Here is a 53,886-nt window from a genome sequence, read left to right as displayed (position 1 = left end):
CGCCCGGGGCTGGGCGTGCTGGCCATCGGCCAGGACAGGGTGCGGGAAAAGCGCTTCCTCGCCGAGGCCGGCGTGCCCGTCGCCCCCTGGGCCGAGGTGCGCAGCGAGGCGGAACTGCGCGACGCCGTGGCGCGCATCGGCCTGCCCGCCGTGCTCAAGACCACGCGCATGGGCTATGACGGGCGCGGCCAGGCGGTGCTCCGCACGCCTGATGACATCGCCCCCGCCTATGCCCGGCTGGAGCCCAAGCCGCTGATCCTGGAAGCCTTCGTGCCCTTCGCGGGCGAGGTCTCGGCCATCGCGGCACGGGGCGCGGATGGGTCGGTCGCGGTCTATGACGCGGTGGAGAACCATCACCGCCACCATATCCTGGACCTCTCCTTCGCCCCGGCCCGCGTGCCGGACGCCACGGCGGCGGCGGCGCGGGAGAATGTGCGCCGCGTGGCCGAGTCGCTGGACCTCGTGGGAATCGTGGCGCTCGAGATGTTCCTGCTGGCCGACGGGACCCTGCTGGGAAATGAAATCGCGCCGCGGCCGCACAATTCCGGTCACTGGACCATGGATGCCTGCCTGTGCGGGCAGTTCGAGCAGCATGTTCGCGCGGTGGTTGGATTGCCCCTGGGCCCTGCAACCCGCCATGCCGATTCGGTGATGCGGAACCTGGTTGGCCCCGAGGGGCTGGCCGCCTGGCCGGAGATGGTCGCCGCACCGCAGGTGGTGGCCCATTGGTACGGCAAGGAGGAGGCGCGGGCCGGGCGCAAGCTGGGCCACGCGAACCTTCTGCTTTCCTTGGGGAAAATTTCCTCCGTGGAAAAGGACTGGCGCCCGGTTGGCTGGTAGATGAACCACCTGTTGCCTGGGCGCCATGATGACTGTGGTGTTTCTGCCACATGTGCGCGAAATGCCCGACAGGGTGCTACAACTAACCGATGCCAGGTGTTATTGTCATACTACGCAGCGGGATGGTGGTGCTCGTCATGGGTCTCTCACGCCGCGACCGGATAACAAGCGTGTTTCAAGGAGAAGCAAAGATGAGCTTCAAGAAGGCCCTTCTCGCGGCGACCGTGCTGTCGCTGCCCGTGGCCGCCGCCCAGGCCCAGACCATGCCGGTCACCGGCCTCTATGTGGGTGCCGGCGTTGGTGCGAACTTCCTCGAGGGTCGTTCCTCGGCGGTGGACCCCGGCGTCCGCGTGTCCAACTCGGACAACATCGGCGTCGTTGCGGTCGGCAGCGTCGGCTGGGGCTTCGGCAACGGCATCCGTGCCGAGATCGAGGGCAGCTTCCGCTGGAACGAGCCGCACCGCTACGCGATCAACGCGGTGCGCGCCGGCAGCGTGTCGGGCAACCGCTACCAGTATGGCGTGATGGGCAATGCCTTCTACGACATTCCGCTGGGCATGGACTTCGGTGGCTTCAACATCACCCCGTATGTGGGTGTTGGTGCCGGTTACCAGTGGACCGACAACAGCAGCATCCGCGCCAACTTCCCGGGCGGCTCGCTGCGTTCGAACGACCGTGACGGCCGCTTCGCCTACCAGGCGATCGTGGGTGCCGCTGTCGGCCTCGACGCCCTCCTGCCCGGCCTGGCGCTGACCACCGAATACCGCTTCATGGGCACGCTGGCGCCGTCGCTGACCTACGCCACCGTGAACAACGCGGGCGTGACGACGAGCCGCAGCACCTTCCGCTCCGAGAACTACAACCACTCGGTGCTCGTTGGTCTGCGCTACGCCTTCAACACGCCGGCGCCCGCGCCGGTCGTGGCCCCGGCCCCGGCCCCGGCCCCGGCCCCGGCCCGCACCTTCCTGGTGTTCTTCGACTGGGATCGCGCCGACCTGACGGACCGCGCCCGCCAGATCATCGCGGAGGCGGCCACCAACGCCCGCACCGTGTCCTCGACCCGCATCGAGGTCTCGGGCCACGCGGACCGCACCGGTGCCGCCGCCTACAACCAGCGTCTGTCGGTGCGTCGCGCCGAGGCGGTGGCTGCCGAGCTGGTGCGCCGTGGCATCAACCGGAACGAGATCACGATCCAGGGCTTCGGCTTCGATCGTCCGCTCGTCCCGACCGCCCAGGGCGTGCGCGAGCCGCAGAACCGCCGCGTGGAAATCGTCCTGCGCTAATCGCAGGGCCTTCCAAGGCTGGACTTGGGAAGGGGCGCCGAAAGGCGCCCCTTTTCTTTTGGGCGCATCCCGCGCCGCCGCATGGCCATGAAAAAAGGCGGCCCCAGGGGGCCGCCTCGATGTCGTGGGCTGAGATGTCCCGCCGGGACGCAGCGAGGCTCAGCGCGTCGCGCTGGCCCGCTGCTGCCGGGCCGGCGGGGCCGGGCAAGTCGCCGTTTCGAGCGGCTGCGGGATGCTGGCCCGCTGCGTGATGGCCGCCAGATCGGCGAGCGAGGAGGCGCCCATCGCCTGCTGGAACAGCGGCAGCTGGTTCTGGCAGAAATGCGAGCCCTGGGTGATGCCGACCTGCATCTGGTTGTTGGCCAGGTTCGTGATGTACTGGTCCATCTCGCGCTGCGCCTGGCGGCCCGAGGCGCGCTGGTAATAGCCCGTCACGCCGCGATGCGCCTCGCCCAGCTGGCTGCGGAAACGCGTCACGAAGGCGTTGTAGCTGTCATGCTGCTGGCAGGAGAGCGCCACGACCATCAGCTGGCTTTGCAGCGCGCGAATGTCGAAGGCGGTCCTTTCCGCCGGCCGCAGGCAGGTTGCGAGTGCCAGGCTCGGCACCGCCATGGCGGCCGCGATGCCACCCAACAGCATGAATTTGCGCGCCATGGCGCTATCCCCCGAAAGAAAGATCCCCTGCCTTGAAGCCGCCCTTTGGGCACGCGACTCGGCATCCCACCGAAGCTTTACAGGGAACTCATCCCCGCGCGAAGCCTCTTCATGCATGTTGTTGTTTTGCCTTGGGTTTGGGTAGCTCCGAAAGGCGCCGATCAAGGAATTCAAGGACATCCTCCATCTCGGGCGTCTGTGGACGCATCCAATAGGCCAGGGTGGCGGCATAGATGGCGGCCACGGTGGCGCGGCGTGTGTACCAGGAGAAGTCGGCCGAGCTGTCTCCGGCCGCGTACCAGATGGCCGACGCCGTGTTGGCCGTGCAGCGCAGCGCCACGGGGATGTTCCAGGGCAGGGCCAGCAGGGCGGTGGCGGCGCGCAGCGCCTCGCGGTCCGGCTCGGCCGCGCGCAGGCGCAGCTCGATGGCGCGGCGGATGCGCTGGGGGGTCCGCAGGCCGGTCATGTCCTCGGCGGTGGCCTCCTCTTCCATGCGGCGGTCGGCGAGCGCGCACCAGGCCTCCACCGCGCCCGCCACGCCGCGGGGGAAGGCGTTGTCGAGCATCTCGGCGGGCTCGCCCTGATCCTCCAGGGCTCGGCGCAGCGTCTCGCGCGTCCAGCCCATGTGGTTGGCCTGGGCGACGGCGGCGAGAATCAGGGCGTCGTCGGTCATGGCGCATCTCCACGGGTGGCTTCGGCCGCGCGGGCGAGTTCCTCGGTGAAGCCGAGCATCGAAAGGTCCTCCATGCGCATCAGGTAGAAGATGCCATACAGATGGTCATTCTCATGCTGAAGAACACGGGCGGCGAAGCCCTCCGCCTCGCCCGTGACGCGATTTCCTTCGGCGTCCTGTCCGGACCAGGCGAGGCGGGTGAAACGGGGCACCTGGCCGCGCAGGCCGGGGATGGAGAGGCAGCCCTCCCAGCCCAGTTCCATGGCGTCGTCCAGCGGTGTCAGCTCGGGGTTGAAGAGCACGTTCAGCGCCGGCCCGTCGCGCCAGAGGAAGAGGCGCAGCGGCACATGCACCTGGGGGGCGGCGAGGCCCACACCGCCGGCATCGGCCAGCGTCTCGGCCATGTCGCGCACCAGGCGGCGCATGTCGGGGGCGGTGGGGTCGGGCACCGGCGCGGCCTCGCCCAGCAGCACCGGGTGGCCCATGCGGGCGATCTTGAGAATGGCCATGCAAACCTCCGTCGGCATCGTTTGGCCACAGGAAAGGGGTTTGCGTGAGGGGGGTGCTTGTGTTATCTGCTCCGCACGGCACGGGGCGTTCTTGCCCGCGGGCCTTTTCCACGTTGATCGGCCAGAGCGCCAACAGGAGATTCGCCCGCGTGCAAGTCGTCGTCCGGGACAACAATGTTGATCAGGCGCTCAAGGCGCTCAAGAAGAAGCTGCAGCGCGAGGGTGTGTTCCGCGAGATGAAGCTTCGCCGCCACTACGAAAAGCCGAGCGAGCGCCGCGCCCGTGAGGCCGCCGAGGCCGTTCGTCGCGCCCGCAAGGTGGAGCGCAAGCGGCTGGAGCGCGAGGGCTTCTAAAGCCCCCTCTTCCTGACATCGCACGCGGACAGGGCGCCACCTTCGGGTGGGCGCCCTTTTCGCGTTCGTGCGAAAATGGAAAGGGACGTCCCCAAGAAAGGAGCGCCCCCAAGACGTTCAGGATAGGCTCTGAAGGATCCGGCCGCACAGCGGCCGGCGCCGCTCAACTGACCTTACCGGCCGCGCACCAGCGGTGCGGCGAAAGCCAAGGCGGCGGAGCCGCCGCCCGGCGTTTGAGGGCAAGAAAAAAGCTTCAACACTGACGCGAAGCGTCAGCGTTGAAGCGCCTGCACGATCTCCTGCGTCACCTTCTTCGCATCGCCGAACAGCATCATGGTGTTCGGGCGGAAGAACAGCTCGTTGTCCACGCCCGCATAGCCGCTCGCCATGCCGCGCTTGACGAAGAACACCGTCTTGGCGCGCTCCACGTCCAAGATGGGCATGCCGTAGATGGCGCTGGACTTGTCGGTCTTGGCGGCCGGGTTGGTCACGTCATTGGCCCCGATCACATAGGCCACGTCGGCCTCGGCGAATTCGGGGTTGATCTCCTCCAGCTCGTGCACCTCGTCATAGGGCACGTTCGCCTCGGCCAGCAGCACGTTCATGTGGCCGGGCATGCGGCCGGCGACCGGGTGGATGGCGTAGGAGACCTCCACGCCCTCCTTCTTCAGCAGGTCGGCCATCTCGCGCACCACCTGCTGGGCCTGGGCCACCGCCATGCCATAGCCGGGCACTACGATGATCTTGCCGGCATTCTTCATGATGAAGGCCGCGTCCTCGGGGCTGCCGGCCTTCACAGGCGCACGATCCGCGTTGCCGCCCGCCGCCGCCACGCCGCTCTCGCTGCCGAAGCCGCCCAGCAGCACGTTGATGATGGAGCGGTTCATCCCCTTGCACATGATGTAGGAGAGGATGGCGCCCGAGGCACCCACCAGCGCGCCCGTCACGATCAGCAGCAGGTTGCCGATGGTGAAGCCGATGCCCGCCGCCGCCCAGCCCGAGTAGCTGTTCAGCATGGACACCACCACCGGCATGTCCGCGCCGCCGATGGGGATGATGAGCAGGAAGCCCAGGCCGAAGGCCAGGATCGCGATCATCCAGAACAGGGTGGGCGAGCCGGTGGCGACGAACAGGATCACCAGCAGCAGCAGCAGCACGCCCAGCCCCGCGTTCAGCTTGTGCTGGTTCGCGAAGAGGATGGGCGCGCCCGACATGCGGCCATCCAGCTTGAGGAAGGCGATGACGGAGCCCGAGAAGGTGATGGCGCCGATGGCCAGGCCCAGCGACATCTCGAGCAGCGAGGCGCCCTTGATGTCGCCCGGCACGCCGATGCCGAAGCTCTGCGGCGAGTACATCGCGGCCGCCGCCACGAAGACCGCGGCCAGGCCGACCAGCGAGTGGAAGGCCGCGACCAGCTGCGGCAGCGAGGTCATCTGGATGCGGCTCGCGATGATTGTGCCGATCGAGCCGCCGATGGCGATACCCGCGATGATCAGCACGAAGCCGCCGAAATCCATGCCAGAGTTCAGGATGGTCGCCACGATGGCGATGCCCATCCCGATCATGCCGTACTGGTTGCCCTGGCGCGACGTCTCGGGGTGGGACAGCCCGCGCAGCGCCAGGATGAACAGGACCGAGGCGGCGAGGTAGGCGAGGGTGGCGATGGTGGCCATGTCTGCCTCAGCCCTTCTTCTTCTGGAACATGGAGAGCATGCGGCGCGTCACGAGGAAGCCGCCGAAGATGTTCACGGAGGCCAGGGTGACGGCCAGCACGCCGAACAGGCGGGCCGCGTCGCTCTCGGCCGCCGCGGCGGCGAGGATGCCGCCCACGACGATGACCGAGGAGATGGCGTTGGTCACGCCCATCAGCGGCGAGTGCAGCGCGGGCGTCACCGACCACACCACGTAGTATCCGACGAAGCAGGCCATCAGGAAGATGGTCAGCATCAGCAGGAAGGGTTCCACCACCTGGGCCACGGGGGCCGTGGCCTCGGCGGCGCGGCGGGCGAAGTCCGCCAGCTCGGCGGCGCGGGCCGAAAGCTCGGCGGCGCGGTTGGCCAGTTCCGTCTGGGTGCTCATGGGGGTCTCCGTCAGGCCGCGGGGGCGAACATCTTGTGGACCACGGCGCCAGCGCGCGTCAGCGTGACACCCTGGACGATGTCGTCCTCGGGCGGCAGCTTCGGCGCCTTCGCGTCCTTGTCCCAGAAGGTGGTCAGGAAGGTGAGCAGGTTGCGCGCGTAGAGGGCGCTGGCGGCGGCGGGGATGCGGCCGGGCCAGTTGGTGAAGCCCAGGATCTTCACGCCATTGTCGGTGACATAGGCCTGGCCGGGCTTGGTCAGCGCGCAATTGCCGCCGGCATCGGCCGCGATGTCCACGATGACGCTGCCGGGCTTCATGGAAGCGACCATGGCCTCCGTCACCAGCGTGGGCGCCTTGCGGCCCTGCACCAGCGCGGTGCAGACCACCACGTCCTGCTTGGCGATGTGCGCGGCCACCACCTCGGCCTGCTTGGCGTAGAATTCCGCGGAAAGCTGCTTGGCGTAGCCGCCGGCGGTCTGGGCGGACTTGCTCTCCTCGTCCTCGTGACCCACGAAGCTGGCGCCGAGGGACTTGATCTCCTCCTTGGCGGCCGGGCGCACATCGGTGGCCGAGACGCGCCCGCCCAGGCGGCGGCCGGTGGCGATGGCCTGCAGGCCCGCAACACCCGCGCCCATCACGAAGACGTTCGCGGCGGGCACGGTGCCGGCCGCCGTCATCAGCATGGGAAAGCCACGGTCGAAGGCGCCCGCGCCCTCGATCACGGCGCGGTAGCCCGCCAGGTTCGCCTGGGAGGAGAGCACGTCCATGCTCTGCGCGCGGGTGATGCGCGGCAGGAGTTCCATGGAGCAAGCCTCTACACCCGCGGTCGCATAGGCCTGGGCGGCGGCGGCATCAGCCTGGAGCGTGCCGATCAGCAGCGCACCCTGGGGCAGGGCCACCTCCGGCGCGCGGACGGTGAAGACGATGGCCGCCCCCGCCACGGTGGCGGCGGCGTCGGTGGCCAGGGTGGCACCCGCCGCCGCGTATTCGGCATCGGGGAAGCCCGAGGCGGTGCCCGCACCCTGCTCCACCGTGACGTCGAGACCGAGGGCGATGAGTTTCTTCACCGTCTCGGGCGTCGCCGCCACTCGGCTTTCGCCGGGTTTCGTCTCCTTCAGGACCGCAAGGCGCATCAGGCCATATCCCCCGTTGAATGGTCGGCTATTTGTCCGGACGCTGCATATGCACGCTGCGGCCCCCGGCGCAAGCCGTTGCGTTCATGTCATGTGACGGAGAACTTGCCGCCAGACCCGCAGGAAATTGCCGGACCAGAGCAGCCCGATCTCGCGCGGGCCATAGCCGCGCCGGGCCAGTTCGGCGGTGATGGCGGCGGTTTCCCCCGCATGCATCCAGCCCTGTACACCGCCCCCTCCGTCAAAATCGGACGAAATGCCGACATGATCCAGGCCGATGCGCCGCACCGCATGGTCCACATGGTCCACCAGGTCCGCCACCGTCGCCTGGGCCGCGCCATTGGGGGGTGCGGGTTTCAGGAAGGAGGCGACGGCCGTGATCTGGGCGACTCCGCCACAGGCGCGGAGGGCGTCCAGCTGCTCGTCATCCAGGTTGCGCGGGTGGGCGTTCAGCGCGGCGCAGGCGGTGTGGGTGACGGCGACGGGCGCGCGGGAGACCTCGCAGGCCTGCATCATGCCGGCCTTGGACACATGGGCGCAGTCCAGCATCAGCCCCACGCGGTTCATCTCCGCGATGGCGGCGCGGCCGAGGGCCGTCAGCCCGCCATGCTCCTCCTCCGCATCGCCCAGGTTCTTGCGGGGGCGGGCGCTGTCGGACAGCGCGTTGTGCCCGTCATGGGTCAGCGTCAGGTAGATGGCGCCCAGCCGCCGCCACAGCGCGATGCGGCCGAGGTCATGGCCCATGGCATAGCCGTTCTCGACGGCCGAGAGCACGGCGGGCACGCCGGCCGCGAAGGCGGCCTCCACCTCGTCCGGGGTGGCGCAGAAACGGGCGGTGGTGCCGTCCGCGCGGTCACGGATGTGGCGCAGCATGGCCTCGGCGCGGGCGGCGGCGGCGGCATGGCCCACATGGTCGCGCGGCCCCTGGGCGACATAGGCGATGAAGACGGCGGCCGACATGCCGCCTTCGCGCATCTTGGGCAGGTCCACGCAACGGTCGGTCTGGGTGAGCCAGTCCGGCGGCTCCGGCCAGCGGATATCAATGTGCGTGTCGAGGATCAGCGGGTTGTTCATCGGCCGAAGCCTGACAGGAAACGGGCCAGGAGGTCACCCAGGATGTCGCAATTGTAGCCGCCCTCCTGGCAGATGGCGGTGGGCAGGTGGAGCGCGCCGATGGCCTCCCCGGCGCGGGCGAAGCCCTCGACCGTGACCTTCAGTGCGGCCAGGGGCTCATGCTCGCTCGCGTCGAAGCCCAGCGAAAGGACCAGCGCCTCGGGCTTGAAGGCGCGGATCGCCTCCAGCCCCTGCCCGATGGCGGCCAGCCATTCGCCATCTCCGGTGCCGAAGGGCAGGGGCAGGTTCCGGTTGCAGCCCGTGCCCGGCCCCGCCCCACGCTCGGCCGCATGGCCCACGAACCAGGGATAATAGCGGTTCGGGTCGCCATGGACCGAGACGGTCAGCACATCGCCCCGCTTCCAGAAGATGCCCTGGGTGCCGTTGCCATGGTGGCTGTCAATGTCGAGCACGGCCACGCGCGCGGCGCCGGCGAGGCGCAGCGCCTCCACCGCGATGGCTGCGTTGTTGATGTAGCAATGCCCGCCGGCCCGCGCGGCATAGGCGTGGTGGCCGGGCGGGCGGCAGAGCGCGTAGGCGTCCCCGCCGCCAGCCGCGACCTGTGCCGCGGCCAGGGCGCAGGCGGCAGCGCCCCGCGCGGCGTCCCAGGTGCCGGGGCCGATGGGGCAGGCGGCGTCGGCGGTGAACCAGCCCACGCGGCCCACCAGGCCCCCCGGCACCCGCCCGCCCTGGCTGATCATCTCGGGCGTGGGGTGGACATTGCCGACCACCTCGGGGCCGGGCTCGGGCAGGGTGGCCCATTCGGCGGCGGCGTCGCGCAGGAAGTCGAGATAGGCGGGTTCATGGGCCCAGAGCAGGGCGTGGTGCGGGATCCCGGGCGCCACCTCCGGCACGAGGCCCAGCCGCGCCAGGCCCTCGCGCAGGGAGGCCGCGCGGGCCGGGATTTCGTAATTCGCCCGCAGCGCCCCGCGCATGAGGAAGAATTTCGGGTGGTGGGCGGCCTCGCCCGGATCGTGGAAGGCTTTCATGGGGGCACGGTAACACCGGCTGGCCCCTCGACAACCAAGCCCGGCGCTGTTGTGCTGGCTGCATGCCTTCCCTGGACCCAGGCGCCCGGCGCGCCATCCTCGACGCTTGCGATTCCCTCCGCGACGACAGCCTGGACTGGCTGTTCCGCCTGGTGCGCTGCCCCTCCACCCTCGGCAACGAGGCAGGGGCGCTGAACGAGATGGAGCGGCTCTACCGGCATCTCGGCCTCGACCCCTTCCGCATCCCGACCGACCCGGAGGCGATGGCGGGCCATCCGGGCCTCTCGCCGCCGCTGATCCCCTATGCGGGCCGCGACAATGTGGCGGCGATCCATCGCCCGCGCGCCGCGTCCGGCCGGTCCCTGCTGCTGCAAGGCCATGTGGACGTGGTGCCCGAGGGCGCGGCGGACATGTGGGAAACGCCGCCCTATGCGCCGTCCATCCGCAATGGCCGCATCCATGGCCGGGGCGCGGGCGACATGAAGGCGGGCATCGTCAGCTACGCCATGGCCTTCGCCGCGCTGAAGCGCGCCGGGCTGCAACCCGCCGCCGAGGTGCAGATGGCCGCCGTGATCGAGGAGGAATGCACCGGCAATGGCGCGCTGGCCGCCATGCTGGCCCTGCCCAAGCCCGATGCCGTGATCATCCCCGAGCCAGGGCCGGGGGTGGATGCGCTTTATACGGCCGAGGTCGGCGTGGTCTGGGCCTGGGTGACCGTCAGCGGTCGCCCCGCCCATGTGCGCGACATGCAGGCGGGCGTGAACGCCATCGAGGCCGCCGGCATCATCGCCGCCGCCTTCAAGGACTACGAGGCCGAGCGCAACCGCGCCGAGCACATCGCCGCCGAGTTCCATGGCGTGAACCACCCGGTGAACGTGAACCTCGGCACCATCGAGGGCGGCGAGTGGAATTCCTCGGTGGCGACCCGTTGCCGCATCGGCCTGCGCGTCGGCGTCATGCTGGGCTACACGGCCGCCGAGACGAAGCGCGACATCGAGCGCCTGGTGGCCCAGGCCAGCCAGCACGAACGCCTGCGCGGCGCCCAGGTGAAGCTGGAGTTCAAGGGCTTCATGGCCGACCCCTGCACCTTCCCGCGCGACACCGAGATCAGCACGCTCGCCCGTCGCAGCCATGCGGACGCCACGGGCGGCACCCTGCGCGACTACCCGGCCACCGGCCTGACCGATGGCCGCCATTACGTGCTCTACCAGGGCACGCCCTGCGCCGTGTTCGGGCCGGACGCGCAGGACATCCACGGCATTGACGAGAATGTGGGCGTGGAGAGCGTGCACGGCATCACGCGCAGCATCGCGTTGGCCATGGCCGAATGGTGTGGGGTGGAGCGCGCATGATGGTGCCGCCGATTCACGCCTCCGGTGCGCGCTGCGCTGCGCCCTCCGGCGATCGGGGCATGACGGCGCCGCCGATTCACGCCTTCGGGCTTCGCGTCGCTGCGCCCTCCGGCGATCGGGGGCAGGCATGAAGAACATTCCTTTCTCCGCCGCCCGCCTCTGGGCGGACCTGCACGAGGTGGCCCGGATCGGCGGCACCCCGCGCGGCGGCTGCAACCGCCAGGCCCTGACCGACCTGGACGGCGAGGCCCGCGCCTGGCTGGTGGAACGCGCCACCGCCTATGGCTGCACCCTGCACCTCGACCCCTTCGGCAACATGGCGCTGCTGCGGCCGGGGCGGGATGCGTCGCGCAAGCCGGTGGCGTTCGGCAGCCACCTCGACACCCAGCCCACGGGCGGGAAGTTCGACGGGGTGCTGGGCGTGCTGGCCGGGCTGGAGGTGTTGCGCGCCCTGCACGAGGCGGGTGCGGAGACCGAGGCGCCGCTCATGCTGGTGAACTTCACCAATGAGGAGGGCGCGCGCTTCTCGCCGCCGATGATGGGCAGTGGCGCCGCCATGGGCATCTTCCCGCCCGAACAGGTGCTGGGCACGACCGACGCGGCGGGCGTCACCTTCGGCGATGAACTGGCCCGCATCGGCTGGCGCGGTTTCGAAACGCTGCCCGAGATGGCGGCCTTCCTCGAACTCCACATCGAGCAGGGCCCGGTGCTGGAGCGCGAGGGCAAGTCGGTCGGCATCGTCACCCATGCGCTGGCCCAGCGCTGGTACGACGTGGTGGTGGAGGGCGCCGAGGCGCATGGCGGCAGCGCCATGGCCGGCCGGCGAGACGCCCTGGTGGCGGCCAGCCACCTCATCGCGGCGGTGGAGGAGATCGCCATCGCCGCCCGCGCGCCCGATGGGGAGCTGGGCCGCGGCACGGTCGGGCGCATCATGGTGCATCCCGACAGCCGCAACGTCGCTCCGGGCCGGGTCTGGTTCAGCGTGGACACGCGCCATGGCGACCCCGCGCAGCTCGACGCCATGGGCGATGCGCTGCGGGCACGGGCCGCCGAGATCGCGCGCGCGCGGGACGTGGCCATCACGGTCAGCGATTTCTGGCATTCCCCGCCCATCCGCTTCGACGCCACGCTGCTGGGCCATCTGCGCGCGGCGGCGGCGCGGCGGGGCATCGCGGCGAAGGAGATGCCCACCGGCATCGGCCATGATGCCGTCTATGTCGCGCGCCGCGTGCCCACCGCCATGATCTTCGTGCCCTGCCATGGCGGGCTGTCCCACAACGAGGCCGAGAGCATCACCCCCGAATGGGCCGAGGCGGGCCTGCTGGTGCTGGCCGATGCCATATTGGAGGCGGCGCAATGAGAATCGCCATCGGCGGCTTCCTGCACGAAAGCCATTCCTTCGCCCCGCGCGCGACGGGCTGGGAGGATTTCCTCAAGCCTGGCGGCCTGCCGCCCCTGCTGCACCGCGACGAGTTGGTGGAAGGGCTGCGGACCACCTCGGCCTGCGCCGCCGGCGCCATCGCGGCCTGTGACGCGGCGGGTGCGACCATCGCCCCGCTCGCCTGGGCCTTCGCCAACCCCGCCGGGCCGGTGACGCGCGCGGCCTTCGAGCGGCTGTCGGCACTGATTCTCGCCGCGCTTTCGGACGCGCTGGATGAGGCGCCGCTGGACGGCGTGTTCCTCGACCTGCACGGCGCCATGGTCAGCGACGACTTCCCCGACGCCGAGGGCGAATTGCTGCGCCGCGCCCGCGCCGTGGTGGGTCCGGACATCCCCATCGCCGTCACGCTGGACCCGCACGCGAACATGACGCGCCTGATGGCGGAATGCGCCGATGTGCTGGTGCCCTACCGCACCTATCCGCATGTGGACATGCGCGCCGTGGGCCGCCGCGCGACCGAATTGCTGCTGGCGCGCATCCGTCGCGGCGCACCCTGGGCGATGGCCTTCCGGGAGCTGGATTTCCTCATCCCCATCACCAGCCAATGCACCATGGTCGAGCCCATGTCGGGCGTGATGGAGGCGCGTGCGCGGCTGGAGGCCGGCGTCGTCGAACTCGGCTACTGCTTCGGCTTCCCCTATGCGGATTTCGCGGGCTGCGGCCAGGCCATCGCCTGCTGGGCCGAGACGCAGGAGGCCGCAGAGGAAGCCGCCGATGCCCTGGCGCGGGAGATCACGTCGCGGGAGGCCGACTTCACCGGCGGCGTGATGGAGGCCGATGCGGCGGTGGCCGAGGCGTTGCGCCTCTCGGACGGGGCGGGCAAGCCCGTCATCATCGCCGACACCCAGGACAATCCGGGTGGCGGCGGGCATGGCGACACCACGGGACTCTTGGCGGAACTGCTGCGCCAGGGGGCACCCGCCGCGCTGGCCCCCATGAACGACGCGGAAGCCGCCGCCGCCTGCCACGCGGCAGGGGAGGGGGCCACGGTGACGCTGGACCTCGGCGGCAAGAGCGACGGCGTGCCGCTGCGGGTGACGGGCGTGGTGGAAAGGCTTTCGGACGGGCGCTTCACCCTGGAAGGGCCGATGGGCGCGGGCAACCCCGCCAATCTGGGCCTGACCGCCCTGCTGCGGGTGGGGTCGGTCCGGGTGGTGATCGTCTCGCGCAAGATGCAGGCGCATGACCAGGCGGTGTTCCGCCATCTGGGCGTGGAGCCGGCCGCGGAGCGGATCGTCGCCGTGAAGTCCTCGGTGCATTTCCGGGCGCATTTCCAGCCCATCGCGGCGGCGGTGCTGGTGGCGGCGGCACCTGGCCCGGTGGTGGCGGACCCTGCCACGCTGCCCTTCACGGCGCTGCGGCCGGGGCTGCGCCTCAGGCCTGGGGACAACCGGCGCTTCGGGGGCTAGCTGGGCGGCTGATTCACGGCTTCGGTGAAATACCGAAGCCGATCAGACGCTAACGCTCCAGCTTCGCCATCCAGCCCTCGGCGGTTGCTTCCAGCTTGCGGGCACCTTCCTGCGCCGCCAGCGCGTCGCCATGGGCGGTGGTGAGCTGGCAGGCATATTTCCGCAGGCTGTTCTCCAGCCCCGCGACGGCACCGCCCAGCTCGCCCAGGTTGGACTGGAACGCCGCCACGGCGGCGCGCTGTTCCTCCAGCGCGGCGTCCAGCGCGGCGAGGGCATGGCGAAGCCTGTCCTCGGGCGCGGGTTCGGCGGGGGCGCGCTGCGGGAAGAGCAGGATTTCGGCGCTGGGCATGGGGGCTCCGTCGGCAATCTCTGAAGAAATTGCTATCCCATCACGAATTTTAAGACAACATAAATATCTTGAGATTTGGTTAACAAAACCGAGACGTCTTGGCTCACACCAGGAAGGGCAGCAGCAGGCAGGCCGCCGCCCCCACCGACAGCACCCAGCGCAGCCGCATGTAGAAGCCCGGCACCAGGCCCCGTGAGGCCGCCCATTGCTCGACCGCCGCCGTGGCCAGGATGCCCACGGCCAGCAGCAGCAGCGACGGCGCCTCGAACAGCATCATGGCCGCCCAGCCGATCAGCGAGGGCACCACCCCCAGCACCAGCCGCGTCGGCGTGGCCCAGGCCTCGCCCACCGGCGCCCGCAGCGCCAGCCCCCAATGCACGGCGCCCAGGAAGGACAGGATGACGGCGCCATAGGCGATCAGCGCCCCGCGCGCGAAGCCCCCCCAGTGGTCGGGGGCCAGCAGCACGGCCAGCGCCGCGGCGGCGAAGGGCAGCAGGCCCGAGAGGCCCAGGGTCCAGAGAAGGCGTTGATGCGCGGCGTCCATGCGGCGCACATCAGCCGCAAGAGGTGCCGCGGTGCAAGAGGTGTGCGCGCGACCGGCCGTTGCGCTATAGCCCCGCCATGGGCATGTTTCTGGAAATCGGTTTCATCGTGCTGCTGACGCTGATCAATGGCGTCTTCGCGATGAGCGAGCTTGCTGTCGTCTCTTCACGAAGGGGGCGGCTGCAGGCGATGGAGCGCGCGGGCACCCCCGGCGCCGCCGCCGCCCTGGCCCTGCACGAGAACCCCGGCCGCTTCCTGCCCACGGTGCAGGTGGGCATCACGCTGGTGGGCATCCTGGCCGGCGTCTTCGGTGGCGCCGCCCTGGCCCGCCCAGTGGGCGAGGCGCTGGAGGAACTGCCCTTCGTCTTCGGCTATGGCCAGGCCTTGGCCTTCGGCCTCGTCGTGCTGGCCATCACCTATGCCAACCTGATCCTGGGCGAGCTGGTGCCCAAGCAGCTGGCCCTTCGCAATCCGGAGCGGGTGGCCTCGGTCGTGGCGCCGGCGCTGACCGTGCTGGCGCGGGTGACGGGGCCTTTTATCTGGCTGCTCTCCAGCTCCTCCGCCGCCATCCTGCGCCTCTTCGGCACCCATGCGCCCAACGAGAATGGCGTGACCGAGGAGGAGGTGAAGGCCGTGGTGGCCGAGGGCGTGCAGGCCGGCGCGCTCGACCCCAACGAGCGCCAGATGATCGAGCGCGTGCTGCGCTTGGCCGACCGGCCCGTGCGCGCGCTGATGACGCCGCGCAACGAGGTCGCCTGGATCGACCGCCACGCCGCCCCGGAGGCGGTGGCCGAGGCGCTGCGGGCCGACAACGTCACCCGCTTCATCGTGGCCGACCGCCGCGTGGACAATGTCGTGGGCGTGGTGGCGGTGAAGGATCTGCTGGACCAGATGCTGGCGGGCGGCGCCATCTCCATCCCCGCCGCGCTGCGCCAGCCCACCGTGCTGCCGGACAACCTCTCCGCGCTGGACGCGCTGGAACGGCTGCGGTCGGACCCCCTGGGCATGGCGCTGGTGCTCGACGAATATGGCAGCTTCGAGGGGGTCGTGACGGCCTCCGACCTGCTGGAGGCCATCGTGGGCGAATTGGGTCCCGCCCTGGACGCGGCCCCCGGCGCCATCGCCCGCTTCGACGGTTCCATCCTGCTGGACGGGATGATGGCGCTGGATGAGCTGCGCGGGCGGCTGAAGGATTTCGAGCCGCCGCCCCAATCGGGCCATTACCACACGGTGGCCGGACTGATGATGGCGCTGCTGCAGCGCATCCCGCGCGAGGCGGACCGCATCGCCTACAGCGGCTGGCGCTTCGAGGTCGTGGACATGGACGGGCGCCGCGTGGACAAGGTGCTGGCGCTGAAGGAGGGGGCGACGGGCGCGCCGCTGGTGGCACCCCCCATCGCCGTGCTGCCGCTGGAGGGCAGCCCCGCCGAGCGCCCCTCTACTTTGCGGCCCCAGCCTTCGCGATCGGTGGAATGAACTGCGCCTCGGTGTCCCAGGGGAACAGGATCCAGGTGTCCTGGCTCACCTCGGTCACGAAGCTGTCCACCAGGGGCTTGCCGGCGGGCTTGGCGTAGATGGTGGCGAAATGCGCGCCGGGCAGCATGGCGCGCACCAGGCGGGCGGTGGTGCCGGTGTCCACCAGATCATCCACCAGCAGCCAGCCGGTGCCGTCGCCGGCGGCGGCGGGCGCCTTGGCCACGCGCGGGTCGCCGCGCTTCTCCTCGTCATAGGTGATGACGCTGACCGTCTCGATGATGCGGCATTCGAGCTCGCGCGCGATGATGGCCGCCGGGATCAGCCCGCCGCGGGTGATGGCCACCACGCCGGTCCAGGGCCCCTTCTCGATCAGCCGCCAAGCGAGAGCCTTGGCATCGCGGTGCAGCTGGTCCCAGCCGACGGTGAAATAACGTGGCGCCACCTTCAATGCATCCTTCCGCCAATGGGCACGGGGAAATCCGGGCGCAGCAGAACAACCGCGCCATTTTCGTCGGGCACGCCCAGCACCAGCACCTCGCTGAGGAAGGGGCCGATCTGCCGGGGCGGGAAGTTCACCACCGCCAGCACCTGCCGACCGATGAGCTTGTCCGGCGTGTAGTGGGCGGTGATCTGCGCGGAGGATTTCCGCACGCCGATCTCGCCGCCGAAATCCACCCAGAGCTTGATGGCGGGCTTGCGCGCCTCCGGGAAGGGCTGGGCGTCCACGATGGTGCCCACCCGGATGTCCACCTTCAGGAAGTCGTCGAAGCCGATCGGATCGCTCATTCCCGCGCGCTAGCCGATTTCCGCGCGGCAGGCGAGGGGTCTTCCCAGGTTTGCCGCAGCGCCACCCCTGGTCCAGAATGGACGTGACATTCCAACTGCCGAGGACACTTCCTGATGCGCGACTTCCACCTGCCCGGCCGCAGCCCGGTGATCGCCGGCCGTGGCATGGCCGCCACCTCCATGCCGGCCGCCTCGCTCGCCGCCATCGAGGTGCTGAAGGCGGGTGGCAATGCGCTGGACGCCGCCATCGCCGCCGTCGCCCTGCTGGGCGTGATCGAGCCGCAGAGCACGGGCATCGGCGGCGACAATTTCTGCCTGTATGCCCCGGCGGGTGGCGATCAGGTGATCGCGATGAACGGCTCGGGCCGCGCGTCCGCGGGCTCCACGCCCGAGGCGCTGCGCGCCAAGGGGCTGACCGCCATGGTCAACACCTCGGTCCATTCCGTGACCATCCCGGGCGCCGTCTCCGCCTGGCAGGCGCTGAACGCGGCCTATGGGCGCAAGGAGCTGGGCTACCTGCTGCAACCCGCCATCCGCGCCGCCGAGGAAGGCTTCCACGTCCATGCCCGCGTGGCGCATGACTGGGAGGAGGCGGCGGGCAAGCTCGCGGGGCACGAGGCCTCGGCGCGGCACTACCTGCCCGGCGGCCGCGCGCCCGTGATGGGCCAGAAGATGCAGTTCCCGGCACTCGCCGCCACGCTGCGCGCCATCGCCAAGGGCGGCGCCCGCGCCTTCTACGAGGGCGAGATCGCGGCCGACATGGTGGCCACCCTGCGCGCCCTGGGCGGCACCCAGACCGAGCAGGACTTCGCCGATGCCCTGCTGGCGGCGGAGTTCGTCACCCCCATCAAGCGGTCCTGGAACGGGCTCGACATCCATCAATGTCCGCCCAACGGCACCGGCATCATCACGCTGATGATCCTGGGCATGCTGGAGAACATGAAGAAGGCCGAGGGCGGGCCGCTCGGCCTCACGCGCCTGCACCGGCACATCGAGGCCGCGCGCCTGGCCTATCGTGACCGCGACGCCTTCGTGGCGGACCCGGCCCAGGTGGAAGTGCCGGTCGAGCATCTGCTCTCCGACGAATACCTGCATGGCCTGGCCCGTGGCATCCAGGACGGCCGCGCCATGGCCGAGCTGCCGCCCGCCGGCACGCTGTTCCCGGTGCATGCGGACACCGTCTATCTCTGCGTGGTGGATGAGGAGGGGAATGCCTGCTCCTTCATCAATTCGCTGTTCGAGAGCTTCGGCTCCGGCATCCTGGCCGAGAAGTCGGGCGTCATGCTGCACAACCGCGGCTTCGGCTTCCGCCTGCAGGACGGCCACCCCAACTGCATCGCGCCCCGCAAGCGGCCCATGCACACCATCATCCCCGGGATGGCGACGCAGAATGGCAAGGCCGTGATGCCCTTCGGCGTGATGGGCGGGCATTTCCAGCCGATGGGGCAGAGCCTGCTGCTGTCCAACATCTTCGAGTGGGGGCTGGACCCGCAGGAGGCGATTGACCTCGCCCGCCTCTTCCCGCGCGAGGGCGCGATCCAGGTGGAGCGCGGCATCCCGGCCGATGTGGTGGCGGGGCTGGACGCCATGGGCCATCGCTGCGTGGCCTGGGACAAGCCGCATGGCGGCGGCCAGGCCATCCTGATGGACCACGCGCGCGGCTGCCTGATCGGCGGCAGCGATCCGCGCAAGGATGGCTGCGTCATCGGCTATTGAGGAAATCCCGGACATGACCGAACCCTGCGAACTGCCCGCCACCACCGCCCGGCGGATGATCGGGCGCAAGAAGCTCTCGCCGGTGGAGCTGCTGGAAAGCTGCCTCGCGCGGATCGAGGCGGTGAACCCGGCCGTGAACGCCATGACGGCCATGGATGTGGATGCCGCCCGCGCCGGCGCCCGCGCGGCCGAGGATGCGGTGATGAAGGGTGAGCGGCTGGGCGCGCTGCACGGCCTGCCGCTCGGCATCAAGGATCTGGAGGAGACGAAGGGGCTTCGCACCACCTGGGGCAGCCTGCTCTTCAAGGACCACATCCCGACGCGCGACGAGGGCATGGTGCGCCACCTGCGCGAAGCGGGCGGCATCGTGCTGGGCAAGACCAATGTGCCGGAATTCGGCCTGGGGGCGAACAGCCGCAACGCGGTCTATGGCGCGACGGGCAATGCCTTCGACCCGACCCACAATGCGGCCGGTTCCTCCGGCGGTTCCGCCGTTGCCCTGGCCTGCGACATGGTGCCGTTGGCCTCAGGCTCGGACACGGGCGGTTCGCTGCGCAACCCCGCGGCTTTCAACGGCATCGTGGGCTACCGCCCCTCGCCGGGGCTGGTGCCCAATGAGCGGCGCGGGCATGGCTGGAACCCGCTCTCCGTGCTGGGCCCCATGGCGCGGGATGTGCCGGACCTCTGCCTGATGCTGTCCGCCATGGCGGGCGACGATGCGGGCGACCCGCTGGCCTACACGCTGCATGCGCGGACGGTGCGGGGCGAGCCCGCCCTGTTCCACCCGCCGCGGGAGCTTGACCTCTCCACCCTGCGCGTGGCGGCAAGCGAGGATTTCGGCCTGGCCTTGGTCGAGGGCGTGGTGCGCCGCAAGTTCCGCCGTATCGTGGAGGGCTGCGGGCCGCTGTTCGGGCGCATCGAGACGGCCACCCCCGACGTGACGGGCGGCGACGAGGCCTTCGAGGTGTTGCGCGCCTCGGGCGCGCTGGCCTCGCACCTGGACCGCGTGCGGAACCACGCCGACAAGTGCGGCCCGAACATGATCGCCAATGTGGAGGAGGGGCTGCGCTACAGCCTGGAGGACCAGGCCCGCGCCGCCAGCCGCCAGACCGTGATCTACCGGAACTTCCAGGCCTTCTTCGAGAAGCACGACGTGCTGATCACGCCCGCCATCACCATCAGCCCCCGCCCCTGGCGCGAGCTGTTCCCGAGCGAGATCGACGGCGAGAAGACCCGCACCTACTTCCACTGGCTGGCCCTGGCCTACTACGTGACGCTGACGGGCCACCCGGCCATCAGCCTGCCCGTGGGCCTGGACGAGAAGGGCTTTCCCTTCGGCCTGCAGATCGTGGGGCCGCGGGGCGGCGACGCCTTCGTGCTGGGGGTCGCGGCCGCGCTGGAGGCGGCGCTGGCGGGCGATGCGGAGTTCGGTCGCCCAAAGCCCGACATCGCCAAGCTGCGCGCGGCACCGCCCATCAGCGGGATGGAGGGCTTCCTCGGCTTCGGCTGAGGCGACCTACCAACGATAATACCGCGGCGGCGGGCGGTGGTAATAGCCCCGCGGCGGGCCGTAATAGCCGCGATAGACCGGCCGCGCCGGGGCGTAATACCGCGGCGGCGGCGCGTAGTAGCGCGGCTGCGACGCGGCACCGATGGCGAGGCCGGCCGCCGCACCCACCCCCGCGCCCACCAGCGCGGTGGCGGCGGGGTCCGGACGCCCATAGGCATCGGTACAGGCCGCGACGCCGAGCAGCCCCAGCAGGCTCATGGCGGTGATGATCTTTCGCATCGGGCGCACTCCTCTGTCTCAAGTATCGTGGCAGGCGGGCGCGGCCGGTTGAAGGTGGGAATGTGGCGCCGCCGTGCCAAAGGTGGCGAGGAGCGGGCGGCGCCTCCGTTGAAGGCCGCGTCCCGCATCTCCGCGCCATGACAAGATGAGGAACGCGGCAAGGTGCCCAAGGGTTGATGCCCGCCCTACCCCTTGCCGGCCGAGAAGGCGTTGAAGGTCTGGAGCGTGTAGGTGTCCTTCACGCCCGCCACGCTCTGCACCCGCTCCACCACGAAGAGGCCGATATCCTGCTCCGGCTCCAGGTAGAACTTCCCCAGCAGGTCATACTGGCCGGAAATGGAATGCATCTCGGACAATTCGGCGATGCTGTCGGCCATCTCCCGGGCCACCCGGTAGGCCTGGCCCATCTCACACTTGATCATCACAAAGATTGCCCGCACGACCATGCTCCCCATGTAGCAAGCGCGGGATATGCCGCGTGCAGGGGCGGCCGTCCACGACGGATGCACCCGCGCGGGGCAATCGGGGCCGATCGCGCCTCAATCGCTGGTAACGAAACGTAACCACCGCCAAGGTTCGCCCTTGCCGAGCTTAGGCTGGCGGTCCATTCATGAGCGGTTAGACACTGAGGCTCCATGCGCGCCTGGCTGCAACTCGGCATCGTCGCCGTCCTCGGCGGCGCCGGCTATCTCTGGCACACCCAGGCGGATGCCTGGGGCGTTCCCGCGCCGCTTTCCCTGCTGGGCCTCGAACGCCCCACGGTGGCCGAAGGCCCGCGTGGGGCGCCGGCCGCGCAGCAGGTCGCGGTCGTGGCGGCGCCGGTCCGGCAGGCCGCTGTGGTGGAGCGGATGGAAAGCGTGGGCACCGTCCGCGCGCGCGAGGCCGTGACCATCACCACCAAGGTGGCCGGCATGGTCACCGCCATCCGCTTCGAGGAAGGTGCCCATGTCCGCGCCGGCGAGGTGCTGATGGAGCTGGACAGCGAGGCCCTCTATGCCGAGCTGTATCAGGCCCGCGCCAGCCTCGACAACGCGCAGAGCCAGCTTGCCCGCGCCCGCGCCCTGCCGGCCGGGCAGGCCGTGGCCCGCGCCCGGGTGGATGAGCTGGAGACCCTGTCCCGCGCCGCCGATGGCCGGCTGCGCCAGATCCAGGCCCGGATTGACGAGCTGCGCCTGACCGCCCCCTTCGATGGGCGGGTGGGCCTTCGCCAGGTCAGCGCCGGCGCGTTGATCCAGCCGGGCACGCCCGTCACAAGCCTGGACGACATCAGCCGCGTGCGCGTGGAGTTCTCCATCCCCGAGGTGCATGTGGCGCGCGTCCGGCCCGGCAGCCTGGTCAGCGCCCGCAGCGCCGCCCATGGCAGCCGCGTCTTCGAGGGGCGGGTGACGGTGATGGACACGCGCATCGACACCGCCACGCGGACCATGCGCGTGATCTCCGAGTTCGACAATTCGGACGAGGCGCTGCGGCCCGGGCTGTTCCTGAACGTCCAGCTCACGCTCGAAACCCGCCCCACCGCCCTGCTGGTGCCGGAGGAGGCGCTGGATTCACTGGGCGAGCGCAGCTTCGTCTATGCCATCCGCGATGGCCGCGCGCGCCGCGTCGAGGTGCAGCTCGGCCTGCGGCTGGCGGGCGAGGTGGAAATCCGCGAGGGGGTTCGCCCCGATGACCAGGTGGTGGTGCGCGGCCTGCAGCGCCTGCGCCCCGACATGCCCGTGCGCGTCACCGAGACCATGACCCGCCCCACGAGCTGACCTCCCTTCAGGCAAGGCCCGCCCCATGATCCTCTCCGACATCTCGATCAAGCGGCCGGTCTTCGCCACGGTCGTGAGCCTGATGCTGGTGGTGCTGGGCCTCGCCTCGCTCACCCGGCTGCCGGTGCGGGAATTGCCGCGCATCGACCCGCCCATCATCCAGGTCATCACCACCTATACCGGCGCCTCGGCCGGGGTGGTGGACACCCAGATCACGGAGCTGGTCGAGGGCGCGGTGGCGGGCATCGAGGGCATCCGCACCATCACCTCCTTCTCGCGCGACGAGCGCAGCGTCGTCACCATCGAGTTCAACCTCAGCCGCAACGTGGACAGCGCGGCGAACGACGTGCGCGACCGCGTGGCCCGCGCCGCCGCCCGCCTGCCCACCCAGGCCCAGGTGCCCATCGTGCAGAAGCAGGATGGCGATGCGCGGCCCATCATGTGGGTCGCCCTCTCCTCCGAACGCATGTCGGGCATGGAGCTGACCAATGTGGCGCGGCAGCGCTTCGTGGACCGGCTGGCCATCGTGGACGGGGTGGCGCAGGTCCTGATCGCGGGCGAGCGGCGCTTCTCCATGCGGATCTGGCTGGACCGCCAGGCGCTGGCCGCGCGCGGGCTGACCGTGCAGGACATCGAGGACGCCATCCGCCGCGAGAATGTCGAGCTGCCGGGCGGGCGCCTCGAATCCACCCAGCGTGAGCTGACGGTCCGCACCGACACGCGCATGAACACGCCCGAGCAGTTCCGCGCCCTGGTCGTGGCGCGCAACACGGTGGGCGGCGCGCAGGTGCTGCTGGGCGATGTGGCGCGCGTCGAGGTGGCGCCTGAGGAATCCCGCGGCGGCTACCGGCTGAACGGGCGCGACGCCATCGGCCTCGGCATCCTGCGGCAGAGCACGGCCAACACCCTCTCGGTCGCGGACGGCATCCGCGCGGAGGTGGAGCGCATCCGCGAGAGCCTGCCCGAGGGCGTGAATGTCGAATATGGCTATGACGAGAGCCGCTTCATCGCGCAGTCCATCTACGAGGTCCAGCACGCGCTGATGATCGCCCTCGCCCTGGTGGTGGGCGTCATCTTCTTCTTCCTGCGCAGCTTCCGCGCCACGCTCATCCCCGCGCTGGCCATCCCGGTCTCCATCATCGCCTCCTTCACGGCGGTGGCGGCCATGGGCTTCTCGGTGAACATCCTGACGCTGCTGGGGCTGGTTCTGGCCATCGGCCTCGTCGTGGATGACGCGATCGTGGTGCTGGAGAACATCCACCGCCGCATCGAGGAGGGGGAGGAACCGCTGCTGGCCGCCCTTCGTGGGTCGCGCGAGATCGCCTTCGCCATCATCGCCACCACCCTCGTGCTGATCGCGGTCTTCGTGCCGCTGTCCTTCATGTCGGGCAATGTGGGGCGGCTGTTCACGGAATTCGGCCTGGCGCTGGCGGCGTCGGTGGTGTTCTCGGGGCTGGTGGCGCTCACGCTGACGCCCATGATGTGCAGCAAGCTGCTGAAGCCGCACGGGTCCAGCGGGCTGTTCATCCGCATGACGGAACCGCTCTTCCTCGGCATGAACAACGGCTTCCGCGTGCTGCTGCGGGGCGCGCTGAACATGCCCATCGTCGTCATGGCGGTGGCGCTGGCGCTGTCGGCCCTGGCGGTGCTGCTGTTCCAGGCGCTGCCCAAGGAATTCACCCCCACCGAGGACCGCGGCGTCATCATCGTGCCGCTGACCGGACCCGAGGGCGCGACCGGCAACTACATGCTGGAACACCTCCAGCGCGCGGAGCGGATGGGGGCGCGCTATGTCGCCTCGGGCGAGGCGGCCTCGGTCTTCTCCACGCTGGGCGGGTTCCAGCCGCCGCCGCAGGGCAATGTCGCCAACATGTTCATCCGCCTCGCCCCCTGGGATGAGCGGACGCGCAATTCCCAGACCATCGCGCGCGAACTCTTCCCGCAGATCGCCTCCATGCCGGGCGTGCGCGGCTTCACGCTGGTGCCGCCCTCGCTCGGCCAGTCGGGCTTCCAGCCGCCGGTGCAGTTCGTCATCGGCGGGCCGGACTACGAGACGCTGATCCAGTGGCGCGACACCTTCCTGGCCCGCGCCCGGCAGAATGAGCGGCTGCTGAACCTCGACAGCAATTTCCGCGAAACCAAGCCTGAGCTGCGCGTGGACATTGACCGCCGCCGCGCGGCCGATCTCGGCGTGTCCATCCAGGCGGTGGGGCGCACCATCGAGACCATGCTCGGCTCGCGCGAGGTCAGCACCTATATCGAGGGCGGGCAGGAATATAAGGTGCTGCTGCAGGCGACCGAGGGCGACCGCAACACGCCCTATGACCTGCAGAACATCTTCATCCGCTCCTCCGGCGGGCTGATCCCGCTGTCCAATGTGGTGACGCTGAGTGAGCGCGCGCGGCCGCAGGCGCTCTCGCGCGCCGACCGGGTGCGGGCCATCACCATCACGGCCTCGCTCGCCCCCGGCTACACGCTGGGCGAGGCGCTGGACTTCATGGATGCCACCGCGCGCGAGGTGCTTCCTTCCGAGGTGCGGGTTTCCTATCGCGGCCAGTCGCTGGAGTTCCGCGACAGCACGGGCGCGCTCTACGTCACCTTCCTGATGGCGCTGCTGGTGGTCTACCTGGTGCTGGCGGCGCAGTTCGAGAGCTTCATCCACCCCCTCATCATCCTGCTCTCCACGCCGCTGGCCATGACGGGCGGGCTGCTCGCGCTGCATTTCACCGGACAGACGCTGAACATCTTCAGCCAGATCGGCATGATTTTGCTCATCGGGCTGATGGCGAAGAACGGCATCCTGGTGGTGGAATTCGCGAACCAGCTGCGCGACCGGGGGCTCTCCATCTTCGACGCGGCGCTGGAAGCGAGCGTGGTGCGGCTGCGGCCCATCCTCATGACCTCCATCGCCACGGTCTTCGGCGCCGTGCCGCTGGCCATGGCGACGGGGGCGGGGGCGGAAAGCCGCATGGCGCTGGGCATCGTCATCGTGGGCGGCGTCACCTTCTCCACGATCGTGACGCTCTTCGCGGTGCCGGCGCTCTACGTGATGCTGGCGCGCTTCACCAAGCCGCTCGGCCATATCGAGCGCGCGCTGTCGGACATGGAGCGCCGCACCCCCGTGGTGGGCGACGAGGCGGCGAAATATGCGAAGAAGCCGGGCGCTTCACCGGCGCCCGCGGAGTGAGGAGGCTCATAATGAATAATATTCCAATTAAGAAAATTTACGTTGGAGAACTTGATGCCAAAGATGAACTATACATGGATGAACGCGGCGGCAGAACAATTTTGCTGAACAGCTTTGTGCAACCACCGGGGGTTGATATAGAAAAATTTCAGGTCGGGGAAAAATTTCTTATCATCGGAACAAAGGGGAGCGGAAAGACAGCCTTTCTTGGATATATGAAATCAAAATTGGACGAAAATTATGAGAAGAGCGCTTTAATACTTTTTAAAAGCGAAATTGATGAAGCGGCCCGCATTGGATTTACCAAGTCAAATCATATTTTTTCGATTACAGATCAAAAGAATTTGGCAGTAGAATATGATTTTCGAGATTCTTGGAGGCATTTGATATTTAAGCAGTTGATCATAAGACTCTCGGAAGTCGACGCGCCCGGATACGGCAAGCATATCGAATTTCTCAAACGTCTATTTGGTGTGGCTGATCCACTACCGCGAATGTCGTTCCGAGATTTTGGACTCAAGAAAATTGAATTATCGCTTCGGGCTGCGTGGGCTCAAGTGCAGGCGTCTGCTGAATTTTTTGAGTTAGTAAAATCCGTTGATAATACACAACCGATGAGTGTTGACAGAATACTTGGAATCGCGGAACGAATTCTAGAGCAAATCAGATTTTTGCCAAATTTTAGATACTATGTCTTTCTTGATGAGTTAGAATTATTTAATGAACATGAAGATCAGCTATCGAGGGATTTGGCTCTCATCCGTGATTTAATTGTTGTTGCCGATCAATTTAATCGTTGGTCCTGGCGGACGCAGTTACCTTTTTTGGCTTATGTCTCTGCGCGTACTGAAGTAATTGAAGAAGTTAAAAAAGGTCGTGATGAAATTAACAAATTAGTGCGTGCTTGTGGTCAAACTATATCTTGGGGTGAAATTGTTGATGAAGAACATCACCCGCTGCTAACGGCAATTGAAAGAAAAATCCAGCTAAGCGAGGTTTACGAACGAGGGGAACAGTCGGGAGACGTCTTGCGTAGGTATTTTCCTGAAAGTCTTTTTGGAGAAAGTGCAGCTAAATACCTCTTAGATATATCTATGTTTCGACCTCGTAATATGGTGGCCCTACTCAAGGCTGCGTCTGGTAGGGCGGGAAGCGATGATACAATGTTTGGCGGACATATCTTCAGTCGAAGTCAAACAATATTTTCAGCTGATATTTGGAATGAAGTTAAAGATGACTTGGCTGTTGCATATACGCCCAAGCAAATTGAGATTATCCGAGCAGCCCTCTCGGGGTGGACGGAATTCTTCAATGCCAATTCTTTTCGTCAAAGAATAGAAAATCTAGGATTTGAAAGGAGCACGCCAAAGCTCAACCGATTAATTGATCCTTCGGATTATCAGGAGTTGCTTGAGCGCCTTTTTCGGTCGGGTGCTATTGGTCAAGATTATGTTGTTATTGCTGGTAGTAGGAGGCGCCGACAGCGATGGTCTTTCCGGGATCACCACGAAGTGGTTCCGGATGGGCGATACATGATCCACAAGTCGCTTCGCAAGATTCTGGGCTATTGAGTGCCGCTCCTGCGGAGTGACGCGCCCGCCATGCTGATCTAGTTTCCCGCCACCAGACGCACGGGAGACTGAGAATATGGCGGGAATGCAGGAACGCAGCGGCGGCCAGTTGCTGGCCGATGCCTTGGTGGCGCAGGGGGCGACCCATGTCTTCGCCGTGCCCGGCGAAAGCTACCTGGACCTGCTGGACGGGCTCTACGCCCAGCGCAACCGCGTAGAACTCATCACCTGCCGCTTCGAGGCCGGCGCCGTCCACATGGCCGAGGCGCATGGCAAGCTGACGGGCAAGCCCGGGGTCGCCATCGTCACCCGCGGGCCCGGCGCCTGCCACGCCGCCATCGGCGTGCATGTGGCCATGCAGGACAGCACGCCGCTGGTGCTGCTGGTGGGGCAGATCCCCGTCGAGGAAACCGACCGCGAGACCTTCCAGGAGGTGGACTACCGGCGGATGTTCCAGCCGCTGGCCAAGTGGGTCACGCAAATTGATGACGCGCGGCGCATCCCCGAGATCATGGCGCATGCCTTCGACATGGCGACCAGCGGCCGGCCAGGCCCCGTGGTGGTCGCCATCAGCGAGGAGATGCAGAAGCACATGGTGGCGGTGCCCGACCTCGGCCCGCAGCGCGTGCTGCCCGCCCACCCGGCGCCGGCCGCCATCCCCGAGATGATGGCCATGCTGGAGAAGGCCGAGCGCCCGTTGGTCATCATGGGCGGCAGCCGCTGGAGCCCCGAAGGCCGCGCCGCCCTGCGTGCCTTCGCTGAAGCCAATGACCTGCCCGTCGCCGTCGCCTTCCGCCGCCAGGGCCTCTTCGACGGCACCAGCCCGCATTTCGCGGGCGATCTGGGCGTGGGCGCGGATGCGGGCCTCGTCGCCGCGGCGAAGAAGTCCGACCTGATCCTCGCCATCGGCACCCGCATCGGTGAGCCGGTCAGCCAGGGCTACACGCTGCTGGACATGGCGGGTGCGACGCCCATCGTGCATGTGCATCCGGACCAGGGCGAGATCGGGCGCGTCTATCGCGTCGCACTCGGCGTCACCTCGGATGTGAACGCCTTCGCGCTGGGGCTGGCCGGCCAGAAGGTGGCCAAGCCGCGCTGGGCCGCCTGGCGCCAGGAAGTGCGCGCGGCGCGCGAGGCGCAGGCCGTGGCGCAGGACTATGCCGGCCCGCTGAACCTGGCCGTGGCCTTGCAGGCGCTGGAGAAGGCGCTGCCGGCCGACACGGTGTTCACCACCGATGCCGGCAACTTCGCCACCTGGCCCACGCGCTTCATGCATGTGAAGGAAGGCCAGGATTTCCTCGGCCCGACGAATGGCGCCATGGGCTATGGCGTGCCGGCGGCCATCGGCGCGGCCGTCGTGCATCGCGGCCGCCAGGTGGTGTGCTTCGTGGGCGATGGCGGCTTCCTGATGACGGGGCAGGAGATCGCGACCGCCTTCCACCATGGCGTGGCGCCCATCATCCTGGTCTTCAACAACCGGATGTACGGCACCATCCGCATGTACCAGGAGCGCGTGTATCCGGAGCGCGTGTCCGGTACGGAACTGACCAACCCGGACTTCGCCCGCTTCATCGAGGCCTTCGGCGGCCATGGCGAGGTGGTGGAACGCACCGAGGAACTGGTGCCGGCCTATGAGCGCGCGGTGGCGAGCGGCAAGCCCGCCATCATCGAAATCCGCACCAATCCGGAGCAGGTGACGAACCGCGCCACCATCGCGGAGCTGCGGGCGCAGGCGAAGAAGTAGCGTCCGGTCGTCCCCGGTGGAACACCGGGGGCGTGAATCGGCCGCGTGGCGAAGCGTCCGGTAGTCCCCGGTGGAACACCGGGGGCGTGAATCGGCCGCGTGGCGAAGCGTCCGGTCGTCCCCGGTGGAGCACCGGGGGCGTGAATCGGCCGCGTCAGAAGGCTGGGGGGCGCAGGCCCCCCAACTCCTTCACGCGGCGACTTCGACGAGCACCAGTTCCGCCTCGTCCTCGGCCACCACCACGATCTCCCGCTCCTCCGCCACCGCGGCGGCGTCGCGTTCATGGATGGCGTGGCCGTTCACCGTCGCACTCCCCTTGGCCGAGACCAGGTAGGCCGCGCGGCCCGGCGCCAGCGTGTGGCGCAGCTCCTGCCCCTTGGAGAGCGTCGCCGCCATCACCGCGGCGTTCGCGTTGATGGGCAGCGCACCCGCCTCGGCATCGCCGGGGCGGCCGCCGGCCAGCACCTCGAAGCGCGCCTCGCGGCCCACTTTCGGGAAGGCCTTGGCCCCCCAGTTGGGCTTGGCGCCCTGCACGTCCGGCATGATCCAGATCTGGAAGATCTTCGTGGTGCTCGGCTCCAGGTTGTACTCGCTGTGCACCACGCCCGTGCCGGCCGACATGATCTGCACGTCGCCCGCCTCGGTGCGGCCTTCATTGCCCATGTTGTCGCGGTGGGTGATGGCCCCCTCGCGCACATAGGTGATGATTTCCATGTCGCGGTGCGGGTGCGGGTCGAAGCCCGTGCCGGCGGCGATCTCGTCATCGTTCCACACGCGCAGCTTGCCCCAGCCCATGCGCGAGGGCTCGCGGTAATGGCCGAAGGAGAAGTGGTGACGCGCCTTCAGCCAGCCGAAATCGGCGCCGCCGAGGGATTTGAAGGGTCGGATGTCAATCATGGTCGTGGCTCCCTGGAGCCATCTGGGCCCCGTTGCCGCAACAATTAGGGGGCCGGGCGGCCTGTCGCCATGCCGTGCCCGCCATTGTCCCCATTCACGGGGCTGATGACGGTGTCAGACCGGCACCGCCGCCGCGGCCATGGCCGGGAAGACCGTGACGGGCCGGCCCGCCTGCCATTGCAGCAGCACGGGCCTGGCGCGGCTGTTCTGGCCGCGTTCGTCCAGCCGCCAGCCCCAGCCATTGGCCAGCGCGCCCTCGGGCAGGTCGAGGGCCCCCAGCGCGGCACGATCAGGCCCCTGGGCCAGCACGGTGCGGGCGCCCGAGAAGGCCGCGAAGGAAAGGCCCGAGCGCGGCGGGCTGCCCCAGCGCCGCTGATAGGCCTGGGCGAAGGCGGCGGCCCCCTGGGCCCAGCCTGGCGCGCTCTCGATGGGCGGCATGTCCAGCGCGTAGACGCCCTCCAGCGCGGGCTCGACCGCGCGGGCCAGGTCGAGCAGCCCCCAGGCCGGCCCCGCACCCATCACCACGCGCGGCCGCCAGCCGGCCTCGGCCAGGGCGCGCAGCATGGCCGCCGCATCGCCTTCCGAGGCGGCATGGATCAGCACATTGACCGAGGCGGCGCGCAGCCGCTGCACCAGCGCGGCCCATTCGCCGGTGCGGGGGGCATGGGAGACGCGCTCCGCGATCAACAGCCCCGCCTCGCGCAGCGCCGTCTCCAGCGCGGCGCCCAGCGCCTCGGGGCTTGGGCTCGTCTCGTGCAGGATGCCCACGCGCAGCGCCTCGACGGGCAGGCTGAGCGGCCCAGGCAGGCCATGGATCAGCGCCTCGGCCGCCATGCGCCCATAGGCGGCGGCGGCCGGCGCGGCACGGACGAAGCGCCGCCCGCCGCCCGCCGCCAGGGTGTCGGCGGGGGCGGCGAGTTCCACGAACGGGGTGTCCAGCGCCTCGGCGGCCTGCAGGGCGGCAAGGCCCATGGTGGCCGCCACGCTGCCGAACAGGACCGAGGCGCGCTCGCGCTGGATCAGCCGGCGGGACTCGGCCATGGCGGAGGCGGGGTCGTTGGCCTCGGCGCGCAGCAGGCGCACCTGGCGCGCGGCATCGGTGGCGTTCTGCGCCTCGATGGCCAGTTCGAGGCCCCGGCAGGCCTCGTCGCCCAGCAGGGCGGCATGGCCGGAGGTGGGAAAGACGGCGCCCACCCGCCATTCTGCCCCGTTCTGCGCGCCAGCATTCTGGGCGACGCCGGTCTGGGCGGCCCCGGTCTGGGCACGCAGGGGCAGGGGGGCGGACAGCAAAGCCAGTCCGGCGAGGGCGAGGCGGCGGCGCATCGGGGGCGGAGTGTCCTCCGGCGCGCCCTGCGACGCAATCATGCGTTGGGTGAAGTTTGCGCGGAGGGTGCGCAATTGACGCGCCGCGGTCATTGCCGCCGTCGTCTGGCCGGGCGCTTGACGCGCCGGCCGTCATTTGGGCGGGCGCTTGACGCGCCGCCGTGATCTGGCCGGGCGCTTGACGCGCCCGGGGCCGCCGGGGAGGGTGCGCCTCCCAGCCACGGAGGCCAAGCCCATGCCCGAGACCATGACCTACATCGCCCACGGTGCCGGCGGCGGGCCCGAGGTGATGGCGCCCGCGACCGGCCCGCTGCCCGTGCCCGCGGCCGATGAGGTACTCATCCGCGTGATGGCGACGGGCGTGAACCGGCCGGATGTGGCGCAGCGCGCCGGCAGCTACCCGCCGCCGCCCGGTGCCTCGCCCATCCTGGGCCTGGAATGCGCGGGCGAGGTGGTGGCCTGCGGCCCCGATGTGCGCGGCTTCAAGCCCGGGGACCGCGTCTGCGCGCTGACCAATGGCGGCGCCTATGCCCAGTATTGCACGGCGCCCGAGGCGCAGACCCTGCCCTGGCCGAAGGGCTTTGACGCGATCCGCGCGGCCGCCCTGCCGGAGACCTATTTCACCGTCTGGGCGAACCTCTTCGGCACAAGCCATGCCAGCGCGGGGCGGCTCGCGGCGGGCGAGACGGTGCTGGTGCATGGCGGCAGCTCGGGCATCGGCGTCACCGCCATCCAGCTCGCCAAGGCCTTCGGCGCCACCGTCATCACCACCGTGGGCAGCGCCGAGAAGGCCAAGGCCGTGCTGGGCTTCGGCGCGGACCATGCCATCAACTACCGCGAGCAGGATTTCGTGGACGAGGTGAAGCGCATCACCGGCGGCAAGCTGCTGGACGTGGTGCTGTGCATGGTGGGCGCGCCCTATTTCGGGAAGAATTTGCGCTGCCTGCGGATGGACGGGCGCCTGGTGCTGATCGCCTTCCTCGGCGGCGAGACGGCCGAGCCCACGGATCTGCGCCCCATCATGATGCGCCGCCTGACCGTGACGGGCAGCACCATGCGCCCCCGCACCACCACCCAGAAGGGCGAGATCGCGGCCGCGCTGCGCGAGAAGGTCTGGCCGCTGCTGGAGCGGGGAAGCTTCGCACCGCACATCCACGCGACCTTCCCCCTGGCCCAGGCCGCCGAGGCGCACCGGCTGATGGAAAGCAGCGCGCATATCGGCAAGATCATGCTGCATGTGGCTGATTGAGGTCGGATCGTGCCCAGCCGGCGACGGCTGGGCGCGTGAATCCGCCCGGTTGATTGAGGTCGGATCGTGCCCAGCCGGCGACGGCTGGGCGCGTGAATCCGCCCGGCCAAGGTTCCGCGCTTGACCCAGGCGCGCGCGTTCCAGCTTCTGCTGGTGGCGGTGGTGCTGTTCGGCGGCGTCTGGCCCATCACCAAGCACGCCCTCTCGGACAGCACGCCGCTGTGGTTCGGCTTCTGGCGCGCGGCGCTGGCGGCCGTGGCGACGGCGGCCGTCATGGCGGCGCTGGGGCGGCTGCGCCTGCCCGCCCGGCGCGACTGGCCGGCGGTGCTGGCGCTGGGCAGCCTGCAGATCGGCGCCTTCTTCGCCTTCACCCATGTGGCGGTGGGGATGATCCCGTCCGGGCGCACCGCCATCCTGTCCAACGTGACGATCTTCTGGCTGGTGCCGCTCTCGGTCTGGCTGCTGGGCGAACGGGTTTCGCCCATGCGCTGGGTCGCGGCCGGCGTCGGGCTGCTGGGCGTGGCGGTGATGATGGGCCCCTGGGCGCTCGATTGGAGCGCGCCCGGCGTGCTGGCGGGGCATCTGTGGTTGCTCTGCGCCTCGCTGGCCTGGAGCGTCACCATCATCATCCTGCGCCGCCGCCCGCCCTCGGTGCCGCTGATCGAGCTGCTGCCCATCGCCTTCCTGATCGGCGCCGCCATCGTCAGCGCGGTGGCCTGGGTGCTGGAACCGCGGGGCGGGGTGGGGGCGTCCTCCTGGTGGGTGGTGTTCCTCATCGGCGCGGTGGCGGCCCCCATCGGCACCTGGGCGGTGTCGGAGAGCACGCGGCATTTGAACGCGGTGGTGTCCTCGCTGGGGCTGTTGCTGGCGCCCGTGGTGGGCGTGGCGCTGGCCACCATCTGGCTGCATGAGCCGCTGGGCTGGGATCTGCTGCTGGGCGGGGGGCTGGTGGTGGTGAGCGTGATATTGGCCACACGGAGGTAGCATGATCCTGAACACGGTCGAGATGGGCGAGGGCCCGCCCCTGGTCCTGCTGCACGGGCTGTTCGGCGCCGCGCGCAACTGGGGCGCCATCCAGAAGCGCCTGGCCACGCGCCACCGCGTCCTGGCCATGGACCTTCGCAACCATGGCGACAGCCCGCGCGCCGAGGGCATGTCCCACGCCGCCACCGCCCGCGACCTGGCCGAGACGCTGCGCCACCGTGGCATTCCGCGCGCGGCCGTGCTGGGGCACTCGCTGGGCGGCAAGATCGCGATGGCGCTGGCGCTGGGGCATGGAGAGATGGTCTCGCGCCTGGTGGTGGCGGACATCGCGCCCGTCCGCTACCCGCCCGCGCTGCGCGGCTATGTGGCCGCCATGCGCGCCCTGCCGCTCACCGAGGGGCTGACGCGGCGCGAGGCCGATGCCGCGCTGGAAGCCGCCGTGCCGGAGGCCGGCATCCGCGCCTTCCTGGTGCAGTCGCTGGATTTCGCGGTGGACCCGCCGCGCTGGAAGCTCGGCCTGCCCGAGATCCACGCCGCCATGCCCGAGATCGAGGATTTTTCCGCCACCGGCCGCTACGAGGGCGCAACGCTGGTCATCGCGGGCGGGCGCAGCGACTACATCCGGCCCGAGCACCATGCGGGCTTCCGCGCCCTGTTCCCCGCCGCGCGCTTCGCCACCATCGAGGGCGCGGGGCACTGGGTGCATGCGGAAAAGCCCAATGACTTCCTGGCGCTGGTGGAACCCTTCCTCGGAGAACGCGGATGAGCGCGCTTCCCATCACCGCCCTCTATGCCGGGCTGCTGGCCTTCGTGCTGCTGTGGCTGTCCATCGCGGTGATCGGCCATCGGCGGCGGTCGCGCGTGTCGCTCGGCACGGGCGAGGACAAGGCGCTGCTCCAGGCCACGCGCGCCCATGCGAATTTCTGCGAATACACGCCCTTCGGCCTGATCCTGCTGGCGCTGCTGGAGGCGGGCGGGACGGCCGGCTGGATGCTTCACGCGCTGGGACTGCTGCTGCTGGCGGGCCGCCTCGCCCATGGCGTCGGGCTGATGCACCAGAAGGGCAGCATCCGACTGCGCCAGGTCGGCATGCTGTGCACCTTCACCGTGCTGATCCTGGGCGGGGCCATGCTGGTGGCGCAGGGCCTGCTGGGCTGAACGGCCAGGCTTACGCTTCGGCGGAGGCATCCCATCTGAAACATGCGGGTGCAAAGACACGCCGCTGGAGGATGTTCAGGATGCGCCTTCCCGTCTGGGCCCTTGCGGCCCTCCTTGCCCTTGCCCCGCCGGCCCTGGCCCAGCTGGAGCGAACGCCCGCGCCCGCCGGCGCCGCCGTCTATTTCATCGAGCCCGCGCCGGGCGCCACGCTCTCCAACCCCGTCACCCTCCGCTTCGGACTGCGCGGCATGGGCGTGGCGCCGGCCGGGGTGGAGCATGGCAACACCGGCCACCACCACCTGCTCATCAACGTGGACCCGGCCACCCTCGACATGGGCGCCGGCATCCCGGCCGATGACCAGCACCGCCATTTCGGCGGCGGCCAGACCGAGGTGACGCTGGTGCTGCCGCCCGGCGAGCACCGGCTGCAATTGCTGCTGGGCGACCACAACCACATCCCGCACAACCCGCCGGTGATGTCGGAGGTGATCACGGTGCGGGTGAGGTAGCCTTCCCGCACGCCATGCGGGGCGGCGCGGCTTGGTGCCGCCGCCGCTTCGGGCTACCTCCGGTGGACCATGAGCCACAACAGCTTCGGACACCTCTTCCGCGTCACCACCTGGGGCGAAAGCCACGGACCCGCCATCGGCGGCGTGGTGGATGGCTGCCCGCCGGGCATTCCCCTCGACGAGGCCTGGATCCAGGCCTTCCTCGACAAGCGCCGCCCCGGCTCCGGCAAGTTCGTGACCCAGCGGCAGGAGCCGGACCAGGTCCGCATCCTGTCCGGCGTCTTCGAGGGGCGCACCACCGGCACGCCCATCGCGCTGATGATCGAGAACCAGGACCAGCGCAGCAAGGATTACGGCGAGATCGCGGAGAGCTTCCGCCCCGGCCATGCCGACATCGCCTATGAGTGGAAATACGGCATCCGCGACTATCGCGGCGGCGGCCGGGCCTCGGCGCGCGAGACGGCGATGCGCGTCGCCGCCGGCGCCATCGCCCGCCGCGTGCTGGGCGAGGGCGTCGTCATCCGCGGCGCCATGGTGCAGATGGGGCCGGACCGGATTGATCCCGCCGCCTGGGACTGGGCCGAGACGCACAACAATGAATTCTGGTGCCCCGACCCCGCCGCCGCCGCGCGCTGGGCCGAGCAGCTGGCCGACATCCGCAAGGCCGGCAGTTCGGTGGGTGCGGTCATCGAGATCCAGGCGGACGGCGTGCCCCCCGGCCTCGGCGCCCCCATCTATGGCAAGCTGGACGCGGACCTCGCCGCGGGCCTCATGTCCATCAACGCGGTGAAGGGCGTCGAGATCGGTGAGGGATTCGCCGCCGCCGCCCTCACCGGCGAGGAAAACGCCGACGAGATGCGGATGCGCCAGGACGGCCAGGTGGAGTTCCTGGCCAACCACGCGGGCGGCATCCTGGGCGGCATCTCCACCGGGCAGACCATCGTGGCGCGCTTCGCGGTGAAGCCCACCAGCTCCATCCTGACGCTGCGCCAGGCGGTGACCCGGGCGGGCGAGAACACAGAGCTTCGCACCAAGGGCCGGCATGACCCCTGCGTGGGCATCCGCGCCGTGCCCGTGGGCGAGGCGATGGTCGCGTGCATTCTTGTGGATCATTTGCTGCGCCATCGGGCACAATGCCCCGACGCGGTCCAGGCCCCCATCCTGCCCGCGCGGAAACCGACTTGAGTGGTCGGAAATTCGGGCGTAGTAAGTTACCAAAGTGGTCAGGCGGGCGGCGGAGATCATTCCGCCGCGATAGCGAAACGAGAGCAAGATGCCCTTTGGCGACCCCGAGGTGGAAGCACCTTCCGCCGCATCCCCGCTGAGCGCCTTCCTTGCCCTGGCCGGGGCGGAGAAATGGCGCTCCCGCGTGCGGGATATCGGGGTCCGGGCTCGGCCTGGTTCGCTTTCCGGCCGGGCGGCGCAGCAGCGCCATGCCCTTGAACTCATCCTTGCCCGGCTGAACAACCCGGCCGTGCTGGCCCGTGCCGGGCGGCATGAGCGACGCGTGCTGGCCTTCGTGCGCGAGGCGACCGAACTCGCCGCCGTGCTGGAGCCCGGGCCGCGCGCCCGCCTGCAACAGCTCATCGGCATGGGGCTGGAGGGGGAGGGGAACCTCATTCCCCTTTTCCACCTGCTCCGCACCGCGGCCCTGCTGCGCCTGCGCGGCTTCGAGGTGCGGCATGACGGGCTGCTGCACGGCACCCCCTATGACCTGATGGTCCAGCGCGAGGGCGCGGTGGCCGAGGTGGTGTGCGAGACGGTTTCGGCCGAGGAAGGCCGCCCCCTGCATCGCGGCCACTGGGCGAGCCTGGTGGACCGTGTGAATCCCGAGCTGCAGACCTGGCTCGCCGCGCATCCCGGCCGCTACATCCTGAAGATGACGCTGCCCGAGGATGTGTCGGAGAAGAACCGCATCGGCGAACTGCATGGCCGCATCTGCGCCATGCTGGCGGCCGAGAAGCGGCAGGATGCCAGCGCGGACGCCGTGCTGAAGCTGGACCCGCTGGTGCTGGCCGGCGCCCAGGCCGCCTCCGACCCCACCCGCGCCCTGCCGGCCCGCCTGCGCGAGCTGTTCGGGCTGGAGGCGCACCTCGCCGTCACGGCGGACCCGGCCAGCGGTTCCGTCATGGTCATGGCGGCGCGCGCCGGCCGCGAGAACGACATCGCGACCGCCGCCAAGCGCCGCCTGGCCCAGGCCGCGACGGCGCGCCTGTCCGGCCGGCATCCCGGCCTGCTGGCGCTGTTCCTGGACGACCTCGACGCCGCCGAATGGCACGGGTTGCGCGACACGCTGGAGCTGGAGGGGGTGGTGCGCCGCTTCCTCACCGAGGCCGAGGCCAAGCCCGTGGTCGCCGTCACCTGCGCCACCCGCCAGGAATTGTTCGGCCTGCCCGATTGCGCCCCGGAGGGCGAGCTGCGCTTCCGCAACCCGAGCCACCCCCAATCGCGCAGCCAGGGGCTGGAGCCCGCGATCAGCTCGGCGGGCGACTGAGAGCGACGCTCAGCGTCCCGTCGCTTTCCAGGATCACGGCCTCGGCCTCGGCCAGATCACGGCCGCCCTCCGCGCGGATCGCGCTCAGGATTTCCTCCGCGGTGATACGTTCGGCGCGCATGGCGCCGGGGCAGGGCGCGCCGTGCCGCAGCAGCAGACGGGGCTCGGAGCGGATCAGCCGCGCGAAGCGGCCCGAACGGACCGAGGCCCAGGTGACCGCGAACTGCATCACCACCAGCAGCGCCAGCGCCGCCAGCCCCTGCGCCAGCGGCACGGATTGCTGCACCAGGATGGCCGAGAAGGTGGAGCCCAGCGCCACCGTCACCACCAGGTCGAACGCATTCAGCTTGGCCAGGGTGCGCTTGCCCGAGACACGCAGGAACAGCACCAGGCAGGCATAGGTCAGGACGCCCACGACCAGCGTCCGCAGGATTCCGTCCCAGCCCTGGAAGAACATCTCGGCCATGGGGCTTCAGCGGCGCGGGGCCGCGGGGGTTGCAGTCCTCAGTAATCGCCGAAGCCGCGGATGTAGAGCACCACGCCCGCGCAGAGGGCGAAGAGCACCACCCCCAGCGCCACTGGCGCCATGCGCGGCTGGCGCGTGCCGGCGGGCATGGGCTTGGTGCCGATCATCATCGCCCGCACCAGGTCATGGCCCGGGAACAGCCGGTACCAGGCGATGGCCATGATGTGCAGCACGATCACCGCGAAGATCACGTTGATGGCGCGGATATGCACCCAGGTCGCCCAATCCTGCGTCTCGGGGCTGACCTGCCGGGCCAGCGGGCCATAGGTGAAGATCTGGTCGTAGACGAAGAGGCCGCTCGCCGCCTGGACGAACAGCAGCGGCACCAGCAGCGCCACCATCCAGGCGCCGGCGGGGTTGTGGGTGAGTTCCCGGTCCGGCCCTGTCTCGCGCCGCAGCTTGCCCAGGTGGCGAAGCGCCGCGGCGGGGGTGCTGAGGAAGGTGCGGAAGCGCGCGGGCTCGGACCCCACCAGCCCCCAGAGGATGCGGAAGCTGACCAGCGTCAGCAGCGCATAGCCCGACCACTGGTGCCAATCCATGCGGTGCGCCCGCGCGGTCAGGTAGGAAAAGGGGATGAGGAAGACGATGGACCAGTGCCAGAGCCGGATCCAGCCATCCCAGACCCTGACTTCGGTCTCGGGCGCGGGGGTCCGGGGGTCTGTGTCGTTCATCTTCGGGCCTCGGCCTGGGATCAGGGGGTGATGTGGGATCAATCCCGCAGGGGCATAGCCGAGGCAAGCGGATTTCGGGCAGTTTGGTCGCGTGTTCCCCGATTCCCCCCTGATGGATCACCCGGCCGGCGCACCGCTGCTGGCGCTCTGCACGGCGCTGCTCTGGGCGGTGATGCTGCGGCGCGGGCGCTGGGCGGCGCTGGCCCTGCCGTTGGGCGCGCTGCTGGGCTTCGCCTGGGTGATGGGCGGGTTCAGCGCCTCGCCCCGCCAATTGCCGGAACGCCTGCCGCTGCTGGCCCTGGGCGCCTTGTTGCTGGCCCTGCCGCTGGCGCTCGGCGCGCGCGGCCTGGTCGCGGGCGGGCTGGTGCTGCTGGGGGGTGTGGCGACGGGCTGGTGGATGGCCGGCGCCCCGCTCACCGAGGCCGATCTGCGGCGCGTCATTCCCGTGCTGGTGCTTCTGGGCCTGCTGGTGCCGCTGCTGCACCGCGCGGCCGCGGGCCCCTGGCGGGCCACGGTGGCGGCGGTGGCGCTGGCGGCGGGGCTCTGGGCGGCGGGCACGCCCGGGCCCTGGCTGCTGCTGGCGCTGGTGCTGCTGGGGGCGGGGCTGCCGCTGTTCTTCCTGGGGCAACCGCTGCCTGAGGCCGCGCTGCTGCCCTTCACGGTGCTGCTGGCGGCGGTGCTGGCGGGCGGGCTGCTGATGCGCGGCGCGCCGGCCGACTGGATGGCCGCGCTGGCGCCGCTGGGCGCGCTGCTGCTGGGTGCCGCGCCCGCTGGCCATCGCGGCGCCTGGCAGGCGCCTGTCCTGCTGCTGGCCGCCGCCCTGCCGGGCGTGGCCCTGGCCTGGCTGCTGCGCTGAGCGCGGCGCGTCAGTGCGTTCCGGCGGCCTCCAGCCGGTCCAGATAGGGGTCGAGTGCCATGGCGAAGCGCACGATGGTGCCCACCAGCGCCACGGCGGTGGGCTGTGCCGGGGCGTCCAGTTCAAAGGTGAGCTGGTGGTCGGGCGTGAGGCGCAGGCGCCAGCCCTCCGGCAGTTCCGGCGGCAGGGTGGCGGCGGCGGCGAAGGAGCGGCTGCGGGCCTGCCCCTTGTCCACGGTGGAGGGGATACGGCCCGCGAGGGCGCGCAGCTGCAGCTTCTCATCCTTCCATTCCGCCTCGCAGCGACGGCCGCGCCAGGCGAAGCGCAGCGCGGGGCGGAGCCCTGGCGCGCGCGGAGAGAGCGTACCGTCCTGCCCGACGGCGAAGGGGCCAAGTGTGATCATGCGACAAGCTTGCCCGCCGCCGGTTAAGGGAGGATAAACCGCGCCCATGTCCCTCCGAAACAGCCTCTCGCTCGTCCTGGCACCCCCGCATCCGGCGGGGCGCCCCTTCATCTATGGCGGCGCCGCCGTCGCCGTGGTGGGGGGGCTGATCCTCGGTTCCTGGCTGTTCTGGCTGGGCGCGCTCTTCACGGGCTTCTGCCTGTACTTCTTCCGCGACCCGACGCGCGTGCCGCCGCCCCGGCCGGACCTCGTGCTCGCGCCCGCCGATGGCAAGGTGGTGATGGTGGGCCTCGCCGCCCCGCCGGCCGAGCTGGACATGGGCACGGCGCCGGTCTGGCGCGTGGCCATCTTCCTCTCGGTGCTGGACGTGCATGTGAACCGCAGCCCGGTGGCGGGCCGGGTGGCGCGCATCGCCTACCGCCACGGCGCCTTCGTGGACGCGAGCCTGGACAAGGCCAGCGAGAACAATGAGCGCAACGCGCTGCGCATAGACCTGCCCGATGGCCGGGTGGTGGGCTGCGTGCAGATCGCGGGGCTGATCGCGCGGCGCATCGTATGCACGGCGCGCGAGGGCGACATCATCGCCGCCGGCGAGCGCTTCGGCATCATCCGCTTCGGCAGCCGCACCGATGTCTACCTGCCCGAGGGCGTGCTGCCGACCGTGCTGGTGGGCCAGACCATGATCGGCGGCGAGACCATCCTCGCCGACCTGCGCGCTTGATCCGCGAGGGGCTGCGCGGCCGGCTGCGGGGCCTGGCGCCACGGCAGCGCCCGCGCTTCAGCGGGCCGTCCTTCAACCGGCTGATCCCGAACCTGCTGACCATGATGGGGCTCTGCGCGGGCCTCGTCGCCATCCGCTTCGCGCTGGAGGGCCGCTTTGGCCATGCGGCGGCCTTCATCGTGGTGGCCGCCGTCATTGACGGGCTGGACGGGCGCATCGCCCGGCTGCTGAAGGGCACCTCGCGCTTCGGCGCCGAGTTCGACAGCCTGAGCGATTTCCTCTGCTTCGGCGTGGCGCCGGCCCTGGTGCTCTATCTCTGGACCATGCAGAGCGTGGGGCCCTGGGGCTTCATCCCCTGCGTGCTGTTCGCGGTGTGCAGCGCGCTGCGCCTGGCGCGTTTCAACGCGGCCTCGATCGCGGAGCCGGGCGTGGTGGAGGCGCCCAAGCCGGCCTACGCCTACAACTTCTTCACGGGCGTGCCCGCGCCGGCCGGGGCGGGGCTGGTGTTGTTCCCGCTGTTCGCCTGGCTCGCCTTCGCCGATTGGGGTTGGCCGGCCACGGCCGCCGCCATCCGCCATCCGATGGTGGCGGCCATCATGCTGTTTGTGGTGGGGGGGCTGATGGTCAGCACGCTGCCATCCTGGTCCTTCAAGAACTTCAAGATTCCCGCGAAGCTCGTGCTGCCCCTGTTCCTGGGCGTGGGCGCCTATGTGGCCTTCCTGGTGACCGAACCCTGGGCCGCGCTGGCGCTGGGAGGGCTGATCTACACGGGTATGTTGTTCCTCTCCGCACGCTCCTACCGCCGGCTGCGGCGGGAGGCGGAGCAGATGCGGGGCGAGACGGCGCCAGCCGCGTGAAGCGGCCCGCATGAAGCTGCCCACATGAAGCTGTTGGGCGCGCGCCTCGCGGCCGGGCCCTTCACGGCCCTGCCCGAGGGCGCCTTCGGCCTCTGCCTCGACCCGCATGCGCCCAACCGCGACGCGGCGGCCCTGACGCTGGACATCGTGGATTTCGGCCTGCCCGACCCGGCGGCGCTGCGCGCCACGCTGGACGCGCTGAAGGCCGCGATGGCGGCGGAGCCGGAGCGCCTGTTCTACCTGGGCTGCAAGGCCGGGCTGGGGCGCACGGGCACGGTGCTGGCCTGCCTCGCCGCCGAATGCGCTGTGGAGGAAGACCCCGTGGAATGGGTGCGCGCGCGGCATGACGCGCGTGCGGTGGAAACCCCCGCGCAGGAGGAATTCGCGCGGGGCTGGGCGGCCCGCCCCCGGGCCTGAACCCTCAGCTGTTGATGATGCTGAGGTCCGGCGCGTCCGGGTGCTTCATGCCAACGATGTGGTAGCCGCAATCCACATGGTGCACCTCGCCGGTGACACCGGTGGAGAGCGGGCTCAGCAGGTAAAGGCCCGCGCCACCCACCTCGTCCAGGCCCACATTGCGCTGCATGGGCGCGTTGTACTGGTTCCACTTCATGATGTAGCGGAAATCGCCGATGCCCGAGGCGGCCAGCGTCTTGATGGGCCCCGCGCTGATGGCGTTCACCCGGACGCCGTCAGCGCCGAGGTCCGCCGCCATGTAGCGCACACTGGCCTCCAGCGCGGCCTTGGCGACGCCCATCACATTGTAGTGCGGCACCCATTTCTCGGCGCCGAGATAGGACAGCGTCAGCAGCGATCCGCCCGGCCCCATCAGCGCCGCCGCCCGCCGCCCGGTGGCCGCGAAGGAATAGCAGGAGATGTCGAGCGCCTGCAGGAAAGCCTCGCGCGGGGTGTCGAGGAAGCGGCCGCGCAGGTACTGCTTGTCCGCGAAGCCCACCGCATGGACGAAGAAGTCGAGCTTGCCCCAGCGCTTCTCTATCTCGCCGAAGGCAGCGTCGATCTGCGCGTCGTCGCCCGCGTCGCAGGGCAGGACGATGTCGCTGCCCACGCTGGCCGCCAGCGGCCGCACGCGCCTTTCCAGCGCCTCGCCCATGTAGGTGAAGGCAAGCTCGGCGCCCTGCGCCGCCACGGCGCGGGCGATGGCCCAGGCGATGGAACGGTCATTGGCCACGCCCATGATGAGGCCGCGCTTGCCCTGCATCAGCGTTCCGGTCGGCAGGGGGGCGTTGGCGTCTTCCGTCATGGTCGTCCGGTCAGGAGGTTGCGGGGCGTGGGGGGTGGTGGCACATGCCCCTTGACCGGGCAAGGCCCCCCCGGACCCCACCCTGGGCCAGGACAGGCGAGCAGGCATGACCGACCCCTATGCGCTTTTCGCGGAATGGCTGGCGGAAGCGACCAAGACCGAGCCCAATGACCCCAATGCCATGTGCCTCGCCACCGCAACCCCTGATGGCAGGCCCTCGGCGCGGATGGTGCTGCTGAAGGGGCAGGATGCGCGGGGCTTCGTGTTCTACACCAACCTCGAATCCCGCAAGGGCGGCGAGCTTGCGGCGAACCCCCATGCCGCGCTGTGCTTCCATTGGAAGACGCTGAGCCGCAGCGTGCGCGTCGAGGGCAGCGTCGAGGCCGTGACCGATACGGAGGCGGATGCCTACTACGCCTCCCGCCACCGGTCCTCGCGCATCGGGGCCTGGGCGTCGCGCCAGTCGCGCCCGCTGGAAGGGCGCTGGGCGCTGGAGAAGGCCGTCGCCGAATACACGCTGAAATTCGGCCTGGGCGAGATTCCGCGGCCGCCGCACTGGTCGGGCTTCCGCATCCTGCCCGCGCGCATCGAGTTCTGGCGCGACATGCCCTTCCGCCTGCACGAGCGCCGGGTCTTCCTGGCCGAGGGCGGGGCCTGGCGGGAAGAGGCCCTCTACCCCTGATGGCCGCCCCCGCCGCGCAACGGCAGGTGGCGGAATTCCTGGCCGGGATCACCGGGCAGGGTGTCGTGGAGACGCATATCTCCCTCGTCTTCCTGGGCGAGGGGGAGGTGCTGAAGCTGAAGAAGGCCGTGGACCTCGGCTTTCTCGATTTCACTGCGCTGGAGACCCGCGCGCGGCTCATCGCACACGAACAGGCATTGAACGCGCCCAACGCGCCGGGCCTCTATCTCGGCGCCGTGCCGGTGACGCGGGGCGCGGGCGGGCTGGCGCTGGGCGGCGAGGGCGAGGTGCTGGATTGGGTGCTGCGGATGCGCCGCCTGCCGGCCCAGGCCTTCCTCGACGCGCATGGGGCGCTGGACTGGGTGCTGCTCGACCGGATGGCCGATGCGGTGGTCGAACTGCACGCCCGCGCGCCACGCCGCGCGGGCGATGGCGCCATGGATGCCACCCTGGCCGGCAACCGCGCGGCCGGCCTGGCGGCGGGCCTGCCGGAGGCGGAGGTCCGGGCCTGGCACAAGGAGGCGTTGGCGGCGCATGAGGCGTTGCGCCCCTGGCTGGCCCAACGTGCCGCCGCGGGTTTCCTGCGCCGCTGCCATGGCGACCTGCACCTGGGGAACATCTGCCTGCTCGACGGCGCGCCCCACGCCTTCGACGCGCTGGAATTCGACGAGGCGCTGGCCACCATAGATGTGGGCTATGACCTGGCCTTCCTGCTGATGGACCTGGACCAGCGCCAGGGCAGGGCGGCCGCGAACCGGGTGATGAACCGCCATCTGGGCCGCACGGGCGATGTGGCGCTGGTGCGCGGCCTGCCGCTGTGGCTTTCGCTGCGTGCCTTCATCCGCGCCCATGTGGCGGGCAAGCGCGGGCAGGATGGGGTGCCGCTGCTGCGTGCCGCGCGGGCCTATCTGTCGGCCCGGCCGGCGCCGCGGCTGGTGGCGGTGGGCGGCTTGCAGGGCACGGGGAAATCCTGGCTGGCGCGGCGCATCGCCCCCTTGCTGGGGGCCGCCCCCGGCGCGGTGGTGCTGCGCAGCGACGAGACGCGCAAGCGCCTGGCCGGCGTGCCGCCCGAAACCCGCCTGCCAGAGGGCGCCTACACGGCCGAAGCCAACGCCGCCGTCTTCGTCGAACTCCAGGCCGGGGCGCACGAGGCGCTGACCGCCGGCCACAGCGTCATCCTGGACGCCATGTTCCAGCGCCAGGCCGAGCGCGAGGCGGTGGCGGCGCTCCACCCCGACTTCACCGGGCTGTGGCTGACGGCGCCCATGGAGGTGCTGCGCGCGCGGGTGGCGGGACGCCGGGGCGATGCCTCGGACGCCACCCCCGCCATCCTGGAGGCCGCCGCGGCGCGCGACCCGGGGCCCCTCGACTGGCACATCCTCGACGCGACCCATGACTCGGCACCCGATGCGATGAAGGCGCTGGACTTGCCACCCCCGCCCTCGCCATAACCGTTTCAACTCACAAGAGGTTGGGGGACTGAAACCATGGCTTATCGTCGCCTGCTGCTGCCGCTGACCGGCACCGCCGCCGGGGAAGCCGCCTTGGCCACCGCGTTGATGGTGGCCCGTATCTGGAACGCCCACGTCCACTGCCTGCATGTGCGGGTGGACGCGCGCGACGTGGCGCCGCTGGCGGGCGAAGGCCTGTCGGGCGCCATGATCGAGGAGATGATGGCCGCGACCGAGCGCGAGAGCGGCGACCGCGCCTCCCGCGTGCGGGCGCTGTTCGAGCGCTTCGCCGCCGGCTCGGGCGATGTCACCATCGCCAATTCGGCCGAAACGGCGCTGAAGTCGGGCGGGCCCACGCTCTCCTTCGAATCCATCGCCGGTCGCGAGGAGGATGTGGTGGCGCAGCAGTCGCGCCTCTACGACATGGCCGTGGTGCCCCACCCCGAGGCGGGCGAGGATGTCAGCAGCAGCGATGCGTTGCACGCCGTGCTGTTCGACAGCGGCCGGCCGGTGCTGATCGCGCCGCGCGTGGCGCCGGCCAGCATCGGCACCCGCGTCTGCTGCGCCTGGAACGGCACGGGCGAGAGCGCGGCCGCCATCGACGCGGCCCTGCCCTGGCTGCACCGCGCCCAGGCCCGGCGCATTCTCTACGCCGATGAATACCAGCGCCGCGGCCCGCCGGTGGAGGGCATCCTGGCCTATCTGCACTGGCACGAGATCACGGCGGAGGCGCAGCAGTTCAAGCCGGTCACCAAGGATGTGGGGGCGGGCCTGCTGGGCGCGGCGCGGGATTTCAACGCGGACCTGCTCTGCATGGGCGCCTACAGCCATTCGCGCCTGCGCCAGCTCATCCTGGGCGGGGTGACGCGGCATGTGCTGGAGAATGCGGAAATTCCGGTCTTGATGTGCCGTTGAGGCGGTTTCTGCCCTCGCCCGGCACGCGGCTGCGGCTGCGGCTGGCCACGCTCTACCGTGTGGTGCTGCCGGGGGTGCTGGAAGGCCTGGCCGCGCGAATGCGCCGCGAGGGCCGGCTGCCACCCTCGCTCCTAGCCCGCGCCCTCGCGCGGCGCCTCTTCCCAGGGCTGATGCGCTGCAAGGGCGAGGCCGCGCCGCAGCGCCCGTCGGCCGAGGTGATCGCGGCGGCGCGTACCGCCATCGCGCGCTTCGTCCCCACCGAGCCGGATCTCGCGCGGCTGCGGGACCTCGACCTCAACGGGCTGCTCGTCGTTCCCGGGCCCATCACCGCGCGGGGCTTGGCCTGGCGCCGGGCCCAGCCTCTGCTGGAGGCGCCGGTCCGCCGCATGATCCTGGTGCCGTGGCTCGGCCATGGCGGGGCGGAGCGCGTCGCGCTGAACGCCTTCCGCGCGGCCGAGGCGCAGGACGGGCCGGGCCGGACCTTGCTGGTCGTGACCGACAGCCGGCGCGTCGAGGCGCCCGGCTGGCTGCCCGAGGGCGCGCGGCTGCTCGTCCTGGAGGGCGGGGAGGGACTCCTGCTGATGGAGGACCGCGTGGCCCTGGTCGCGGCGCTGGTGCAGCGCCTGCGCCCGGCGGCGGTGCTGAACGTGAACAGCCGGGCGGGATGGGAGGCGCTGCTGCGCCACGGCCGCCCGCTCTCCGCCCTCACGCGCCTTTCGGCCTATGTCTTCTGCGAGGATCATGACGCGCTGGGCCGGCGGGTGGATTACGCCTATCTGCACCTGCGGGCGGTGCTGCCGCACCTGGCCGCCGTCTACAGCGACCATGCGGCCTTCCTAGACGCCTTCGCTGCTGCTCATGCGCTGCCGCCCGACGAGCGGGCAAAGCTGCGCCCCGTGCCCCAGCCCGCCCCCGCCCCTACGCCGCCTCTCGCCCCGCCCGACAAGCCCTTCCGCGTGCTCTGGGCAGGGCGCATCACCGCGCAGAAGGGGCCGGACCTGCTGCCCGCCATCGCGAGGGCCCTGCCCGGGATGCGTTTCGAGGTGCATGGCGCCGGGGCCCGGGATGAGGTGCGGGCCGCGCTGCGCGGCGCTCCGCCTAACCTGACACTTCATGGCTCCTTCGGCGATTTCGCCGCGCTGGGCGCCGGGCGACACCACGCCTTCCTCTATACGGCCCGCTGGGACGGGCTGCCGAATGTGCTGCTGGAGGCGGGGGCAGCGGGGCTGCCCATCGTCACCTCGCTGGCCGGCGGGATCGGCGAGCTGGTGTCCGATGCCACCGGCTGGCCGGTCGCCACGGGCGAGGACCCGGCAGCCTATGTTGCGGCGCTGCGGGCGCTCCGGGCCGACCCCGCCGCGGCGACCGCACGGGCCGCGCGCCTGTCGGCCCTTATCGCGGAACGCCACAGCGTCGCGGCCCATGCGGCGGCATTGCGGGCCGGGTCAGGCTTCCTCTGGGATGGCGCCAGTTGAGCGAGATCGGCGTCATCCTGCCCGTGCATCGCGAGGGGCTGCTCGCCGAGGCCTCCTTCGCCTGCGCGCTCGACGCCGCCCGCGCCGCGGCCGGGCACGGCATTGGCGTGACCATCACCGTTGTGGCTGACCGCGCGGATGCGGCGACCCGTGCCCTGCTGCCCGGCTGGGCCGCACGCGGCGCGACACTCCTGGAGAGCGAGGCGGGCGACCTCGGCCTCGCGCGCAATGCCGCCATCGCCGCCACCCCCGCGCGCTTCATCGCCCTGCTTGATGGCGACGACCTCTGGGCCGAGGGCTGGCTGACTGCGGCGCTGGCGGCCGCCCGGGCCGATCCGCGCCGCATCGTCTGGCATCCCGAGGCTAGCCTTTATTTCGGGGCGGGCGATCCGCGCTGGCTGCTGCACCCCGACATGGAGCATCCCGAATTCGACCCCGCGCAGCTCTGGCTGCGGAATTCCTGGAATGCGCTGTGCTTCGCCCCGCGGGAAATCTTCCTCGACATTCCCTATCGGCCTACCGACCTCTCCGGTGGATTCGGCTATGAGGACTGGAATTGGAACATGAACACGCTGCGGCAGGGCGTGCTGCACAAGGTGGTGCCGGGCACGCTGCATCTGCTGCGGCAGAAGGCGGTATCGCTCGTGCGGAGCACGGCCGCCGCGGGCGCGCTTGTGATCCAGCCGGGGACGGGCTAGGCGGCGCCGTGAACCACGCGCCGCCCGACATCTGCGTCATCCTCACCGCGCACCGGGAGGGGCTTTTGCTGCGGGCCACGCTGGAGAGCGCGGTGGAGGCCATGCAGGCGGCGGCGGCGCGCGGGATCTCCGCCTCCCTGCTCGCGATCGCGGATCGTGCCGACGCGCTGACGCGCGCCATGCTGGATGGCTGCGAGATGCTCGAGGCCGACAGTGGCGATGTGGGCCTGAACCGCAACGCGGCGGTGGCGGCCACGCGTGCCCGCTACATCGCGATGCTGGACGCCGACGATATCTGGGGCCCGAGTTGGCTGGCTGCGGCCTTCGCCGTCGCGGCCGCCGGCCCGCCCGGCGCCGTCTGGCACCCTGAGGCCAATCTCTATTTCGGCCACCATGGGCATGAGCACTGGTTCATGCATCCGGACATGGAGGCACCGGGCTTCGACCGGACGGCCATGGAGTTGTTCAATCCGTGGACCGCTCTGTGCTTCGCCCGGCGCGAAGTCTTCGTAGAGACGCCATACCCAGCCTCTGACGTCGCCGGCGGCTTCGGATTTGAGGATTGGCACTGGAACCTTGCTACGGCGGCGCGGGGTGCGATCCATAAGATCGTGCCAGGCACCTTGCATCTCATCCGCCAAAAGCCGACGTCGCTAATGCGACGCACCTCGGCCGAGGGTGCACTAAGAGGGCCGCCTCCAGAATAGCTATTTATTTTAAGATTTTTGAAATATATTAGTGTTATCTCTATTGGAGATTGGCCCGTTGTGGCCAGTTGTCCCAAAACTCGATCAGTCAGGAGCAAGCAAAATGCATGGTTCCATACTATTTGCCGATAAATTGATTCGTGCATCGGTTGTAGGCGGTGTCGTCCGCCTCACACTCGGCACAGTTAGAGATAATGATATAGTGGCCGACGATACGAGGGGTATTTCGGTTGACGAAAACGGTCGTGCATTTAACGAAGTTGGTCAACTTTTGGTTCCGCTTGTAGCGTTCCCTGGCATCATCGGAGAGCTTCATAGTGTGTTGGAGCAGGCTCGGACACGCATCTCGGAGGCTCGAGACAATAGTCGCCGCCCGGGAGGTGGTGTAGGATCGACAGAGCATGGGGCGTGTAGCGTAGCGCCTGGCTGAGCGGAGCGCCCCAGGCGGCCACTGCGGTGATCCTCGATGGGTTGGGTTGCCGAGACCTGCAAGCCCTAACTCTGGGCCGACCACTGACCGACACAAGATCGCCCTTCGGCAGATGCTGTAGCAGAGCTACGATGCTTCCTGCGGGAGATGATCGAATTTGCCGGCCTGCACCTGATGGACTTGGAGGTGGGCGACGTCACCGGCTTTGTGCATAGCGAGTGCAGCCCGGACCGCTTGGTGCAGCGTAACGGCTATCGGGATCGCGACTGGCAGGCCCGGGCCAGCACCGTCGAGCTTCGGATCGACAAGCTGCGCCGCGGTTCCGATTTCCCTGCCTTTCTGACGCCCTGCCGGACCGCCGAGAAGGCGCTCACGGCGGTGATCCACGAGGCCTGTGTCCATGGCATCTCCGTGCGCTTCGTGGGCGACTTGGTCCGCGCCATGGGCGCGGAGGAAGATCAGCCGCGGCCAAGTCTTGCGCCTCTGCGGCGAGGTCGACGAACGCATCGCGACTTCCTCGTCCGGCTCATGAGGGCGACTGGCCTTGCTTCTGGCTGGATGCCGCCCACACGAAAGTTCGCAAGACTGGTTGCGTCGTCCGCGTTGAGGTGATCATCGTCGTGGGCCTCCAGGCCGACGGGTGGCGCGAGGTCCTTGGCATGGCGGTCGGCAGCTCGGAGGCGGAGTCCTTCTGGCTGGACTTCCTTCGCGCTGCAGATGCGCCTGCAGCCGTCCGCGGCCCTCGCGGCGGACCTTCGCCTGATTGTTCCGCAGGGCGGCAGACGCCTTGTCGGCCAACGCCGCGTTCTCGGCCAGCGTCGCCTCGATCTCCTTGAATGCGAACAGTAGCTGCTCCTCCGGCAGCCGCTCCGACTTCTGCCCGAACTGCCGGCGCTTCAGCTTCAGCAGCACGTGCTGGAGGCGCTCATTCTGGCTCGCCAGCGCATCGCGCTCGGCGCTGAGCGTGGCAACCAGCGCCCGTGTCTCAAGCAGCAGCGCGCAGCGCCGCGGCATCCTCCTGCGAGCTCGGAGTGTCGTCTCCCGCGGCGCGCATCGCAACGCGGAGTCTATGCAGGCGCGTTCAGCCTGAAAATCTCCCGCAGCGTCTGGACGCGACGCCAGTCGATGCCCTCGAACGGAGCGGCGAACTTCATCGGCGTCAGGCGCAGCACGCCATCCACCACCGGTGGCCAGCGAAACGCTCCGCCCACCAGTTACTCCTGATTAGCACCAAGCCCCTGCATCCCAGACCAGGATCTTGATCCAGTCGGCGCGGTGCGAGCGGAACACCAGCACCGCCCCCGAGAACGGATCTGCCTCCAGTATCTCGATGGCCAGCACCGCCAGGTTGTGCGCGCCCTTGCGGGAGTAGACAGGCTTTGTCGTCAGCAGGATCCGCGAGCCACCAGGTGGCGCGATCATGCCGCCGAAACCCGGATCGCGCGCAGCACTGTCGTCAGGAACTCACCGTCCGTGCGGGGCGCGACGCACAGTACCTCACCGGCCAGCTTGACCTCGATCGAGGGCTTGGCGCGGGTGAGTGTCGTCACCGGCTCTGGCGACGACGGGGCCAGCGTCTTCGCCACCATCGGCACGAAGGCTGGCTCCGCCGGTACCGTGGCCACCGCCAGCGCCTTGTGCGCCTGCCGGCGCAAGCGTCGAACGCCTGCTGCGGACTGACCTGCCAGCGCCGCGCCACTTCGGTCACCACCGAGCTTGGCTGCGCCGCCTCGGCGATGATCCGCGCCTTGTCATTGTCCGACCATCGCTGCCGCCGCCCTGGGCCCGTCGTACATAGAATATTCAGAAAATTGGACTATCAAAATGCGTATTCTTGCATCCAATACGACAAATTAAATCAACTTAGTTCTTGAAGGGCTAAAGATATGCAGATTGATCTCTCACTCGCCTCCTGCGTTCTGACTGGAACGTGCACAGCGTGTGGGGCTTGTAATACATTTGTGCCTGGGCAAGGAGGGCCCAGTGACTATATCCCTGAAGCTGCTCCGGAAGATGTTCGAAACATACTTTGGGAGGTCGGCGCGGTTACAACATGGTGGACCGGGGGCAGAATTTCCCAACCTACGGTGATCACTTTTGCTATCGGTGGGGCATCCGACCGCGTAGCGATGGAGGAGATGCCATGGACGCGCGATTGGCGCGACACATGGGGTGTAACTGAACACTACGAAAACTTCGGTGAAGGCCTTAAAGCGGCAATTCGCGCTGCAGCAGAAGTAGTTTCAGCTTCCTCTGGGCTGAAATTGATTGAAGTTTCTGACACTGATATTGCCGATATTTCTTGGCATATGACAGAAATTGCAAACATGAAGGGTGTAAATCCTTCCATTATGCCGGGGAATTTCTCAGCAGCTGGAACAATATTTTTTAATACGGTGTATAGTAACTATTATGAAACACTTGGATTTCGGCCGGGTGAGCGTGGTTTCGGGGATATTTTGCACGAATTTGGGCATGTTCTTGGACTCCAGCATGCCGATTTCGGGGTTTACCAAGTCGCGGCCGCAAATGCGCATCGGGGCGCCACCGTGATGACGCACCGCGAAGATCCGACAGGCCGCTTTCCCACCGATTTCAAGCCGTTGGACTTGGCCGGGCTTCGGTATGTCTACGGGACTGAGGAGCAGGAGGCAGCCTTAGGACTGGTGCGTTATCAGTGGCAGCGCGACGGCAGCAACGACGGACTAGTCACGCAGGCATCCGACCGTGGTGGTTTGGTGGTAGGCCTCGAAAAAGGCCCTGATCTCATGGTGGGTGGACTGGCCAATGACACTTTGCGCGGGCGCGGTGGTGACGATATCCTAATTCCAAACGGCGGCAGCGACTTCCTTTCGGGCGGTGAGGGAACCGACTTGATTGGTCTGCCGGGGACCATGCTTGCCGATGTCACGGCGGGAAAGATTCGCGTCGTGAGTTGGGCTTCCGAGAATGGCACTAGTAGCCGCTCGGGCGTCTTGCAGGCAGCAGATGGGTGGCTGCACTTCTTTGAAGACATGGAGGGCCTCGCGCTTAGCGACGGGACGGTGCTCTTCGCGCCTATGGCAAGCCTTTCAACATCCGAAGCTGCGGCTCGTCTTATTCAGATCGGCTTTGGGCGCTACAATAAATGGTGGCACGACAATCATGCGCTTCCTCATCTGGAGAGGGGCACGCCAATTAGCTATCTAGCGGAGGGCTATACAAACGGGAAGTATCCAGGCCTACCGTTGTCGACGGAACCAGGAGCAGCAAGCCCGGTAGCCCAGCTCTGGGCGCGCTTAAATCCAGGTATCGCCGTGCCGACCGCTCTGGAGCTTTGGTATCAGCGCACTGGCAATCTTGGCGCGGTGGTAGAGGCAATCGTGCTGACGCGGCCGGCCGACCTGGCTGACTTTTCCATTGCCCGCCTTCCTACGCACAGTACGGGCACTACCATTGACATGACGGCCAGAGTGCCAACTGGCACGATGGATCATTTGGCACTCCTGTTCGACGCCGTGCTGGGCCGGGCCCCAACCACCCAGGAGGTTGAGTTCCACTATCCGCGCCTCCAATTCGATGGAGTTGCCGCAGCCAAAATTATTGGAGAGTTGGTCCGAAGCGCAGAATTTGATACGGTTGCGCGGTTGGGCGGGCATAATTTTGATCGCACGTTTGGTAGCGACCCTTTGTTGCACAAGTTGGGGCGTATGCCTCTGGACTGGTTTGAAGCACGACAACTTGGTCAAAGGCTTGCCGAAGGTCTTGGTTTGTCAGTTTCGGAACCTGAGCAACTCACCTCGCGCAACGGTGCCCTTGGTTTCACCTTGGGTAGTGTTAGTGCAGTAAATGACACAGTGATGGGATATCGGGGATCTTGGGAAATTAATCGCGTCTGGGGTCTAGCGGGTGATGGTGGCCTTATTATTGAACTGGAGCGAGGTCAGGAGGTTTATCTTCCATCTACTGTTCGCTCTATGAAGCTTCTTGATGGCGTACTTAGCATTAATGCCGGATCGATGTCGGAGGCTTTCTCATGGATGTCTGATCCTTCGGCTGCTTGGGCGGTACGCATTTATGAAAGTGTACTTGGGCGACGCCCGGAAAGTCATGCCATTGCTGAGTTGCTCCGATCTGGCAAGGTGACAATCGATAAGCTCGTGTTTGACGTGGTTCGCTCAGCCGAGTTTGCGGCAAACCAAATGGGTGGACTTTCAACTGAGGATATGGTGGGGCTTGCCTACCGTCGCGCGCTCGGACGAGATCCGACGCCATGGGAGGAGCGGGCTTGGGTACAAGAGCTTAAATCAGGTGTGCACGTAGGGACACTTTTCCACAGCCTGATAGTTTCCCCTGAAGCGGATGCACTTTACGCAGTAAAAGCGTCAGCGTTCTTTGGCGCGGACGAAGCCTCTCTTTTGTTTAGTTCCTCGGGTCTACGCATTGGTACGTCCGATTTTGGTGTGAACCGCGGCTGGAACAGCCAGGATACCACACCGCGCCTCGTTGCAGACGTGGACGGCGACGGCTTCGCCGATTTGGTTGGCTTTGCCGGTGGAGTGTGGGTCGCGCGGGGCGATGGTACTGGGAGATTTGGAGCGCTTCAGAAAGCTTCGGATGCGTTCGGTTGGGCTCACGGATGGGGCTCACAAGATCAGTTGCCTCGACTACTGGCCGACGTAAATGGCGATGGCGCTGCGGATATCATTGCCTTCGGAGTTTCGGGAACCTGGGTGGCACTCGCCAACGGCCAAGGCGGCTTTGGTCAGCGATTCCTAGCCACGCCGGACTTCAGTATGGCCCGCGGCTGGAACAGCCAGGATACCACACCGCGCCTCGTTGCAGACGTGGACGGCGACGGCTTCGCCGATTTGGTTGGCTTTGCCGGTGGAGTGTG

Annotated in this window: 55 protein-coding genes and 2 pseudogenes (1 of these 57 running past the window's edge); 32 read left to right on the top strand and 25 right to left on the bottom strand. The window is 68.9% G+C overall.

Translation table 11 applies throughout. The annotated features are described in order from the left end of the window. Both GGQ83_RS16915 and GGQ83_RS16910 read left to right on the top strand, forming a co-directional pair. Positions 1–840, top strand: partial view of a 5-(carboxyamino)imidazole ribonucleotide synthase gene (locus GGQ83_RS16915; RefSeq protein WP_184386166.1) — the 3' portion only. 288 nt of this gene lie to the left of the window's left edge; the window shows 840 of its 1,128 coding nt (coding positions 289–1,128); its start codon lies off the left edge, out of view; its stop codon occupies positions 838–840. A gap of 191 nt (positions 841–1,031) precedes the next feature. After that, entirely contained in the window at positions 1,032–2,123 is a 1,092-nt protein-coding gene (locus tag GGQ83_RS16910; protein WP_184386165.1) for an OmpA family protein, read from the top strand. A gap of 159 nt (positions 2,124–2,282) precedes the next feature. Here the strand turns inward: GGQ83_RS16910 and GGQ83_RS16905 are convergent, their stop codons facing one another. From GGQ83_RS16905 to GGQ83_RS16895, 3 genes are all read right to left on the bottom strand, one after another. After that, complete coding sequence (locus tag GGQ83_RS16905) at positions 2,283–2,777, bottom strand: hypothetical protein (protein WP_184386164.1); 495 nt, start codon at positions 2,775–2,777, stop codon at positions 2,283–2,285. Between the two features lie 109 nt (positions 2,778–2,886). Further along, positions 2,887–3,450 (bottom strand): COQ9 family protein, encoded by a 564-nt coding sequence (locus tag GGQ83_RS16900; protein ID WP_184386163.1) that lies wholly within the window; start codon positions 3,448–3,450, stop codon positions 2,887–2,889. Beyond that, positions 3,447–3,959 (bottom strand): peptide deformylase, encoded by a 513-nt coding sequence (locus GGQ83_RS16895; RefSeq protein ID WP_184386162.1) that lies wholly within the window; start codon positions 3,957–3,959, stop codon positions 3,447–3,449. The genes GGQ83_RS16900 and GGQ83_RS16895 overlap by 4 nt, the downstream gene beginning before the upstream one ends. 149 nt (positions 3,960–4,108) lie before the next feature. Between GGQ83_RS16895 and rpsU the strand changes: the two genes are divergently transcribed. Beyond that, a complete protein-coding gene (gene rpsU / locus GGQ83_RS16890; protein ID WP_019459559.1) occupies positions 4,109–4,312 on the top strand; it encodes a 30S ribosomal protein S21 in 204 nt (67 codons plus the stop codon). A gap of 272 nt (positions 4,313–4,584) precedes the next feature. Here the strand turns inward: rpsU and GGQ83_RS16885 are convergent, their stop codons facing one another. From GGQ83_RS16885 to GGQ83_RS16865, 5 genes are all read right to left on the bottom strand, one after another. Further along, entirely contained in the window at positions 4,585–5,985 is a 1,401-nt protein-coding gene (locus tag GGQ83_RS16885) for an NAD(P)(+) transhydrogenase (Re/Si-specific) subunit beta (protein WP_184386161.1), read from the bottom strand. A gap of 7 nt (positions 5,986–5,992) precedes the next feature. Continuing rightward, on the bottom strand, positions 5,993–6,391 hold the full coding sequence (locus tag GGQ83_RS16880) for an NAD(P) transhydrogenase subunit alpha (protein ID WP_184386160.1): 399 nt from the start codon (positions 6,389–6,391) through the stop codon (positions 5,993–5,995). A gap of 11 nt (positions 6,392–6,402) precedes the next feature. Continuing rightward, positions 6,403–7,524 (bottom strand): Re/Si-specific NAD(P)(+) transhydrogenase subunit alpha, encoded by a 1,122-nt coding sequence (locus tag GGQ83_RS16875; protein ID WP_184386159.1) that lies wholly within the window; start codon positions 7,522–7,524, stop codon positions 6,403–6,405. Positions 7,525–7,608: 84 nt separating this feature from the next. Then, the gene (locus GGQ83_RS16870) at positions 7,609–8,598 is read right to left on the bottom strand and encodes a dipeptidase (protein ID WP_184386158.1); all 990 of its coding nucleotides are present in this window, start codon (positions 8,596–8,598) and stop codon (positions 7,609–7,611) included. Continuing rightward, positions 8,595–9,626: a histone deacetylase family protein gene (locus GGQ83_RS16865; RefSeq protein WP_184386157.1), complete on the bottom strand. Its 1,032-nt coding sequence runs from the start codon at positions 9,624–9,626 to the stop codon at positions 8,595–8,597. Before GGQ83_RS16865 ends, GGQ83_RS16870 begins: the two co-directional genes overlap by 4 nt. 62 nt (positions 9,627–9,688) lie before the next feature. On the opposite strand from GGQ83_RS16865, the gene GGQ83_RS16860 reads away from it, so the two are divergent. The 3 genes from GGQ83_RS16860 (at position 9,689) to GGQ83_RS16850 (ending at position 13,828) form a co-directional block, all read left to right on the top strand. Continuing rightward, positions 9,689–10,978: an ArgE/DapE family deacylase gene (locus GGQ83_RS16860; protein ID WP_184386156.1), complete on the top strand. Its 1,290-nt coding sequence runs from the start codon at positions 9,689–9,691 to the stop codon at positions 10,976–10,978. Positions 10,979–11,105: 127 nt separating this feature from the next. Continuing rightward, positions 11,106–12,338, top strand: a complete 1,233-nt coding sequence (locus GGQ83_RS16855; protein WP_184386155.1) for an allantoate amidohydrolase — start codon at positions 11,106–11,108, stop codon at positions 12,336–12,338. Next, positions 12,335–13,828 carry a M81 family metallopeptidase gene (locus tag GGQ83_RS16850; RefSeq protein WP_184386154.1) on the top strand — a complete coding sequence of 498 codons (1,494 nt, stop codon included), beginning with the start codon at positions 12,335–12,337 and terminating at the stop codon, positions 13,826–13,828. The genes GGQ83_RS16855 and GGQ83_RS16850 overlap by 4 nt, the downstream gene beginning before the upstream one ends. Positions 13,829–13,877: 49 nt before the next feature. On the opposite strand, the gene GGQ83_RS16845 is transcribed toward GGQ83_RS16850, so the two are convergent. After that, positions 13,878–14,177: a hypothetical protein gene (locus GGQ83_RS16845; RefSeq protein WP_184386153.1), complete on the bottom strand. Its 300-nt coding sequence runs from the start codon at positions 14,175–14,177 to the stop codon at positions 13,878–13,880. A 103-nt stretch (positions 14,178–14,280) separates the two neighbouring features. Then, positions 14,281–14,721: a DUF3429 domain-containing protein gene (locus GGQ83_RS16840; RefSeq protein ID WP_184386152.1), complete on the bottom strand. Its 441-nt coding sequence runs from the start codon at positions 14,719–14,721 to the stop codon at positions 14,281–14,283. A gap of 77 nt (positions 14,722–14,798) precedes the next feature. Between GGQ83_RS16840 and GGQ83_RS16835 the strand changes: the two genes are divergently transcribed. Beyond that, entirely contained in the window at positions 14,799–16,196 is a 1,398-nt protein-coding gene (locus GGQ83_RS16835; protein ID WP_184386151.1) for a hemolysin family protein, read from the top strand. Here GGQ83_RS16835 and gpt read toward each other — a convergent pair. Beyond that, positions 16,159–16,638, bottom strand: coding sequence for a xanthine phosphoribosyltransferase (gpt, locus tag GGQ83_RS16830; protein WP_184386150.1), 480 nt, complete (start codon positions 16,636–16,638; stop codon positions 16,159–16,161). The genes GGQ83_RS16835 and gpt overlap by 38 nt on opposite strands. A gap of 2 nt (positions 16,639–16,640) precedes the next feature. Continuing rightward, the gene (locus GGQ83_RS16825) at positions 16,641–16,982 is read right to left on the bottom strand and encodes a tRNA-binding protein (protein WP_184386149.1); all 342 of its coding nucleotides are present in this window, start codon (positions 16,980–16,982) and stop codon (positions 16,641–16,643) included. A gap of 114 nt (positions 16,983–17,096) precedes the next feature. Here GGQ83_RS16825 and GGQ83_RS16820 point away from each other — a divergent pair, with 114 nt between their 5' ends. Together GGQ83_RS16820 and GGQ83_RS16815 are read left to right on the top strand one after the other, a co-directional pair. Then, on the top strand, positions 17,097–18,698 hold the full coding sequence (locus GGQ83_RS16820) for a gamma-glutamyltransferase family protein (protein ID WP_184386148.1): 1,602 nt from the start codon (positions 17,097–17,099) through the stop codon (positions 18,696–18,698). Between the two features lie 13 nt (positions 18,699–18,711). Then, positions 18,712–20,208 carry an amidase gene (locus GGQ83_RS16815; protein ID WP_184386147.1) on the top strand — a complete coding sequence of 499 codons (1,497 nt, stop codon included), beginning with the start codon at positions 18,712–18,714 and terminating at the stop codon, positions 20,206–20,208. 6 nt (positions 20,209–20,214) lie between these two features. On the opposite strand, the gene GGQ83_RS16810 is transcribed toward GGQ83_RS16815, so the two are convergent. Together GGQ83_RS16810 and GGQ83_RS16805 are read right to left on the bottom strand one after the other, a co-directional pair. After that, entirely contained in the window at positions 20,215–20,487 is a 273-nt protein-coding gene (locus GGQ83_RS16810; RefSeq protein ID WP_184386146.1) for a hypothetical protein, read from the bottom strand. 185 nt (positions 20,488–20,672) lie between these two features. Next, a complete protein-coding gene (locus GGQ83_RS16805; protein WP_242535187.1) occupies positions 20,673–20,909 on the bottom strand; it encodes an Lrp/AsnC ligand binding domain-containing protein in 237 nt (78 codons plus the stop codon). 213 nt (positions 20,910–21,122) lie between these two features. Between GGQ83_RS16805 and GGQ83_RS16800 the strand changes: the two genes are divergently transcribed. The 4 genes from GGQ83_RS16800 to GGQ83_RS16785 all read left to right on the top strand — a co-directional run bounded on the left by GGQ83_RS16800 (position 21,123) and on the right by GGQ83_RS16785 (position 28,743). Next, positions 21,123–22,241 carry an efflux RND transporter periplasmic adaptor subunit gene (locus GGQ83_RS16800; RefSeq protein WP_184386142.1) on the top strand — a complete coding sequence of 373 codons (1,119 nt, stop codon included), beginning with the start codon at positions 21,123–21,125 and terminating at the stop codon, positions 22,239–22,241. Between the two features lie 25 nt (positions 22,242–22,266). Continuing rightward, complete coding sequence (locus tag GGQ83_RS16795) at positions 22,267–25,428, top strand: efflux RND transporter permease subunit (protein WP_184386140.1); 3,162 nt, start codon at positions 22,267–22,269, stop codon at positions 25,426–25,428. 11 nt (positions 25,429–25,439) lie between these two features. After that, positions 25,440–26,999 carry a P-loop ATPase, Sll1717 family gene (locus GGQ83_RS16790; RefSeq protein WP_184386138.1) on the top strand — a complete coding sequence of 520 codons (1,560 nt, stop codon included), beginning with the start codon at positions 25,440–25,442 and terminating at the stop codon, positions 26,997–26,999. Positions 27,000–27,084: 85 nt separating this feature from the next. Beyond that, positions 27,085–28,743: a thiamine pyrophosphate-dependent enzyme gene (locus GGQ83_RS16785; protein ID WP_242535186.1), complete on the top strand. Its 1,659-nt coding sequence runs from the start codon at positions 27,085–27,087 to the stop codon at positions 28,741–28,743. Between the two features lie 189 nt (positions 28,744–28,932). Here the strand turns inward: GGQ83_RS16785 and GGQ83_RS16780 are convergent, their stop codons facing one another. Both GGQ83_RS16780 and GGQ83_RS16775 read right to left on the bottom strand, forming a co-directional pair. Next, positions 28,933–29,640, bottom strand: coding sequence for a pirin family protein (locus GGQ83_RS16780; RefSeq protein ID WP_184386134.1), 708 nt, complete (start codon positions 29,638–29,640; stop codon positions 28,933–28,935). A 114-nt stretch (positions 29,641–29,754) separates the two neighbouring features. Next, positions 29,755–30,963: an ABC transporter substrate-binding protein gene (locus GGQ83_RS16775; protein WP_184386132.1), complete on the bottom strand. Its 1,209-nt coding sequence runs from the start codon at positions 30,961–30,963 to the stop codon at positions 29,755–29,757. 235 nt (positions 30,964–31,198) lie between these two features. On the opposite strand from GGQ83_RS16775, the gene GGQ83_RS16770 reads away from it, so the two are divergent. The 7 genes from GGQ83_RS16770 (at position 31,199) to GGQ83_RS16740 (ending at position 37,357) form a co-directional block, all read left to right on the top strand. Next, positions 31,199–32,212: an NAD(P)H-quinone oxidoreductase gene (locus GGQ83_RS16770; RefSeq protein WP_207018303.1), complete on the top strand. Its 1,014-nt coding sequence runs from the start codon at positions 31,199–31,201 to the stop codon at positions 32,210–32,212. Between the two features lie 120 nt (positions 32,213–32,332). After that, a complete protein-coding gene (locus GGQ83_RS16765; RefSeq protein ID WP_184386130.1) occupies positions 32,333–33,196 on the top strand; it encodes a DMT family transporter in 864 nt (287 codons plus the stop codon). Position 33,197: 1 nt separating this feature from the next. Next, positions 33,198–33,962: an alpha/beta fold hydrolase gene (locus GGQ83_RS16760; protein WP_184386128.1), complete on the top strand. Its 765-nt coding sequence runs from the start codon at positions 33,198–33,200 to the stop codon at positions 33,960–33,962. Continuing rightward, positions 33,959–34,354, top strand: coding sequence for an MAPEG family protein (locus tag GGQ83_RS16755; protein ID WP_184386126.1), 396 nt, complete (start codon positions 33,959–33,961; stop codon positions 34,352–34,354). Before GGQ83_RS16760 ends, GGQ83_RS16755 begins: the two co-directional genes overlap by 4 nt. Positions 34,355–34,434: 80 nt before the next feature. Then, complete coding sequence (locus GGQ83_RS16750) at positions 34,435–34,863, top strand: DUF4399 domain-containing protein (protein ID WP_184386124.1); 429 nt, start codon at positions 34,435–34,437, stop codon at positions 34,861–34,863. A 69-nt stretch (positions 34,864–34,932) separates the two neighbouring features. Beyond that, positions 34,933–36,048, top strand: a complete 1,116-nt coding sequence (aroC, locus tag GGQ83_RS16745; RefSeq protein ID WP_184386122.1) for a chorismate synthase — start codon at positions 34,933–34,935, stop codon at positions 36,046–36,048. A gap of 88 nt (positions 36,049–36,136) precedes the next feature. Continuing rightward, on the top strand, positions 36,137–37,357 hold the full coding sequence (locus GGQ83_RS16740; RefSeq protein ID WP_184386120.1) for a hypothetical protein: 1,221 nt from the start codon (positions 36,137–36,139) through the stop codon (positions 37,355–37,357). Here the strand turns inward: GGQ83_RS16740 and GGQ83_RS16735 are convergent. Both GGQ83_RS16735 and GGQ83_RS16730 read right to left on the bottom strand, forming a co-directional pair. Next, on the bottom strand, positions 37,338–37,823 hold the full coding sequence (locus GGQ83_RS16735) for a DUF421 domain-containing protein (protein WP_242535185.1): 486 nt from the start codon (positions 37,821–37,823) through the stop codon (positions 37,338–37,340). The two genes, GGQ83_RS16740 and GGQ83_RS16735, sit on opposite strands and share 20 nt — an antisense overlap. A 38-nt stretch (positions 37,824–37,861) precedes the next feature. Next, on the bottom strand, positions 37,862–38,554 hold the full coding sequence (locus GGQ83_RS16730; protein ID WP_184386118.1) for a cytochrome b/b6 domain-containing protein: 693 nt from the start codon (positions 38,552–38,554) through the stop codon (positions 37,862–37,864). A 112-nt stretch (positions 38,555–38,666) separates the two neighbouring features. Here GGQ83_RS16730 and GGQ83_RS16725 point away from each other — a divergent pair, with 112 nt between their 5' ends. Further along, complete coding sequence (locus tag GGQ83_RS16725; RefSeq protein WP_184386116.1) at positions 38,667–39,410, top strand: hypothetical protein; 744 nt, start codon at positions 38,667–38,669, stop codon at positions 39,408–39,410. 10 nt (positions 39,411–39,420) lie between these two features. Here GGQ83_RS16725 and GGQ83_RS16720 read toward each other — a convergent pair whose 3' ends face one another. After that, positions 39,421–39,813 carry a hypothetical protein gene (locus GGQ83_RS16720; RefSeq protein WP_184386114.1) on the bottom strand — a complete coding sequence of 131 codons (393 nt, stop codon included), beginning with the start codon at positions 39,811–39,813 and terminating at the stop codon, positions 39,421–39,423. Between the two features lie 46 nt (positions 39,814–39,859). Here GGQ83_RS16720 and GGQ83_RS16715 point away from each other — a divergent pair, with 46 nt between their 5' ends. Genes GGQ83_RS16715 through GGQ83_RS16705 form a run of 3 tightly spaced genes read left to right on the top strand, consistent with a single transcriptional unit; the run spans position 39,860 to position 41,808 of the window. Then, complete coding sequence (locus GGQ83_RS16715; RefSeq protein WP_184386112.1) at positions 39,860–40,534, top strand: phosphatidylserine decarboxylase; 675 nt, start codon at positions 39,860–39,862, stop codon at positions 40,532–40,534. Continuing rightward, positions 40,531–41,391 carry a CDP-alcohol phosphatidyltransferase family protein gene (locus tag GGQ83_RS16710; protein WP_184386110.1) on the top strand — a complete coding sequence of 287 codons (861 nt, stop codon included), beginning with the start codon at positions 40,531–40,533 and terminating at the stop codon, positions 41,389–41,391. Before GGQ83_RS16715 ends, GGQ83_RS16710 begins: the two co-directional genes overlap by 4 nt. Before the next feature lie 24 nt (positions 41,392–41,415). Beyond that, a complete protein-coding gene (locus GGQ83_RS16705; RefSeq protein WP_184386108.1) occupies positions 41,416–41,808 on the top strand; it encodes a protein-tyrosine phosphatase family protein in 393 nt (130 codons plus the stop codon). 4 nt (positions 41,809–41,812) lie between these two features. Here the strand turns inward: GGQ83_RS16705 and fabI are convergent, their stop codons facing one another. Continuing rightward, complete coding sequence (gene fabI / locus GGQ83_RS16700; RefSeq protein WP_184386106.1) at positions 41,813–42,652, bottom strand: enoyl-ACP reductase FabI; 840 nt, start codon at positions 42,650–42,652, stop codon at positions 41,813–41,815. A 106-nt stretch (positions 42,653–42,758) separates the two neighbouring features. Here fabI and pdxH point away from each other — a divergent pair, with 106 nt between their 5' ends. The 7 genes and pseudogenes from pdxH to GGQ83_RS16665 form a co-directional block, all read left to right on the top strand. Beyond that, the gene (gene pdxH / locus GGQ83_RS16695; protein ID WP_184386104.1) at positions 42,759–43,334 is read left to right on the top strand and encodes a pyridoxamine 5'-phosphate oxidase; all 576 of its coding nucleotides are present in this window, start codon (positions 42,759–42,761) and stop codon (positions 43,332–43,334) included. Further along, positions 43,334–44,785: a bifunctional aminoglycoside phosphotransferase/ATP-binding protein gene (locus tag GGQ83_RS16690; protein ID WP_184386102.1), complete on the top strand. Its 1,452-nt coding sequence runs from the start codon at positions 43,334–43,336 to the stop codon at positions 44,783–44,785. The genes pdxH and GGQ83_RS16690 overlap by 1 nt, the downstream gene beginning before the upstream one ends. 36 nt (positions 44,786–44,821) lie before the next feature. Further along, positions 44,822–45,700, top strand: a complete 879-nt coding sequence (locus GGQ83_RS16685) for a universal stress protein (RefSeq protein WP_184386100.1) — start codon at positions 44,822–44,824, stop codon at positions 45,698–45,700. Further along, positions 45,697–47,175: a glycosyltransferase family 4 protein gene (locus tag GGQ83_RS16680; protein WP_184386098.1), complete on the top strand. Its 1,479-nt coding sequence runs from the start codon at positions 45,697–45,699 to the stop codon at positions 47,173–47,175. The genes GGQ83_RS16685 and GGQ83_RS16680 overlap by 4 nt, the downstream gene beginning before the upstream one ends. Beyond that, on the top strand, positions 47,172–47,873 hold the full coding sequence (locus GGQ83_RS16675) for a glycosyltransferase family A protein (protein ID WP_184386096.1): 702 nt from the start codon (positions 47,172–47,174) through the stop codon (positions 47,871–47,873). The genes GGQ83_RS16680 and GGQ83_RS16675 overlap by 4 nt, the downstream gene beginning before the upstream one ends. Before the next feature lie 8 nt (positions 47,874–47,881). Next, a complete protein-coding gene (locus GGQ83_RS16670; RefSeq protein ID WP_184386094.1) occupies positions 47,882–48,580 on the top strand; it encodes a glycosyltransferase family A protein in 699 nt (232 codons plus the stop codon). A 568-nt stretch (positions 48,581–49,148) separates the two neighbouring features. After that, positions 49,149–49,759, top strand: a pseudogene (locus tag GGQ83_RS16665) (transposase); the annotation flags it as partial. Between the two features lie 16 nt (positions 49,760–49,775). On the opposite strand, the pseudogene GGQ83_RS20440 reads toward GGQ83_RS16665, so the two are convergent. The 5 genes and pseudogenes from GGQ83_RS20440 to GGQ83_RS20435 all read right to left on the bottom strand — a co-directional run. Next, positions 49,776–50,024 (bottom strand): annotated as a pseudogene (locus GGQ83_RS20440) (transposase domain-containing protein); the annotation flags it as partial. Positions 50,025–50,077: 53 nt separating this feature from the next. Continuing rightward, complete coding sequence (locus GGQ83_RS16655) at positions 50,078–50,221, bottom strand: hypothetical protein (RefSeq protein WP_184386088.1); 144 nt, start codon at positions 50,219–50,221, stop codon at positions 50,078–50,080. A gap of 13 nt (positions 50,222–50,234) precedes the next feature. After that, the gene (tnpB, locus tag GGQ83_RS16650) at positions 50,235–50,432 is read right to left on the bottom strand and encodes an IS66 family insertion sequence element accessory protein TnpB (RefSeq protein WP_184386086.1); all 198 of its coding nucleotides are present in this window, start codon (positions 50,430–50,432) and stop codon (positions 50,235–50,237) included. Then, complete coding sequence (locus GGQ83_RS16645; protein WP_184386084.1) at positions 50,429–50,665, bottom strand: hypothetical protein; 237 nt, start codon at positions 50,663–50,665, stop codon at positions 50,429–50,431. The genes tnpB and GGQ83_RS16645 overlap by 4 nt, the downstream gene beginning before the upstream one ends. After that, positions 50,557–50,811, bottom strand: coding sequence for a transposase (locus GGQ83_RS20435; RefSeq protein WP_375781536.1), 255 nt, complete (start codon positions 50,809–50,811; stop codon positions 50,557–50,559). The genes GGQ83_RS16645 and GGQ83_RS20435 overlap by 109 nt, the downstream gene beginning before the upstream one ends. 328 nt (positions 50,812–51,139) lie before the next feature. Here GGQ83_RS20435 and GGQ83_RS16635 point away from each other — a divergent pair. After that, on the top strand, positions 51,140–53,886 hold a 2,747-nt coding region (locus GGQ83_RS16635), incomplete at its 3' end, for a DUF4214 domain-containing protein (RefSeq protein WP_221223544.1).

This window comes from Roseococcus suduntuyensis, assembly GCF_014196305.1.
In the GTDB taxonomy this organism is placed as follows: Bacteria; Pseudomonadota; Alphaproteobacteria; order Acetobacterales; family Acetobacteraceae; genus Roseococcus; species Roseococcus suduntuyensis.
Note: the sequence above shows the minus strand (reverse complement) of the source record. Positions and strands in the feature narration are given on the sequence as shown.

Coding starts and splice junctions, on each gene's coding strand:
- tnpB (WP_184386086.1), bottom strand. CDS start 50,432: ATGATCGCGCCACCTGGTGGCTCGCGGATCCTGCTGACGACAAAGCCT.
- GGQ83_RS16910 (WP_184386165.1), top strand. CDS start 1,032: ATGAGCTTCAAGAAGGCCCTTCTCGCGGCGACCGTGCTGTCGCTGCCC.
- GGQ83_RS16705 (WP_184386108.1), top strand. CDS start 41,416: ATGAAGCTGTTGGGCGCGCGCCTCGCGGCCGGGCCCTTCACGGCCCTG.
- GGQ83_RS16755 (WP_184386126.1), top strand. CDS start 33,959: ATGAGCGCGCTTCCCATCACCGCCCTCTATGCCGGGCTGCTGGCCTTC.
- GGQ83_RS16770 (WP_207018303.1), top strand. CDS start 31,199: ATGCCCGAGACCATGACCTACATCGCCCACGGTGCCGGCGGCGGGCCC.
- GGQ83_RS16865 (WP_184386157.1), bottom strand. CDS start 9,626: ATGAAAGCCTTCCACGATCCGGGCGAGGCCGCCCACCACCCGAAATTC.
- GGQ83_RS16730 (WP_184386118.1), bottom strand. CDS start 38,554: ATGAACGACACAGACCCCCGGACCCCCGCGCCCGAGACCGAAGTCAGG.
- fabI (WP_184386106.1), bottom strand. CDS start 42,652: ATGACGGAAGACGCCAACGCCCCCCTGCCGACCGGAACGCTGATGCAG.
- GGQ83_RS16885 (WP_184386161.1), bottom strand. CDS start 5,985: ATGGCCACCATCGCCACCCTCGCCTACCTCGCCGCCTCGGTCCTGTTC.
- pdxH (WP_184386104.1), top strand. CDS start 42,759: ATGACCGACCCCTATGCGCTTTTCGCGGAATGGCTGGCGGAAGCGACC.
- GGQ83_RS16750 (WP_184386124.1), top strand. CDS start 34,435: ATGCGCCTTCCCGTCTGGGCCCTTGCGGCCCTCCTTGCCCTTGCCCCG.
- GGQ83_RS16820 (WP_184386148.1), top strand. CDS start 17,097: ATGCGCGACTTCCACCTGCCCGGCCGCAGCCCGGTGATCGCCGGCCGT.
- GGQ83_RS16895 (WP_184386162.1), bottom strand. CDS start 3,959: ATGGCCATTCTCAAGATCGCCCGCATGGGCCACCCGGTGCTGCTGGGC.
- GGQ83_RS16835 (WP_184386151.1), top strand. CDS start 14,799: ATGGGCATGTTTCTGGAAATCGGTTTCATCGTGCTGCTGACGCTGATC.
- GGQ83_RS16690 (WP_184386102.1), top strand. CDS start 43,334: ATGGCCGCCCCCGCCGCGCAACGGCAGGTGGCGGAATTCCTGGCCGGG.
- GGQ83_RS16850 (WP_184386154.1), top strand. CDS start 12,335: ATGAGAATCGCCATCGGCGGCTTCCTGCACGAAAGCCATTCCTTCGCC.
- GGQ83_RS16720 (WP_184386114.1), bottom strand. CDS start 39,813: ATGATCACACTTGGCCCCTTCGCCGTCGGGCAGGACGGTACGCTCTCT.
- GGQ83_RS16860 (WP_184386156.1), top strand. CDS start 9,689: ATGCCTTCCCTGGACCCAGGCGCCCGGCGCGCCATCCTCGACGCTTGC.
- GGQ83_RS16715 (WP_184386112.1), top strand. CDS start 39,860: ATGTCCCTCCGAAACAGCCTCTCGCTCGTCCTGGCACCCCCGCATCCG.
- GGQ83_RS16815 (WP_184386147.1), top strand. CDS start 18,712: ATGACCGAACCCTGCGAACTGCCCGCCACCACCGCCCGGCGGATGATC.
- GGQ83_RS16805 (WP_242535187.1), bottom strand. CDS start 20,909: ATGATCAAGTGTGAGATGGGCCAGGCCTACCGGGTGGCCCGGGAGATG.
- GGQ83_RS16800 (WP_184386142.1), top strand. CDS start 21,123: ATGCGCGCCTGGCTGCAACTCGGCATCGTCGCCGTCCTCGGCGGCGCC.
- GGQ83_RS16810 (WP_184386146.1), bottom strand. CDS start 20,487: ATGCGAAAGATCATCACCGCCATGAGCCTGCTGGGGCTGCTCGGCGTC.
- GGQ83_RS16785 (WP_242535186.1), top strand. CDS start 27,085: ATGCAGGAACGCAGCGGCGGCCAGTTGCTGGCCGATGCCTTGGTGGCG.
- GGQ83_RS16790 (WP_184386138.1), top strand. CDS start 25,440: ATGAATAATATTCCAATTAAGAAAATTTACGTTGGAGAACTTGATGCC.
- GGQ83_RS16760 (WP_184386128.1), top strand. CDS start 33,198: ATGATCCTGAACACGGTCGAGATGGGCGAGGGCCCGCCCCTGGTCCTG.
- GGQ83_RS16845 (WP_184386153.1), bottom strand. CDS start 14,177: ATGCCCAGCGCCGAAATCCTGCTCTTCCCGCAGCGCGCCCCCGCCGAA.
- GGQ83_RS16725 (WP_184386116.1), top strand. CDS start 38,667: ATGGATCACCCGGCCGGCGCACCGCTGCTGGCGCTCTGCACGGCGCTG.
- GGQ83_RS16795 (WP_184386140.1), top strand. CDS start 22,267: ATGATCCTCTCCGACATCTCGATCAAGCGGCCGGTCTTCGCCACGGTC.
- GGQ83_RS16875 (WP_184386159.1), bottom strand. CDS start 7,524: ATGCGCCTTGCGGTCCTGAAGGAGACGAAACCCGGCGAAAGCCGAGTG.
- GGQ83_RS16880 (WP_184386160.1), bottom strand. CDS start 6,391: ATGAGCACCCAGACGGAACTGGCCAACCGCGCCGCCGAGCTTTCGGCC.
- GGQ83_RS16905 (WP_184386164.1), bottom strand. CDS start 2,777: ATGGCGCGCAAATTCATGCTGTTGGGTGGCATCGCGGCCGCCATGGCG.
- GGQ83_RS16740 (WP_184386120.1), top strand. CDS start 36,137: ATGCCCTTTGGCGACCCCGAGGTGGAAGCACCTTCCGCCGCATCCCCG.
- GGQ83_RS16735 (WP_242535185.1), bottom strand. CDS start 37,823: ATGGCCGAGATGTTCTTCCAGGGCTGGGACGGAATCCTGCGGACGCTG.
- GGQ83_RS16685 (WP_184386100.1), top strand. CDS start 44,822: ATGGCTTATCGTCGCCTGCTGCTGCCGCTGACCGGCACCGCCGCCGGG.
- GGQ83_RS16825 (WP_184386149.1), bottom strand. CDS start 16,982: ATGAGCGATCCGATCGGCTTCGACGACTTCCTGAAGGTGGACATCCGG.
- GGQ83_RS16870 (WP_184386158.1), bottom strand. CDS start 8,598: ATGAACAACCCGCTGATCCTCGACACGCACATTGATATCCGCTGGCCG.
- GGQ83_RS16900 (WP_184386163.1), bottom strand. CDS start 3,450: ATGACCGACGACGCCCTGATTCTCGCCGCCGTCGCCCAGGCCAACCAC.
- GGQ83_RS16780 (WP_184386134.1), bottom strand. CDS start 29,640: ATGATTGACATCCGACCCTTCAAATCCCTCGGCGGCGCCGATTTCGGC.
- GGQ83_RS16855 (WP_184386155.1), top strand. CDS start 11,106: ATGAAGAACATTCCTTTCTCCGCCGCCCGCCTCTGGGCGGACCTGCAC.
- GGQ83_RS16775 (WP_184386132.1), bottom strand. CDS start 30,963: ATGCGCCGCCGCCTCGCCCTCGCCGGACTGGCTTTGCTGTCCGCCCCC.
- aroC (WP_184386122.1), top strand. CDS start 34,933: ATGAGCCACAACAGCTTCGGACACCTCTTCCGCGTCACCACCTGGGGC.
- GGQ83_RS16840 (WP_184386152.1), bottom strand. CDS start 14,721: ATGGACGCCGCGCATCAACGCCTTCTCTGGACCCTGGGCCTCTCGGGC.